This is a genomic window from Morganella sp. TYF_1 (genome assembly GCF_043105645.1).
GTDB lineage: Bacteria > Pseudomonadota > Gammaproteobacteria > Enterobacterales > Enterobacteriaceae > Morganella > Morganella morganii_B.
The window spans coordinates 115,343-173,013 of record NZ_JBICLU010000018.1 but is presented as its reverse complement, the minus strand read 5'-3'; the positions used below and the strand labels follow the sequence as shown (position 1 = coordinate 173,013).

The following is a 57,671-nucleotide window of genomic DNA, read 5'->3' as shown; positions in this document are numbered from 1 at the left end:
AGCCTTTGACAACGGACTGGTCTTCAAAGAATAAGACAGTACCGGCACCGGACAGGAAGGCATTATCAATTTTGCTTTCAGTGGCGGCGAATGCGTCTGCCGGTACAATGGCGCGCAGTGCATCTTTGACGATGTTCCACAGTTTTTTGTGGTTCTCACCAAACAGTACCACGACACGTGATGATTGTGAGTTAAATGCAGTCGGACTGTGTTTCACGGCTTCTTTGATGAGAGCAGCGATACGATCCTGAGAAACAGGCAGATTATTACCAAGGCTATAAATTGTTCTGCGTTTTTTAATTAACTCGATAAATGAATTAGACATGTTACTCTCCGTTAAATTTTTTGTCGGAAAAACCGGTTTCCGCGCTCTCTTCAGTTCATGATGAACAGCATATAAGCAATGAATCAAAAAACATACCGAAAATATTTAACCTTATGTTTCAAAAAATTCGGCCAACAGAAAAATTCCCAATAAATATCATTGAATTAATCATTGTGTACTGACGGCGTGAAAATATCACGCCGTTGTAACACGATATTCCGGCGACAATTTGCTGATCCCGAGTCCGTTCATTTTTCTGACAGAGATCTGCACCGCAATACGTTCTTTCATGGCTTCAATATGGCTGATAACGCCGATGGTTTTCCCGGTGGCATTCAGGTTATCGAGTGCATCCAGCGCGATATCCAGTGTTTCCTGATCCAGCGTGCCGAAGCCTTCATCGAGGAACAGGGATTCAATCTGTGTTTTATGGCTGACGAGATCAGACAAGGCCAGTGCAAGCGCCAGGCTGACCAGGAACGTTTCCCCGCCGGAGAGGGTTTTGGTGTCGCGCTGAGTGTCAGCCTGCCAGGTATCGGTGATTTGCAGCTCCAGGCTGTCCGCCGTTTTGCGCTGCAATACATAGCGGCCATGCAGTTTTTCCAGCCGCCGGTTCGCCAGATGGATCAGGTAATCCAGTGTCAGCCCCTGGGCAAAGCGGCTGAATTTGGCACCATCGGCTGAACCTATCAGCATGTTGAGTCGGCTGTGATCGGTGACGTCCTGCTGATACCGGGTGATCTGATCCAGTAAATCGCGCTGCTGTACCCGCAGATTATCATCCGCCGTCAGCCGTCCGCGCAGTTCCCCCTGACGGCTGCTCAGTTCCCGCAGTTGCTGTGCGGCGGCGGTCTGTAACTCTGTCAGCTGTTGCCGGGACTGTTCACGGAACAGCTCCGGTTGGGCGGACAGATGCTGCCCGAGCGCGGTTTTGGCATCCCCGAGACTGGTGGCGGCTTTCAGCTGCGCCTGGTTTAGTGCTGTTTCCAGCGTCTGTAACTGCTGATGTTCCTCTTCACTGAGCAGGGCGGCGAGGAAATCAGCCTCACCGGCAAACGGACTTTCTGCCAGTTGCTGCTGAAAAATCTGCTGATTCCTGCTGTGTTGTTCCTGCACATCCAGTATCTGCTGTTGCAGCCGTTTTTCCTCTCCCCGAAGCCCGGCAAGGTGTTGTTGCAGGCTGTCGCGCTGCTGTGTCAGGGTTTTCAGGCAGTTTTCCGTTTCCTGCTGCTGATGAAGCAGTTTCTGTAATTCCGTGCTGATATTTTTATCACCGAACAGTGCCTGCCGTTGTTCCGTGACCGTTTTGTGCTGTTGTTGCAGTGCAGCCAGTGCGGCGGATTGTTCTGCCAGTTGTGTGGTCAGTTTTGCCTGCTGTGCCTCCAGATTTTGCTGCTGTGTGGTCAGTTCCGCGAGTTGCTGTGTACTTTGCTGTATCAGTTGTTCATTTGCGGCGAATTGCTCACTTTCCTGCTGACGCTGTGCCAGCCATTCTGTTGTTTCTTCCGGTGACGGAATGGTGTAACCAAAGGCGGTCACTGTTTGCATCAGCGAGGTTTCCAGCATCTGTTGCTGCTGATGAAGCTGTGTCAGCCGGGTGGCCCGTTCCGTCTGCTGCTGTGCCAGGAACTGCTGTTCCTGACTGTTGCGCTGTAATGTCTGTGACAGCCGTTCACACTCAGCGTCTTCCGCCTGTAACCGGTTTTGCAGTGTTAATACCCGGGTTTCCAGCGCACGGCGGGCTTCCAGAGCCAGCTGTTGCTGCTGATACAGCCCGTCATAATGCTGAGTGATGTCATTCAGTGATGCCGGGGAATCCGCCGGGGCGTCAAATCCGCTTTCAAGACAGATTTTTTGCCATTGTGAAGTATGAGCCGCAAGGGCCTCTCCGGTTTCCTGCAGTGTACTGCTCAGTTTTTCGTATTGTGTGCGGGTAAAGGCCAGCTGAGATTGCTTCGCTGCCAGTGTTTTCTCTGCCTCTCTGATAGTGTGTGTCAGTGTTTCCAGGCGCTGTGCAGTTTCATCCGGTGTTACCTGCTGATAGTCAGTAACAGCCGGGTGATCAGTACTGCCGCATAACGGACAGGGCTCTCCGGCCTGTAAACGCTGACGCTCTGCCTCCAGCCGGACAATAGTTTGCTCCAGCTGATAACGGGCTGTCAGGTCACGCAGATGTGTCTGCTGGTCAGCCAGAACCGGCTCCTGTTGTACGATCCAGTCTGTCAGCGTTTTAATCTCTTCCTGAGAGTCGTGCTGTTGTTGCAGAAGATTTTCCCGGTTACGGGTCAGCAGGGTGATTTCCGGTGCCAGAGAGGCCAGTTTTTGCAGTAATCCGCGTTTTTCACCGGTCTGTTGCAGTTGTGTGGTTAACTGCTGATCCGGTTCGGTTTGCCGGGCCTGCTGCAGTGTGGTCTGTAAGGCGGTCAGCTCTGTTTTCAGCGGCAGAACAGACTGATTGCGGGCAGCCAGTTTATCTGCCATTTCTGTGTGTGCTGCGGTCAGTGACTGCTGCTGAATCTCCCCCGCCTGCTGCTGTTCTGTCAGCGCAGATATCTGAGCCCGGTATTCCTGCCGGGTGTGCAGCTCATGCCGCCACTGAACAATGGCGGACGGAAGCTCTGCTTTCTGTGCATTTTCCTGTCTGAAGTGTGTACTGCGTGCATAACGGTCACGGGTTTGTGCCAGCTGTTGCTGAAGCTGTACCGACTGGTTTTGCAGTGCCTGCTGTTCCTGTAATTGTGTCTGATAGTGCTGTTTCAGTGTATCAGACTGGCTGTTCAGCAGCTGCAGCCGGTTATCCAGCGGCCTGATGTCGTTCTCTGCCAGTGTTTCCAGTTGCTGATACTGCTGTTTCAGCCCGCAGAGTAACTGTTGTTGCTCCTCACACTGATCGGCCAGCGGCTGCAGTGAGCGGGTGGTGCTCTCTGTTGTCTGTGCCAGTTCCTGCATACGGGCGGTCAGCTGAGTACATAACGCCGTGCTGCTCTGCACCGCTTCTTTGGCCGGGCGTAATTTTTCCGCCGGTTTGGCGCGGGCAAGCCGGTCAAGCTGCGGCTGTGCATCCTGAATCTGCTGCAGAACAGCGGCATGCTGCTGCTGCCGCTGTTCTGTTTCTGTGTTCAGTGTGTCGCGGTGCTGCCACCACTGTAGCGCGGTCTGTAGCTGTGTCTGGCGGATAAGCTGCGCCTGCTCATTGGTTTGCAGAGTGGTCAGTTCAGCCTGGCATGCAAGCCGCTCCTCGTCTGTCATCAGCCGGATAGCACCGGTCTGCGCTTCCAGCAGAGACAACGCCTGTTGCGCGGCTTTGTAGTCTTCATAAACCTGACGGGAAATCAGCCGGTAAATTTCCGTGCCGGTGAGTTCTTCCAGCAAGTCTGCCCGTTCATTATCATCGGCATTCAGAAAGGCGGCGAAATTTCCCTGTGATAACAGGACGGAACGGGTAAAACGGGCGAAATCCAGCCCGGTGATCTCAATAATGCTCTCTCTGACCTGCGTCAGTTTGTCTGAGAGAATTTTTCCGGTGGCACACTCAGCCAGTTCGGCCTTCGGCGGCTGAAGATTACCATCGGCTTTATCTCTGGCGCGCCGCTGGCTCCAGAAAGCGCGGTATGCTTTTCCTTTTACGGAGAATTCCACTTCAGCCAGACATTCCGCAGTATGGCGGGTCATCACATCATTCTGCGAAGCAGATGTTTTTACGCGCGGGGTTTCATGGTAGAGCGCGAGACAGATAGCATCCAGCAGGGTGGTTTTTCCGGCACCGGTCGGGCCGGTGATGGCAAACAATCCGTTTCCGGCAAAGGGCTCTGCCGTAAAATCAATCTTCCATTCGCCCTGCAGTGAATTGATATTTTTAAACCGTAATGTCAGGATTTTCATTCACTTTTTCCTTTCCGGTTGTCTGTGCGGGTACTGTTTTTTCCGCTGGTACCGGTACTGATTTCACTGCTGTCACTCTCTGCCTGGTCACGAACCTGTTCACACACACGGCGGAAAAGGGTGGTGAGACGCGGAATATCCTCTTCTTCGGTATCACTGAGCGCCAGACGGCGGGCAAAAACATCATCCGGCGTCAGTTCATTCAGGGTTTCACGCAGGGCTTCGCTGTTGTCTGCGGTTATCTGCCTGCGCTCCCGGCGCAGCAGGAGCACTTCAGCAGCCAGCGGCTCTGTCAGTGCCTGAATACGTTTCTGAATATCCGGCAGATAATCCCTTCCGGCAATTTCGATGTCCAGCCAGACCAGCTGTGTGTGTTCATCACGGGGCGGAAACTGTTCCAGCGCCAGGCTGATGGCATCCAGATCGCCTTTCAGACAGACCATTGGCTGAAAACAGGGAACCGGCACCGCATCAATCGCTGTAATGCGGTTGTTATCCAGGGTCAGGAGAAAAACACTTTTTTCCTGTCCGGATTCATCAAAACTGAGCGGGACGGGGGAACCGCTGTAACGGATGGTGCCGCTGTCGCCGATGGACTGTGCGCGGTGAATATGCCCGAGGGCAATGTAATCCGCCGGCGGGAATGCACCGGCCGGGAAGGCATCCAGTGTGCCGATATAAATATCACGGACAGATTCCGATGTTTTGGCACCCACTGTTGTCAGGTGGCCTGTCATAATGATTGGGACATCCGCGCCCAGTTCAGTCCGTTTTGCCACCGCTCTGTCATAAAGGGACTGATAATGTGTCTGTATCGCGGTCAGCAGCGCCAGTTGTTTCTCGGCTTCGGATTGTCCGGCCTGACTTTCCAGAATATCGCGCGGCCGCAGAAACGGTACGGCACAGACAATCGCGCCGGGTTGGTTCTGCTTATTATAAAGTACGATCAGATCCCGCGCCGGATCCGGCCGGGCAATCACATCCGCATTCAGGCAGGCCATCAGTTCACGGGATTCATTCAGCGTGGCAACGGCATCATGGTTACCGGCAAGCACAATCAGATGACAGCCGGTCTGCTGCAGTTGTGCAACAAAACGGTTATACAGCTCACGGGCGTAACTCGGCGGGGAGGCGGTATCAAATACATCTCCGGCGACAATCAGGGCATCCGCCTGCTGTTCTTTTATCAGGTTTATCAGCCAGTCTGAAAACTGCAGATGTTCCTGCAGCCGGTTTTTAGTGTAAAAATATTGTCCGAGATGCCAGTCTGATGTGTGAATGATTTTCATATATACGGTTATTCCTGCCGGGCGAACTGAATGCGCATTGCATTAGGCGGTTTACTGAAAACAGAGTATAACGGAAATCAGGCGGTAAAAATAAATATTGGATGAATGTCCAGTATTTTACGATCTGACACGCATTTTGTGTGTAGTATGTCAGTTTAATGACATTATCTTTGCGGTGCAGGCTGAGGTATCGGCTGATATTCATAAATCTGTCACAAAAGTGACGCATAATCGCGGCACTGTCTGATGAAATGAAATTAACGGTAAACAGGGAACGCCATGGCAAGACGAATTTTAGTCGTTGAAGATGAAGCACCTATCCGTGAAATGGTCTGTTTCGTACTGGAGCAGAATGGCTATCAGCCTGTCGAGGCAGATGATTATGATGCGGCTATTGCCCGGCTGGTGGAGCCTTTCCCTGATCTTGTCCTGCTGGACTGGATGATCCCGGGCGGTTCCGGTATTCAGGTTATCAAACATATGAAACGGGACAGTCAGCTGCGGGAAATTCCGGTGATGATGCTGACGGCGCGCGGTGAAGAGGAAGACCGTGTCAAAGGTCTGGAAACCGGCGCGGATGATTATCTGACCAAACCCTTCTCACCGAAAGAGTTAGTGGCCCGTGTTAAAGCGATTCTGCGGCGCATCTCCCCGATGGCGGCAGATGATCTTATCGCCATGAACGGTCTGACACTCGATCCGGCATCTCACCGCGTGACCAGTAATGAGAATCCGCTGGAAATGGGGCCAACCGAATTCAAACTGCTGCACTTCTTTATGACCCATCCGGAACGGGTTTACAGCCGTGAACAGCTGCTCAACTATGTCTGGGGCGAGAACGTCTATGTTGAGGATCGCACGGTGGATGTGCATATCCGCCGCCTGCGCAAAGCGCTGGAAGCGGACGGGCACGATAAAATGATACAGACAGTCCGGGGAACGGGTTACCGCTTCTCTGTCCGTTACTGATAATAATGTTAAACCGCAAGAGGATCGCGCGTGCTTGAGCGTCTTTCGTGGAAAAAAATTGTACTGGAATTAGTGCTTTTTTGCCTTCCGGCTCTCTTTTTGTCACTTTTTTTCGGCTATACCGGCTGGTTTCTGGCCGGTGCCCTGTTTGCCGCGGCCGTCTGGCACAGCTATAACTTACTGAAATTGTCCGACTGGTTGTGGCTGGATCGCAGTATGCTGCCACCGCCCGGCCGCAGCAGCTGGGAGCCGATTTTTTACGGTATCTACCAGCTTCAGCAGCGTAACCGCAAGCGCCGCCGTGAACTCGCCACCCTGATCAAACGCTTTCGCAGCGGGGCGGAATCTCTGCCGGATGCCGTAGTGATGATGACGGAAGACGGCAATATTTTCTGGTGTAACAAACATGCCCAGCACCTTCTCGGTTTCCGCTGGCCGGATGATAACGGGCAGCACATCTTTAACCTGCTGCGTTACCCGGATTTCAGCCGCTATCTGACCCAGGGCGATTATACCCTGCCGCTGACCCTGGAACTGAATAACGGCAGCATGATGGAATTGCGCATCATGCCGTACTCGGAAGGGCAGTTACTGATGGTTGCCCGTGATGTGACGGAAAAACGCCGTCTCGAAAACTCGCGGCGTGATTTCTTTGCCAACGTCAGTCATGAACTGCGCACGCCGCTGACCGTTTTGCAGGGCTATCTGGAAATGCTCGCAGATCAGGATTTTGATAATCCGATGAATAAAAAAGCGATCCTGACCATGCAGGAGCAGACCCGCCGTATGGACGGCATGGTTAAACAGCTTCTGCAGCTGTCAAAAATTGAAGTGGCGGTGAAAAGTGGGCTGGATCAGGTGGTGGATGTGCCGGGGATGCTGATCATGCTTCAGCAGGAAGCCGTGACGCTCAGCCGTGGTAAGCAGGAGATCCGCTTTACGGTGGATGACAAACTGAAGATTTTCGGGGATGAGGAAGAGCTGCGCAGCGCCATGTCGAACCTGGTGTATAACGCGGTAAATCATACACCGGAAAATACCCTGATTGAGGTCAGCTGGGCGCTGCGTAACGGTAATGCGGTGTTCAGTGTGAAAGATAACGGCCCGGGCATTCCGGCGGAACATCTGTCGCGCCTGACGGAACGTTTTTACCGCGTGGATAAATCCCGTTCGCGGCAGACCGGTGGCTCCGGTCTGGGGCTGGCGATAGTAAAACACGCTTTACAGCATCATCACACCCATCTGGATATTACCAGCAAGCCCGGACAGGGAACGGAGTTCAGTTTTACCATTCCGGCGCGGCTTATTGCTAAATCTTCTCATTAAAGCGGCTTTTGCCGCTTTCTTTATTTAATCGCTGTTAATTCAGCAGATTTAAAATGTCTGATTAAAATATAAACAAATCATATAGTGTTTATTGACGCTTACATAACAGCAATCGCTGCTTTGGAAATAGACTATGGCATATAGTTCTGGTTTTTGCTTTGACTATTGCCTTTCTGCGCTATAAAAGTTTTACTTGTAGTGAGTTATTGGCAAATACCACTGTTTTTTAAATATAATCACTACAGTTATTAACTTATGATGAATAACGTAGTGCTAACAGATTGTTAAAACAGCAGGAGATGCCGCCAGTGACAGATCAGGGAGTTGGATTTTTATTTCCGATATTTTTATTGAATATTTCACATTAAATTAACAGTAACAGACAAAAATAATATGGCGCATCGTTTAACTTCACGAGATATTTTAGCCTTAGGTTTCATGACCTTCGCGCTGTTTGTCGGGGCGGGGAATATTATATTTCCGCCAATGGTCGGCCTTCAGGCCGGTGAAATGGTCTGGACGGCGGCAGCCGGGTTCCTGATCACCGGCGTTGGTTTACCGGTTTTGACCGTGATTGCACTGGCAAAAGTCGGTGGCGGTATTGAGGCACTCAGTACACCAGTCGGTAAATATGCCGGGCTGCTGCTGGCCGTTGTCGCTTATCTGTCCGTCGGTCCGCTGTTTGCCACGCCGCGTACAGCCACCGTTTCTTATAAAATCGGGATTGCGCCGCTGGTGGGCGGGGAATCTGATATTTCCCTGCTGATTTACAGCGTGATCTACTTTGCCTGTGTGATCGGCATTTCCCTGTATCCGGGTAAATTGCTGGACAGCGTCGGTCATGTACTGGCACCGGTTAAAATGCTGGCTCTGGCTATCCTCGGGGTGGCTGCGGTAATGTGGCCGGCCGGTGATGCTATTATGGCAACGCCGGCGTATAAAGAAATGGCGTTTTCCAACGGGTTTATTAATGGTTATCTGACCATGGATACCCTCGGCGCAATGGTCTTCGGGATTGTTATTGTTAATGCTGCCCGTTCGCGCGGAGTGGAAAACTCCTCACTGCTGACCCGCTATACCATGTGGGCCGGGCTGATTGCCGGTGTGCTGCTGACACTGGTCTATCTGGCGCTGTTCAAATTAGGGGAAAACAGCGGGTCGATTATCCCGAACCCGGCTGACGGCGCGGAAATTTTGCATGAGTATGTCCAGTATACCTTCGGTAACTACGGCAGTTTCTTCCTTGCTGTGCTGATTTTTGTTGCCTGTATGGTGACAGCTATCGGCCTGACCTGTGCCTGTGCGGAATTCTTCAGCCGTTATCTGCCGATCTCTTACCGTAAACTGGTGTGGATCCTCGGTGCGTTCTCCATGGTGATTTCCAACCTGGGGCTGAGCAAACTGATCGCATTTTCCGTTCCGGTGCTGGTATCGATTTATCCGCCGTGTATTGTGCTGATCCTGCTGAGTTTCACACTGCGCTTCTGGAAAAAACCGGGACGGGTGGTTGCGCCGGCAATGCTGGTCAGCCTGATCCTCGGGACGATGGGGGCGCTGAAAGCCACTAAAATGTTCGGCTCTTATATGCCGTCATGGATTGAGTCACTGCCGTTCTTTAAATATGACCTGGCATGGCTTGCGCCGTCACTGGCAGTGCTGGTGGTTTCCATTGTGGTTGATCGCCTGATGGGCGCTGAGCCGGAAGTGAATCACAAACACGCCTGATAGCCCGGATTATAAAAATACCCTGTCATGTGCGGGGTATTTTTTTGCCCGTGATTCAGGCACAAAAAAACCAGCCCGCAGGCTGGTTTTTGTATCTCTTAACTGCCGGAACTTACAGTTTGCCGGAGTTCTTTTTCAGGAAGTCAGCAACGCCTTTCGGAGATGCATTCATACCTTCCTGACCTTTTTCCCACTGTGCAGGACACACATCACCGTGCTCTTCGTGGAATTGCAGTGCGTCAACCATACGCAGCATTTCGTCTACGTTACGGCCCAGCGGCAGGTCGTTGACGACCTGATGACGGACAACACCGTTTTTGTCCACCAGGAAAGAACCGCGCAGAGCAACACCGGCTTCCGGGAACTCAACACCGTAAGCCCGCATGATGTCATGTTTGATATCCGCAATCATCGGATACTGAACCTGACCGATACCGCCATCCTCGATAGCAGTGTTACGCCATGCGTTATGAACAAACTCAGAGTCCATAGACACACCAATTACTTCCACACCGCGTTTTTTGAATTCTTCATAGCGGTGATCGAATGCGATCAGCTCAGAAGGGCAGACAAACGTGAAGTCCATCGGCCAGAAGAAGATAACAGCCGGACGGCCGTTCAGGTGTTTTTTCAGATTGAAGTTATCAACAATTTCACCGTTACCCATAACGGCTGCAGCTGTAAAATCGGGGGCTTGACGGGTTACCAGAACCATAATTTACTCCTGTAAGATTATATAGAGTATGGCAATAAACAACAGACAGAATAAAGAATTTGGGGATGGTATTAAAGATCATAATACCGATTAATATAATAGGTTTTACCTATCAATAGTTCATTATTCTATCTGCTACCCGAATAAGATAGAGTTATTTGAGTAAAGTTCAAGTGCTAATTGTGTGAATGAACGTAAAAACCGTTACTGACCTGTAAACGGCTTTGTCACACTGTCCATCATCTGCGGATAGAAACGGAAGAAGATACTTTCAAGAGACTGATAATTATCGGTAAAATCCTGATCTGTCTCCCTGAGTGCGGCAAGTTTCGGACGTCGTTTTGCCATCCCCGCCAGTACCTGTCCGATGTAAGGAACTTCCTGATAGCGGATTAACCAGCGCTGCGGCCACATAAATTCATTCAGCTCCTGAAATTTCTCCGGCGTAAACGCCAGTTGCGGTTCAATCACTGTGCGGACGTGCTGTGTGAAATCGGTCAGTGAGGTCGCGGGCTCAAATTGTGACCAGTGCAGGGAAAGAAAATGATCCCAGACCACATCCAGGGTGATCGGCGCGTAGCGGCGGTATTCAGGGCGGAACAGCTGACGGGCTTCCCGTACCAGCGGGTGTGAGTCAGTCAGGGTATCAACACGCCGGTGCAGTCGGATCCCCGCCGCAACCGGTGCGCTGTACTGTTCTTCCGGTGCGCCGCGGACAAAATCGGCCATCAGATTGCCGAGAAAACTGCTGTTTGCCAGTGAGGCAAGGTGGAGATGTGCGAGAAAATTCATAATACCGCAGCCTTTTATTCCGCCGTCGGCGGGTTATTTCTTGCGCCCTGCTTACCGGGGCACTAGACTATTGCGCCTGTTTTTCTTTTTGAGATGAAACCGAGAATCTCATGCGTGTTGCCGATTTTACTTTTGAACTGCCGGACGAACTGATTGCCCGCTACCCGCAGGCGGAGCGGAGCAAGTGCCGTCTGTTATCGCTTGATGGTATCAGTGGTGAACTGAACCACGGTATCTTCACCGATGTGCTGAATAAACTCAATCCCGGTGATCTGCTGGTATTTAATGATACCCGTGTGATCCCCGCCAGAATGTTCGGGCGCAAAGCCTCCGGCGGAAAGATTGAAGTGCTGGTGGAGCGGATGCTGGATGAGCACCGTGTACTGGCGCATGTCCGCGCATCCAAAGCACCGAAAGAAGGTGCTGAACTGCTGCTGGGCGAAGATGAAAGCGTGAAAGCCACCATGGTGGCGCGTCACGATGCACTGTTTGAAATCCGTTTTGATGATGAGCGCGATGTGCTGACCATTCTCAATCAGATTGGTCATATGCCGCTGCCGCCATATATTGACCGTCCTGATGAAGAGTCGGATCGCGAGTTATACCAGACCGTGTATAATGACCGCCCCGGTGCGGTAGCCGCACCGACTGCCGGGCTGCACTTTGATGAGCCGCTGCTGGCAGCACTGCGTGAAAAAGGTGTGGAAATGGCCTTTGTCACCCTGCATGTCGGGGCAGGGACGTTCCAGCCGGTGCGCGTGGATAATATTGAAGATCACATCATGCACTCCGAATATGCGGAAGTGCCGCAGAATGTGGTTGATGCCGTGCTGGCGTGTAAAGCACGCGGTAATAAAGTGATCGCGGTCGGCACAACATCCGTGCGTTCCCTCGAAAGTGCGGCGAAAGCGGCACAGGATGCACTGATTGCACCGTTCTTTGATGATACGCAAATCTTTATTTATCCGGGATATGAGTATCAGGTGGTGGATGCGCTGATCACCAATTTCCATCTGCCGGAATCCACGCTGATTATGCTGGTTTCTGCGTTTGCCGGTTATCAGCACACTATGCAGGCGTATGAAGCAGCGGTGCGTGAACGTTACCGTTTCTTCAGCTACGGGGATGCGATGTTTATTACCCGCAACCCGCAGGCAAAATGTGAAAAAGTCGGTCACAACGACTGATATACTACAGATTATTGATCCGGCAGATTTCAGCGACTGCTGACTGACTGCCGCTAATTACACATCATCAGACTGTTTTTCTGATGCCGGAGGTTTTGTGAAATATGAACTGCAAACGACAGACGGCCGTGCGCGCCGTGGTCGCTTAATTTTTGATCGTGGCGTTGTTGAAACCCCTGCATTTATGCCGGTGGGGACTTATGGCACAGTGAAAGGGATGACACCGGAAGAAGTCAAAGAGACCGGTGCGCAAATCTTATTAGGCAACACGTTCCATCTGTGGCTGCGTCCCGGTCAGGAAATTATGAAACTGCACGGTGATCTGCATGACTTTATGCAGTGGAAAGGCCCGATTCTGACTGATTCCGGCGGTTTCCAGGTGTTCAGCCTGGGCGCAATGCGTAAAATCAAAGAAGAGGGTGTCCATTTCCGTAACCCGATCAACGGGGAAAAAATCTTCTTAAGTCCTGAAAAATCGATGGAAATCCAGTACGATCTCGGGTCTGATATCGTGATGATTTTTGACGAGTGTACGCCGTATCCGGCGGATTGGGACTACGCTAAGAAATCCATGGAAATGTCCCTGCGCTGGGCAAAACGCAGCCGTGACCGTTTCGATGAACTGGGTAACCCGAATGCACTGTTCGGTATCATCCAGGGCAGTGTTTACGAAGATTTACGCGATGTGTCTGTGAAAGGGCTGGTGGAAATCGGATTTGATGGGTACGCTGTGGGCGGTCTGGCTGTCGGCGAGCCGAAAGAAGATATGCATCGTATTCTGGAGCATGTCTGTCCGCAGATCCCGGAAGATAAACCGCGCTATTTAATGGGCGTGGGTAAACCGGAAGATCTGGTGGAAGGTGTGCGCCGCGGTATTGATATGTTCGACTGCGTGATGCCGACCCGTAATGCCCGTAACGGTCACCTGTTTGTGACGGACGGCGTGGTAAAAATCCGTAATGCGAAGTATAAATCAGATACATCGCCGCTGGATGCGGAATGTGACTGCTATACCTGCCGCCATTATACGCGTGCGTATCTGCATCATTTGGATCGCTGTAATGAAATCCTTGGCGCGCGCTTAAATACCATTCATAATCTGCGCTACTATCAGCGTCTGATGGCGGGTATCCGGCAGGCCATTGAAGAAGGCCGTCTGGAAGCATTTGCCGCTGAATTTTATCAGCGGATCGGGAAACCGGTTCCGCCGTTAAGTGAGTGATTTCCCCGAAACGGGATCACCCGGTGGGGTATAACATAGGCGATACCCCACCGGCAGGTTTATCTGCCTGATAATTATGTGAATAACAAGAGGATAGTTTGATGAGTTTTTTCATTTCTGACGCAGTAGCATCAACCGGTGCGGCCGCTTCTCAGGGCAGCCCGATGTCTCTGATTGTTATGCTGGTCGTTTTCGTGCTGATTTTCTACTTCATGATCCTGCGCCCGCAACAGAAACGTGCTAAATCACACAAGCAATTAATGGACTCCATTACCAAAGGTGATGAAGTCTTAACTACCGGTGGTCTGATCGGTCGTGTGGCTAAAGTGTCTGACACCGGCTACATCGTTCTGGAACTGAACGAAACAACTGAAGTAACCATCAAACGTGATTTCGTCGCAGCAGTTTTACCGAAAGGTACACTGAAGGCGCTGTAATCTTCCTGTAGTATGATTTTCCCGAAGGGACTGCCGTGTTAAACCGTTATCCTTTGTGGAAGTATCTGATGCTGATCGCTGCGATCCTCATCGGTTTGCTTTATGCGCTTCCAAACCTGTATGGAGAGGATCCGGCTGTTCAAATCACTGGCGCGCGGGGAACCGCCGCCAATGAACAGACCCTGGATCAGGTCCGGACCATTTTAGAAAAAGATCAGATCGCGAGTAAGTCGATCGCACTGGAAAACGGTGTGATACTTGCCCGTTTCTCAAATCCTGATATCCAGTTACGAGCCCGTGAAGAGCTGATGAAAGGCCTGGGTGAGCAATATGTTGTTGCCCTGAACCTTGCACCGGCGACACCGAAATGGCTGACCGCCGTCGGTGGCGAGCCGATGAAACTGGGTCTCGACCTGCGTGGTGGTGTGCACTTCCTGATGGAAGTGGATATGGAAACCGCGCTGGGTAAACTGCAGGAGCAGAACCTCGACGGTATCCGCTCACTGCTGCGTGAGAACAGCATTCCGTTTGCGTCTGTCCGCAAATCAGCGGATTACGGCGTGGAAGTCCGCTTCCGTGATGATGCATCACGTTCTGAAGCCAGCTCGCTGTTAACAAAACGCCTGCGTGATTTAGTGTTCAAAGACGGTTCGGATAACACCCTGACCGCAGTGATGAGCGATCAGCGCTTAAGTGAAGCGCGCAGCTATGCTGTCATGCAGAACATCACTATCCTGCGTAACCGTGTTAACCAGCTCGGTGTTGCCGAGCCGCTGGTACAGCGTCAGGGTGCGGATCGCATCGTGGTGGAATTACCGGGTATTCAGGACACCGCACGGGCGAAAGAGATCCTCGGTGCAACTGCGACGCTGGAATTCCGTCTGGTCAACAGCACGGTTGACCCTGCCGCTATCGAAGCAGGCCGTATTCCGGGCGACACCGAAGTGAAATACACCCGTGACGGACGCAAAGTCGCCCTGTACAAGCGTGTGATTCTGACCGGTGACCATATTACTGACTCCACATCACAGAGTGATGAGTACGGTCAGCCGCAGGTCAGCATCTCGCTGGACAGCGCCGGTGGTAACACCATGTCCGATTTCACCAAGGATAATCTCTATAAGCCGATGGCGACCCTGTTTGTCGAATATAAAGACAGCGGGCGTAAAGATGCCGCAGGCCGTTCAATCCTTGAGAAAAACGAAGAAGTTATCAACATTGCCAATATCCAGTCCCGTTTAGGATCAAACTTCCGTATCACCGGGATTGATAATGCCAATGAAGCACGTCAGTTATCACTGCTGCTGCGTGCCGGTGCCCTGATTGCACCAATCCAGATTGTGGAAGAGCGGACCATCGGGCCGACTCTGGGTCTGCAGAATATCGAGCAGGGCCTGGAAGCGTGTCTGTGGGGGCTGATGGCCTCAATTCTGTTCATGGTGATCTACTACCGTAAATTCGGTCTGATCGCGAGCAGCGCGTTACTGGCGAACCTTATCCTGATTGTCGGGGTGATGTCGCTGTTACCGGGGGCTACGCTGACCATGCCGGGGATTGCGGGGATCGTGCTGACCCTTGCGGTTGCGGTTGATGCGAACGTTCTGATAAACGAACGTATCAAAGAAGAACTGCGCAACGGGCGTTCTGTCCAGCAGGCAATCCATGAAGGGTATAAAGGCGCCTTCTCCAGTATTATCGACGCAAACTTAACCACACTGATTACCGCTGTCATTCTGTACGCGGTCGGTACCGGTTCAATTAAAGGGTTTGCGATTACGACAGCCATTGGTGTGGCAACCTCCATGTTTACAGCGATTATCGGTACACGTGCCATCGTGAACTTGCTGTACGGCGGTAAACGTATTAATAAGCTGTCTATTTAAGGAGCACGTTGTGGCACAGGATTATACTGTTGAACAATTAAACCACGGCCGCAGAGTCTATGACTTTATGCGCTGGGACAACGTGGCATTTACCATCTCGGCACTGCTGCTGATTGCCTCTGTGGCAATCATCGGCGTGAAAGGGTTTAACTGGGGTCTGGACTTCACCGGCGGTACCGTCATTGAAGTTAACTTCAGCCAGCCGGCTGACCTGGATAAAATCCGTGATACCGTTTCGCTGGCCGGGTTTAAAGACCCGCTGATCCAGAATTTCGGCAGCAGCCGTGACATCATGGTACGTCTGCCGCCGGCAGAAGGCGTGGCTGGTCAGGAACTGGGTAAAACTGTCATCAATGTTATTAACAAAGATATTGATGAAAATGCAGTGGTCAAGCGTATTGAATTCGTCGGACCGAGTGTGGGTGCGGAGCTGGCTCAGACCGGGGCGATGGCACTGATCGCCGCATTAATCTGTATCCTGATTTATGTGGCGATGCGGTTTGAATGGCGCCTGGCGTTAGGTGCGGTTATCGCGCTGGCGCATGACGTTATTATCACCCTCGGTGTACTGTCGTTATTCCATATTGAGATTGACCTGACCATTGTGGCATCCCTGATGTCGGTTATCGGTTACTCACTGAACGACAGTATCGTGGTATCTGACCGTATCCGTGAGAACTTCCGCAAAATCCGCCGTGGTACCTCGTATGAGATCATGAACGTTTCCCTGACTCAGACGTTAAGCCGTACCATTATGACATCGGCAACCACCCTGTTAGTGGTTCTGATGCTCTATATCTTCGGTGGTGCAATGCTGAAAGGCTTCTCGCTGGTCATGCTGATTGGTGTGTCTATCGGTACGATTTCCTCAATCTACGTGGCGTCCGCGCTGGCCCTGAAACTGGGTATGAAGCGTGAGCACCTGATTGTGCAGAAAGTGGAAAAAGAAGGTGCGGATCAGGAATCTATCCTGCCGTAATTTCTGCCGTGAAAAAACAGAAAACACCCTGTATGTGCAAGCATGCAGGGTGTTTTTTATGTGTAAACAGGGTAAACTACCGCAACAGTTCATTGACCCGCAGGATAATTTATGCATTGCCCGTTTTGCTCTGCCGTTGATACCAAAGTCATCGACTCACGCCTGGTGGGTGATGGTTCTCAGGTCCGCCGTCGCCGCCAGTGTCTGGAATGCCACGAACGCTTTACCACATTTGAGGTCGCCGAGCTGGTGATGCCGCGTGTGGTCAAAAGTGATGACAGCCGCGAGCCGTTTGACGAAGAAAAGCTGCGCCGTGGTATGCAGAAGGCACTGGAAAAACGTCCGGTCAGTTCTGACAATATCGAAACCTCCCTCAGTCACATCAAATCGCAGTTACGGGCTACCGGTGAGCGGGAAGTCTCTGCTAAGTTTGTCGGTGAACTGGTGATGAGCGAGCTGAAAAAGCTGGATAAAGTCGCGTATATCCGCTTTGCGTCGGTTTACCGCAGTTTTGAGGATATCCGTGAATTCGGCGAGGAAATTGCCCGCCTGCAGGACTGAACATGATGCATTCTGATGAATTTTATATGGCCCGCGCCCTTGAACTGGCGGCGCTGGGGCGTTTTACCACCGCACCGAACCCGAATGTCGGCTGTGTGATTGTCCGTGACGGCGAAATCGTCGGCGAAGGTTACCATCAGCGTGCCGGTGAACCGCATGCGGAAGTACATGCGCTGCGCATGGCCGGTGATAAAGCCCGTGGCGCCACCGCCTATGTCACGCTGGAGCCGTGCAGTCATCACGGCCGCACACCGCCGTGTGCTGAAGCGCTGATCAATGCCGGGGTCAGCCGGGTGGTGGCTGCCATGCAGGATCCGAATCCGCAGGTGGCCGGACGCGGGCTGTTTAAACTGCGTGAAGCCGGTATTGAAGTCAGTCACGGCGTACTGATGCAGGAAGCGGAAGCACTGAATAAAGGCTTCTTTAAGCGGATGCGTACCGGTTTCCCGTATATTCAGCTGAAAATGGCGGCCTCGATCGACGGCAAAACCGCATTAGCCAACGGCGAAAGCCAGTGGATCACCTCAAAAGCCGCCCGGCAGGATGTGCAGCAGTTCCGCGCACAGGCCGGGGCGATTTTATCCACCAGTGCCACGGTTCTGGCAGATGATCCCGGTCTGATTGTCCGTCATGCGGATTTCCCGGTATCGCTGCAGCAGAGCTACCCGGAGGCAGATATCCGTCAGCCGGTGCGGATTATCACCGACAGCCATCAGCGGGTGACCGCTCAGCACCGCGTCACACAATTGCCGGGCTGTTGCTGGCTGGCACGGACTGCTTCTCAGCCGGATAACTGGCAGGGGGATGTTGAGGAAATGATCCTGCCGGAGAACGGCAGTGGTGTGGATCTGGTTCTGCTGATGATGCAGCTCGGCAAACGCAATATTAACCATATCTGGACAGAGTGCGGCTCCCATATGGCGGGCGCATTGCTGAAGGCCGGGCTGGCGGATGAAATCGTGCTTTATCTGGCACCGAAGATTCTGGGCAGTGATGCACAGGATCTCTTCACATTGCCGCCGCTTGCCCATCTGCGTGATGCGCCGCAGTTGCGGATCGACGACTGCACGATGGTCGGACCGGATCTTCGTCTGCGGTTGATCCCGGTGTATTAACCGCTGAATTTACGCCGGAATTTAATTTTTATTCCGGAGTTTGAAAAACACAGGCGCGGTGACGGAAAGAATGTGATAAAATCCGCGCCCCGCAGTATGAAACTCGTAAGAAGGAAAGGCTATGAACGTCATTAAAGGTGTTGTCAGTGCGCCGGGTGCGCGTATCGCCATCGCAATTGCCCGCTTTAACAACTTCATCAACGACAGCCTGTTAGACGGTGCGGTTGATGCGCTTGAGCGTATCGGTCAGGTTTCCTCTGAGAACATTACAACGGTCTGGGTGCCGGGTGCGTATGAACTGCCGCTGGCAGTGAAAACACTGGCTGATACCGGAAAATATGACGCGATTATTGCGCTGGGTACTGTTATCCGCGGCGGCACCGCACATTTTGAATATGTGTCCGGTGAATGCAGCTCCGGGTTATCCGCCGTTGCAATGAACAGCGCGATTCCGGTGACTTTCGGGGTGCTGACCACCGAAAATATTGAACAGGCCATTGAACGTGCGGGAACCAAAGCCGGTAACAAAGGGGCGGAAGCCGCAATGACCGCGCTGGAAATGATCAACGTAATTAAGGCCATCAAAGGCTGAATTCAGATTTTAGTAAGGGGATATGTGTGAAACCTGCAGCTCGTCGTCGTGCTCGTGAATGTGCCGTTCAGGCGCTTTATTCGTGGCAGTTATCCGGCAATAACATTGCGGATGTTGAATCAGAATTTCTGTCAGAGCAGGATGTCAAAGACGTTGATGTCGCCTATTTTCGTGAGCTGTTCTTTGGTGCGGCAACGAATGCAGTGCGTCTTGATGCACTGATGGCACCGTACCTCTCCCGCCAGCTGGAGGAGTTAGGTCAGGTGGAAAAAGCGGTTCTGCGTCTGGCGATGTATGAATTAAGCTACCGTGAAGATGTCCCTTACAAAGTGGTTATCAACGAAGCGATTGAACTGGCGAAAGTGTTCGGCGCGGAAGAGAGCCACAAATTTGTCAATGGCGTGCTCGATAAAGCCGCGCCGAATGCCCGCAGAAAGTAATCATCTGATACTTTTATGCACGGACATAAATGACATGATATAAAAGAGGCCGGTTTAACCGGCCTTTTGTCTTTATCTGATTGCGGAATTTCTGATTATGGCTTGTGGTGAATTTGATCTCATCCGGCGTTTTTTTGACCGGCAGCACTATTACCGCCGGGACGTTGAACTGGGTATCGGGGATGATTGTGCTCTGATGACCGTAGCGGAAAAACAGCAGGTTGCTGTCAGCACGGATACCCTGGTGTCCGGTATTCATTTTCTGCCTTCCGTTTCTGCCCGTGATCTGGCGTGGAAATCCCTTGCGGTGAATTTAAGTGATCTGGCCGCCATCGGTGCCGATCCGGCCTGGGTTTCCCTGGCGCTGACGCTGCCGTCCATTGATGAAGCGTGGCTGGGGGAATTCAGTGACAGCTTCTTTGAGCAACTGAATTATTATGGCATGCAGTTAATCGGCGGCGATACCACCCGCGGTCCGATGAGTCTGACATTGACGGTTCATGGTCTGGTCCCGGCAGGGCGGGCAATGAAACGCGCCGGTGCCCGTAACGGTGACTGGATCTATGTCACCGGTACACTGGGTGACAGCGCCGCCGGACTGGCAATTTTGCTGGGTGAACTCCGGCCTGAAGACCCGGCACACAAAGAGTATCTGCTGAAACGTCATCTGCGCCCGCAACCGCGCATTTTACAGGGGCAGGCGCTGCGCGACCTCGCATCCTCAGCGATAGATATCTCTGACGGTCTGATTTCCGATCTCGGCCATATCCTGAAAGCCAGTCGTTGCGGTGCCAGGATTGAGCTTGATAACTTACCGATGTCTGAGGCACTGAAAGCCTGTTCATCACCGGAGCAGGCGCTTGCCCGTGCGCTGGCGGGTGGTGAGGATTATGAGCTGTGCTTTACCGTTCCGGAAATTAACCGTGGCGCGCTGGAAATGGCACTGGCACACACCGGCGCACCTTTCTGCTGTATCGGACAGATGAAACCGGAGAGTGACGGCATCCGCTATTTCAGCAAAGGTGAGGAAGTACAACCGGCGCTGAGCGGGTTTGATCACTTTGCGGTGAAAGTTGCGGCAGAGTAGGTCGTAAACGCGTTATCAGTGACATAAAAAAACCCTGCTGATGTGATGCAGGGTTTTTTGTGTCCGGAGAAAAGTAATCAGGCTTTTGCCAGATACGCTTCGATGGACTTCTGAATATGCTCTGCATCCAGGCCCATATCGCTGCGGATCTCTTCCTGGTCGCCCTGTGGCACATAGCTGTCCGGCAGGCCGATATTGAGCACCGGCACCGGCTTGCGCTGCGCCATCAGGAACTCATTCACACCACTGCCTGCACCGCCCATAACGGCGTTTTCCTCGACGGTCACCAGTGTGTCATGGCGCGCTGCCATCTCCAGGATCAGGGCTTCATCCAGCGGTTTGACAAAACGCATATCCACCACGGTGGCGTTCAGGTTCTCTGCCGCTTTCAGGACTTCTTCCAGCAGGGTACCGAAGACCAGAATTGCGGTTTTTTCCCCTTCACGGCGGACAACACCTTTACCGATCTCAATCTGAGTCAGTGGCTGAAGTGTGGCACCACAGCCGCCGCCGCGCGGATAACGCACCGCCACCGGGCCTTTACCGTAGTGATAGCCGGTGTGCAGCATCTGGCGGCACTCGTTTTCATCACTCGGGGTCATGATCACCATGTTCGGCAGGATACGCAGGAAGGAGAGATCAAACGCGCCCTGGTGTGTCGGACCGTCATTACCGACAATCCCGGCGCGGTCGATAGCAAACAGCACCGGCAGTTTCTGGATCGCGACATCGTGGATCACCTGGTCGTAGGCGCGCTGCAGGAAGCTGGAGTAAATCGCAACAACCGGCTTGTAACCGCCGATAGCCAGCCCGGCGGCAAAGGTGACAGAGTGCTGTTCAGCAATCGCGACATCAAAATACTGATCCGGGAAGGATTTGGAGAAGCGTACCATACCGGAACCTTCGCGCATGGCGGGGGTGATCGCCATCAGTTTCGGGTCGTGTTCTGCTTCTTCACACAGCCAGTCACCGAAGATTTTTGAGAAGGTCGGTTTGGACGATTTGCTTTTCGGCAGTGTGCCGGTTGACGGATCAAACTGCGGCACGGCGTGCCAGCTGATCGGATCTTTTTCAGCCGGTTCATAACCGCGCCCTTTTTTCGTCATAATATGCAGGAACTGAGGACCTTTCAGGTCACGCATATTTTTCAGCGTCTGGATCAGCGCAAGCACGTCGTGTCCGTCCACCGGCCCGATGTAATTGAAGCCCAGCTCTTCAAAGAAGGTGCTCGGCACCACCATGCCTTTGATGTGCTCTTCGGTTTTCTTCAGCAGATCCTTGATAGGCGGCAGGCCGGAGAACACTTTTTTGCCGCCTTCACGCAGCGTGGTGTAAAGCTTGCCGGAAAGCAGCTGCGCCAGGTGGTTATTGAGGGCACCGACGTTTTCGGAGATGGACATCTCGTTGTCGTTGAGGATCACCAGCATGTCGGATTTGATATCCCCGCCGTGGTTCATTGCCTCAAAGGCCATACCGGCAGTAATCGCACCATCACCGATCACACAGACGGTTTTGCGGTTGCGTCCCTCACGGGCAGCGGCAACCGCCATCCCGACACCGGCACTGATGGAGGTGGAGGAATGGCCGACACTCAGTACATCATATTCACTCTCTTCGCGCCACGGGAAGGCGTGCAGCCCGTTTTTATGGCGGATAGTGTCAATACGGTCGCGGCGTCCGGTCAGGATCTTGTGCGGATAGGCCTGATGGCCGACATCCCAGATCAGGTTATCAAACGGCGTCTGATAGACATAATGGAGTGCCACGGTCAGTTCAATCGTGCCGAGACCGGAGGCAAAATGCCCGCTGGAACGGCTGACGCTGTTTAACAGATATTGCCGCAGTTCATCGCAGAGTTTCGGTAAACTCTCTTTCGGTAACAGACGCAAATCATCGGGCGTCTCAACGAGTGCCAAAGTCGGATATTTAGCGATATCAATACTCATGTAATGCTCACTAATTCTTATTAAAGTTTCTGAAAATACCGGAACGTGCCGGACGGATTAGCTGTTACGTTCAATCACAAAATTAGCAAGTTCACGCAGGGTTGCTGTGTTGTAATGATGTTCTTCAAGCTGTGAAAGCGCAGCCAGTGACTCCTGATAAAGCGCCTGTGCTTTATCCTGAGCTGCCTGCAGCCCGAGCAGCGCCGGATAGGTGCTCTTCCCGTGCGCGGCGTCGCTGCCCTGGCTTTTTCCGATCACATCCGTATGACCGATAACATCCAGAATGTCATCCTGAACCTGAAACGCCAGGCCGATAGCCTGTGCGTAAGTGTCGAGAGCCGGTAATGCGGCATAACCTGCCTCACCGGCACTCATTGCGCCCATGCGGACGGAAGCACGGATTAAAGCACCGGTCTTATGGTTGTGTATTTGTTCCAGCGCATGAATACCGATGTTTTTTCCTTCTGCTGCCAGATCAAGCGCCTGGCCACCGCACATTCCGCCAAGACCGGCGGCATCGGCCAGTTCGGCGATCATCGCCAGACGGTCTTCCGGGCGGACATCCGGCATCGGCCGCGCCGCGAGGATTGCGAATGCCTGGGTTTGCAGGGCGTCACCTGCCAGAATGGCATTCGCTTCACCAAAGGCGACGTGGCAGGTCGGTTTGCCGCGGCGCAGTGTGTCGTCATCCATGGCCGGTAAATCGTCATGGATCAGGGAATAGGCGTGAATACACTCAATCGCTGCCGCCGGGGCATCCAGGTTTTCAGCCGTCACACCAAACATCTCACCGGTGGCGTACACCAGGAACGGGCGCAGACGTTTTCCGCCGAGCAGGGCACCGTAATGCATGGCTTTACCCATGTCGGTGGCGGCAAACGGCAGTGTGGTCAGGATCTCATCAAGAACGTGATCAACACGCTCTCTGGCCTGTGTCAGTTGGTTGCGGAATGTTTCGGGAGTTTGTTCTGGCATGGTCATTCTCGTTCACACAGGGAACCGCCGGATCCGGGCGGTCAGTCATTTTCAGGTGTAAAATCGCTCAGCGGGGCGTTTTCATCATCATTAAGCAGGATCTGAACCCGCTGTTCGGCTGCCATCAGGGTTTTCTGGCTGGTGCGCGTCAGTGCGATACCGCGTTCAAACTCGGCCAGGGCTTCTTCCAGTGGCAGGTTACCCGCTTCCAGGCGGGTGACGATCCCTTCAAGGGCATCGAGTGATGCTTCAAAGCTCAGTGCATCGGTTTTCATTGCGGATGTTTTTTTGGTCATGGTCTGTTTTTCACTGATGTTGCATTTATGTCGCAAATAATTCCTAGTTTACACTTTTCAGTGAAAATTGTGCCTTTCATTTACGATTTTTACGGGGCAGATCGAGATATGGTGATATACTGCCGCCTTTCAATTTCATCAACGGGGATTGCCGCTGCCTGACGCCGGCTGCTCCGTCCTTTGCAAATCAAGCCGATAGCCAGTAAACCGTTATGAAGTTTATCATTAAATTATTTCCTGAAATTACCATCAAAAGCCAGAGTGTCCGCCTGCGCTTTATTAAAATTCTGACCAGTAATATCCGCAATGTGCTTAAGGATCTGGCCGAAGACGTGGCGGTTGTCCGTCACTGGGACTATCTTGAAGTCCGCGTGAAGAAAGAAGAGCTTGGTGAGGGGGTGGCTGACCGCCTGACCCGCATTCCCGGTATCCACCATATTTTACAGGTGGAAGAGCGTGCATTTACCGATCTGCATAATATCTATGAGCAGACGTTTGAGATGTATGCCGCATCACTGGAAAATAAAACCTTCTGTGTCCGCGCCAAGCGCCGTGGTAAGCACCCGTTCAGCTCCATCGAGCTGGAGCGCTATGTCGGCGGCGGCCTGAACCAGCATATTCCGTCCGCGAAGGTGAAACTGACGCATCCGGATGTGACGGTGAATCTGGAAGTGGAAGATGACAAACTGATCCTCGTGGTACGCCGTCTGGAAGGGATCGGCGGTTTCCCGATCGGGACTCAGGAAGATGTGTTATCTCTGATCTCCGGCGGGTTCGATTCCGGTGTCTCCAGTTATATGCTGATGCGCCGTGGTTGCCGCGTTCATTACTGCTTCTTTAATTTAGGCGGTGCGGCACATGAAATCGGTGTGAAACAGGTGGCGCATTACCTGTGGAACCGCTTCGGCAGCTCGCACAAAGTCCGTTTTGTGGCGGTGAACTTTGAGCCGGTGGTGGCGGAAATCCTGGAAAAAGTGGATGACGGCCAGATGGGCGTGGTGCTCAAGCGGATGATGGTCCGTGCGGCATCCCGTGTCGCGGAACGCTATGGCGTGCAGGCGATTGTGACCGGCGAAGCGCTGGGACAGGTTTCCAGCCAGACTCTGACTAACCTGCGCATGATCGACAACGCGACTGACACCCTGGTGCTGCGTCCGCTGATCTCTCACGACAAAGAAACCATTATCAATCTCGCCCGTCAGATCGGTACTGAAGATTTTGCCCGTACCATGCCGGAATTCTGCGGCGTGATCTCGAAAAACCCGACCGTGAAAGCGGTGAAAGAGAAAATCGAAGCCGAAGAAGAGAAATTCGATTTCGCGATTCTGGATGATGTGGTGCTCAACGCGCAGAACATGGATATCCGTGTGATCGCACAGCAGAGTGAGCAGCAGGTCACTGAAGTGGAGATGGTGTCTGAACTGTCTGCCACCGATGTGGTGCTGGATATCCGTTCGCCGGATGAACAGGAAGCGCATCCGCTGAAAATTGAGGGAACGGAAGTGCGCACACTGCCGTTCTACAAACTCAGCACTCAGTTCGGTGATTTACCGGCGGAGACCACTTATCTGCTCTATTGCGATCGCGGAGTGATGAGCCGTCTGCAGGCGCTTTATCTGGCAGAGCAGGGCTATACCAATGTGAAGGTGTACCGTCCCTGAGTCACCGCTGTCATTTATTTCTGAACCCCGTCTCTGAGGAGCCGGGGTTTTTTATTGTCTTTTTTCAGAGTGTAAGGGATACCGTTGTGCCTGTTCAGACTCTATGCTGTCCGGCAGCAACATCCATTACTGACGGGGTTTCAGCATGAAAAACAGTGCGGTTCAGGCACCGGCAAGCCGTTTTATCTATTTTATTGTTATTGTGGTGGCGCTCCTTCAGGGGCTGACACTGAATGCAACATCCGATTACCTTATCCGCAGTTCGTGGCAGGTGCCGGGGTCACTGGTCTGGCTGCCGATGCTGCTGGCGCTGTTTGTGCCGACGGTATTCAGTTATCTGATCAACCGGTTTTCCTCTGCGGCTCTCTGGGCAGGGCTGGTTCTGACGGCGGCTCTCTGTGTCTGGATGAATTACTGGTATCTGAGTGAGGCAACGGCGGGTCACACCCGGGAACTTTCTTCGCTGATCCCGCTGCTGGTATTGCTGTTCTGGCTGATCCTGCCGTGGTTGCAGCAGCGGCAGTCCTCAGGTTCACGGAACCCGGATTATGCGCTGCTGACGGAACAGTATGTCAGAAACACCGTGCTGGGTGCGCTGGCAGGGCTTATCGGCCTGCTGGTGATGGGAGTGCTGTTTCTGGCGATCTACCTGTTCCGGATTGTGAATCTGACGTTTCTCAGTGACTGGCTGGATGACTCACTGTATTACTGGATGAGTTTTTGTCTCGGCTTTAATATCAGTCTGGTGTTTATTCAGTCCGCCTTTTCTTTCAGTACCGGAAAAATCGCCGGGTATGTGGCGCGGGTGCTGTTGCCGCTGCTGACCGTTATTGGTGTGATTGCGGCAGGCGGATTATTGTTATCCGTGGTTACCGGTGTTCGTGTCAGCGGGCTGGGTTCATTCACCATGATTTGGTTTGTCGCTTTGAACATCATTCTGCTGAATCTGGTTTACGGTAATGCGTGTGTCCCGCGCTTCCGCTCCTGGCTCAACGGACTGGTGCTGGCTGGTGTGCTACTGCTGAATATTTTCTCACTGTCATCGGTTTACGGCATTCTGGTGCGGGTTAATCAATACAGCTGGAGTATGGATCGCTTATACGGATTCAGTATTGCGCTGTTTCTGGCTGTGGTTGTACTGGCGTACAGTGCGGCCCTGTTATGGAAACGCAGCGGGTGGGCGGTACTGCTCGGGCCGGTCAACAAAGCCGGATTACTGACGCTGATGGCGGTTATTCTGGTGATCAGCAGCCCGCTGGCCGATTTTAAACAGATCACGGCAAACAGTATTCTGGCAGGTATTGAAAAGGGCAAAATCAACGTGACGTCAGATATCCGCTATACCCTGGAACGTCTCGGGCAGCGGGGAGACGCGGTACTTGCGGTGCTGAATGACAATCCGGAATACCGCAAAGCACTGACATACTCCTCTTATGATCAGGATAACCGCCGGACACTGCGGGAGGTCATGCTCACCGTACCGGGCAGCCCGGAATTACCGGAATCCTGGTGGGAGGGAAAACCGGATGTGACACGCAGCTGGTTCTGTACGGAATCCTCCGCGAACGGGGAGTGTCTCGGCTTTATGGCGGATGCGGACGGCGACGGACAGGATGATGCGCTGGTCTGTGTCAGCGGTTATTCTGATTTATCGTTCTATTGTCAGATCTGGCAGCAAACCATTGAAGTCACAGACGGTCAGCCGGATAAACCGGTCTGGCAGGAGCGTGATTATCAGGATATTCAGTATGCCTCTGAAGAAGATAAGCTGGCGGCCTGGGCAGCGCTGAAAGCGGGACACTACTCGCTGAAACCCAAAGTCTGGATGATGGTGACGCCGGAACCACAAGTACAGTAAATATGAAAACGCCCGGCATCACCGAGAGCCGGGCGTTTTTATCAGTGATCTGCCAGGGTGCGGTAAGGGGTGTCCTGATAATCCCATATCCCCGGCGGCAGCACTAATTCCGCCGCCACTTTTGCGGCGGTTTCCTGTCCGCACAGGCGCTCTGTCAGACGCAGGGCAAAATCGATGGCAGTGGCCGGGCCCTGGCTGGTCAGCAGATTAACACGCTCATCAAAATAGACCCGCTGATTGACCCACTGTTTTGCCGGTATTTTATCTTCCAGCGCAGGATAGCCGGTCATATTGCCGAGCGGAAACAGATTATGGGCTACCAGAATGACAGACGGTGCCGCGCAGATAGCGGCAACAATGTGCCCGTCACAATGCATACGGCGGATTTTTTCAATCACCAGCGGGCTGTCACGTAGATTCTCCGCGCCTTTCAGGCCGCCCGGCAGCACAATGGCATCAAACGGGGTGTCCGCCACCCGCACCAGCGGGACATCGGCCATAATACGGATCCCGCGTGAACCGGTGACCAGGCAACTGCCGTCATCATTGGCACTGGCGAGTGTGACCGTCACACCGGCGCGAACCAGCAGATCCGCAGTGGTGACGGTTTCGGTTTCTTCGCAGCCGTCAGCGAGACAAATGAGAACTGAAGGGGGCATTTTGTTCCTCTTTTTGTTTGACGAGGCTGTAAACGTGAATATGTTCCGGCAGCAGGATCCCGTGATAGCGGGCGCGTTGCAGCAGATAGCCGGTGATGTAGTCAATTTCGGTATAACGACCGTAAAGAATATCCCGGCGCATGGAGGAGCTGTGATCAGCGGTTTTTTCAATCACATGAAGAATGTATTCATAGATATCATCACCGTCAGTGTGGATCCCCTCACGCAGCATCACTTCCGCCACTTCATCACACAGCACGCGGATTTGCGGCAGGTGCGCCATCAGTTCGCCGTTTTTACAGTCATAAATAACGGTCAGCGGGGAAATGACACAGTTCACGGCGAGTTTTTGCCAGCTGGCGGCATCAATTTCATCATGCCAGGCGACGTCCGGCAGGGCATCATGCAGAATATCCGCCAGATGACCGTAATGACGGGCACGTTCATTCACCGGGCCGATGTGGGTCAGTCCCCGGCGGCTGTGATGCAGCAGACCATTTTCTTCAAATGCGCTGTGAGAGGTGATGCCGGTCAGCAGCGGGTTCGGGCAGCGGGATAATTCACGTGCCACACCCATACCATTGTGCAGCAGTAACACCGGGCAGGATTCCGGTATCTGCGGCAGCAGCTGATTAACCGCTTCGGAGGTTTGCCAGGCTTTCAGGCAAACCAGTAATAATTCGGTTTGTGCGAGGAATTCCGGATCGTTTGTGGTAAATTGCCCGTAAAACGGCTCTCCGTTCAGAGAGTCAATATTCACATTCAGGTAGGGCTGGGGAACACGCATCCATCCCTGCACCTCATGATTGCCTGACAGTGCAGCGAGCCAGAGTTTCCCGATTGCGCCGCAACCCAGTACTGTTATTTTCATAAGGACTCCGGACAGCGAAAAAGATGTGAGCAATATCACTGAATAGTACCACTTTTTGGCCGTTTGCACCTTAGTAAATATAGCGGGAAATATAGTGCTTTTGTTGGTCTGATAAACCCGGTATTATGCCGGTCAGTTGAATATAGGGAGGTTTTCCGATGCCATCATTTGATATTGTTTCTGAAGTTGAATTACATGAAGTGCGCAATGCCGTGGAAAACGCACAGCGTGAAGTGACCAGCCGCTGGGATTTTCGCAACATTACCGCGACGATTGAGCTCAATGAGAAAAATAACAGTGTTAAAATGACCAGTGAATCTGATTTCCAGGTTAATCAGCTGGTTGATATTATGCGGGAAAAACTGGCGAAACGCGGAATCGACGGCGCGTCTCTGACCGTACCGGATGAGATTGTTCACAGCGGTAAGCTGTACAGTGTTGAGGCAACCCTGTTACAGGGGATCGACACAGCACTGGCGAAAAAAATCGTCAAGCTGATCAAAGACAGCAAACTGAAAGTACAGGCACAAATCCAGGGAGAAGAAGTCCGTGTGACCGGCAAATCCCGTGATGATTTACAGTCCGTTATGGCACTGGTGCGTGAAGGGAAACTGGGCCAGCCTTTCCAGTTCAAAAACTTCCGCGACTGAGTGTTATCCGGCAACCTGCATCAGCATGGTTGCCGGTTCCTGTCAGCCCTGTAAAACCGCTTCAAGTTGTCTGCGGTTTGACAGTTTGGTGTCCGTTTTTACATATACCGCCCGTTCCTGCGCAATAATCACCACATCACACACACCCGGTTGTTCGCGTAACTTCGCGGCAATATCCGGATTATTTACAGCATTTTCCGGTAATTCCAGCCGCAGACTGCTGACATACGGCGGCTGACGCAGTGTCAGGCTGACAGCCAGCCAGAGAAGTGTCAGTATCAGGCCACCGCCGAAAACCGCCACCGCACCATGGATGCCGTAGAGCAGGCCGCCGAGGCTGCCGCCCAGTGCCACGCCGATAAACTGGCTGGTGGAGTAGATCCCCATCGCTGTGCCTTTATAGCCTGCGGGCGCTTCTTTGCTGATCAGTGACGGCAGAATCGCTTCCATCACATTGAAGGCGATAAAGAAAATCTGTAATCCACCGTAAAGCAGCCACAGGTTTTTGCCTGCCAGCAGAAACACGATTTCCGCCAGTGCCATCATGACCACGCAACTGACAAAAACCTGCTTCATTTTGCGGTACTTTTCCGCATAAATAATAAACGGCAGCACAGACACAAAGGCAATCAGCATGGTGTACAGATACGCTTTCCAGTGAGATTCCCGTGCCAGCCCGGCATCACTCATTACCAGAGGAAGGGCGACAAAGGTCGCCATCAGCAGAGTGTGCAGGGCGAGGATCCCGAAATTCAGCCGTGCGAGCTGTTTATCCATCAGCACCTGTTTAATCGCACCTTTTACCACGGCGGTTTCACGGTTCTGGCGATGCTCCTTGTTGTCCGGCACCACATACAGGGTGACGAGGATCCCGAGGAAAGCGAGTAGGGCAATGCCCCAGAACAGGCCGGACAGACCGACGATATCCGCCAGTACCGGGCCGAGTACTAGGGCAACGGCAAAGGTGATCCCGATACTGATACCGATAAAGGCCATTGCTTTGGTGCGGTTTTGTTCGCGGGTGGTATCGGACAGTAATGCCATGACAGCAGCGGATATCGCGCCTGCACCCTGAAGCGCCCGTCCGGCAATCACGCCGTAGATAGAGTGGCTGAGTGCGGCAACAATACTGCCCGCCATAAAGATAATCAGCCCGCCGACAATCAGTGGTTTGCGGCCGATTTTGTCAGAAAGCAGGCCGAAGGGGATCTGGAAGATGGCCTGGGTCAGGCCGTAGACACCAATGGCAAAGCCGATCAGGGTGCTGGTGGCATCTTTAAAATCGAGCCCGAACGTGGTGATAACAGGCAATACCATGAACATGCCGAGCATGCGCAGAGAAAATACCGAGCCTAACCCCCAGGTCGCGCGACGCTCAACCGGAGTCATTTTATTATCGTTCATGGGATAACCTCAAAAAAACAGACACCACATTCTAATGAGATTTGTGGTTTTTGCTAAACACAAAATGGCAGGGGAACCCTGCCATTTTGTTATTACAGAAAGTGTGTGTTAACGACTGTAGGCCAGCAGAACATCACCGGAGACACTTGGGTCAACAGACATCATCACACTGAGTGACGTGATAGCGACAATGGAGAACACGAACAGCTTACGCGCCCAGACACGATCATTTGTTGTCTTATAGCCCGATAACGCCATGCCCAGCCACCAGACACTGACTGCCGCAGCGACAATCAGGTACTTATATCCCGCATACCCGCTGATGGCGAGCATCAGTGTGGCAAACATAAAGGCGATGATGTACAGGATAATGTGGTTTTTCGCCACAGAAATACCCTTAATCACCGGCAGTACAGGGATATTAGCCGCCTGGTAATCTTTGAAACGGAAAATGGCAATCGCGTAGGAGTGCGGCATCTGCCATAAACTGAAGATTAACAGCAGGATCAGTGCGCCGGTATCAAACTGACCGGTTACCGCGCAGTAGCCGATAACCGGCGGTGCGGCACCGGACAGACTGCCGACCAGTGTGCCGTAGACTGATTTGCGTTTCATGTACAGGCTGTAAACCCCGACATAAACCACAAAGCCGACAACAGCAATCAGCATTGCCACTGCATTGGCGGCCACTAACAGCAGCACCATGCCGGCAATACCCAGCACAGAGGCATAAACCAGACTGATTTTCGGGTCAATAAGCCCTCTTACCAGAGGGCGGTTTTTCGTGCGTTCCATGACGGAGTCGATGTCGCGGTCGATGTAATTGTTAAAAACACAACCGGAGGCCACGACCAGCGAGACACCGAGCAATGTCGCAATGAACAGGGGGTAATCAATGTCACCTTTGGAGGCGAGCAGGAATCCCCCGACCACAGAAATTAAATTTCCGAAAATAATTCCCGGTTTGGTCACTTGCAGGTATTGCTTCATCATATCGGCAACTCTTAATCAACCATCATATTGATGTTCAGGTTGTACATAATCCACAGTGAACCCACAACCACGATACCGATAATGAGGAGCGTGAACAGGAACGCAATCAGGTTCCAGCGCTCTTCAGACGCGGTATTCATGTGCAGGAAGCACACCAGGTGAACAAGAATCTGAACAACAGCGGTAATCACAACAGTTGCCAGCAGTACAGATGTTGAGGCGGTTCCCTCAATCACCATATAAAACGGGATGACTGTCAGAATGACCGATAATATAAAACCGATCAGATAGGTTTTCATACTACCGTGGCTTGCCCCGGTACCGGCTGTATTTGAATGACTCATTACAGTGCCCCCAACAGATAAACAACGGTGAACACACAAATCCAGACCACGTCCAGGAAGTGCCAGAACAGGCTTAAGCAGTTCAGGCGGGTTTTATTCACTTCGGTCAGGCCGCGGCGGCTGGTCTGGATGATCATGATGATGATCCAGATAAGACCGGCGGTGACGTGCAGACCGTGTGTTGCCACCAGGGTGAAGAAACCGGACAGGAAGCCACTGCGGTCAGGGCCGTAACCTTCGCTGATTAATTCATGGAATTCATAGATTTCCATTGCCACGAAGCCGAGGCCGAACAGGAAGGTGACAAATAACCACAGATTAACCTGACCCACCTGATTGCGGTTCATTGCCAGCATGGCAAAGCCGTAGGTGATACTGCTGAATAACAGCAGGAAGGTTTCCACCAGTACAAACTGTAAGTTAAAGATCTCTTTGCCCGACGGGCCGCCGGCGGTGCCGTCTTTCAGCACCACATAAATGGCGAACAGACTCGCAAACAGAATCAGGTCACTCATCAGGTAGACCCAGAATCCGAAGACCTTGGTCGCACCTGCATCGTGATGCCCATGATCATCATGGGCGTTATTATGTTGAGTCAGGGTATTAGTTGACATTATCCACACCTGCCTTGCTCAGTTGCTCGTAGTGGGCGTTTTCGATTTTCTCGACGTCGGCCACAGGAACATAGTAATCCACATCTTCGTCGAAGCTTTTTACAATCCAGGTGACGATCATGCCGGCGAAACCGACAATCGCGAGCCACCAGATATGCCAGATCATGGCGAAACCAAAGATCAGGCTGAAACCGGCGATAATCACACCTGCAGCCGTGTTTTTCGGCATATGAATTTCTTCATATTTTGCAGGGCGTTTATGCGCAGTACCTTTTTCTTTCATATCCCACCACTCATCACGGGACTGAACATCCGGTACTTCAGCAAAGTTGTAGAACGGCGGTGGTGAAGAGGTTGCCCACTCCAGTGTGCGTCCGCCCCACGGATCCCCGGTAAGGTCGCGGTTCTGGTCGCGGTCACGGATACTGACGTAGAACTGAATAACCTGGCACAGAATACCGACACCGATAATCGCCACGCCGACCGCTGCGATTAACAACATGGTGTGGAAGGTCGGGTCAATGTTCTGGCTGATACGGCGGGTCATTCCCATGAAGCCCAGCACGTAAACCGGCATAAAGGCAACAAAGAAACCGATGAACCAGCACCAGAATGCACGGACACCCCATTTTTCGTTCAGGGTGAAACCGAACGCTTTCGGGAACCAGTAAGCGGTACCGGCGAAGCAACCGAAGACCACACCGCCGATGATGACGTTATGGAAGTGTGCAATCAGGAACAGGCTGTTATGCAGGACAAAGTTTGCCCCCGGCACGGCCAGCAGAACCCCGGTCATACCACCGACGGAGAAGGTGATAATAAAGCCTACCGTCCAGAGCATCGGGGTTTTGAACTCGATACGCCCCTGATACATGGTAAACAGCCAGTTGAATATCTTCACCCCGGTCGGAATGGAGATGATCATCGTGGCGATACCGAAGAAGGCGTTGACGTTCGCACCGGAGCCCATGGTAAAGAAGTGGTGCAGCCAGACGATAAAGGACAGTACGGTAATCGCGATAGTTGCCCATACCAGTGAGGTATAGCCGAACAGGCGTTTTTTCGAGAATGTCGCAGTGACTTCAGAGAAGACCCCGAAGACCGGCAGAACCAGGATATACACTTCCGGGTGGCCCCATGCCCACACCAGGTTGATGTACATCATCATGTTGCCGCCCATATCATTGGTGAAGAAATGGGTGCCCAGGTAGCGGTCTAATGTCAGGCCGGTTAAGGTGACAGTCAGAATCGGGAACGCGGCGATAATCAGGATGTTGGTACAGAATGCCGCCCAGGTGAAGACCGGCATTTTCATCATCGACATGCCCGGTGCGCGCATACGCAGAATGGTGGCGAAGAAGTTTACCCCGGTCAGTAAGGTACCGATACCGGATATCTGAAGACTCCACAGCCAGTAATCGACCCCGACGCCCGGATTATACTCCAGTCCCGACAGCGGCGGATAGGCCAGCCAGCCGGTCTGGGCAAATTCCCCGATACCGAGAGAGATATTCACCAGCATTACGCCGACCACAAAGAACCAGAAGCTCAGGGAGTTCAGGAACGGGAAGGCAACGTCACGGGCACCGATCTGTAACGGTACAACCAGGTTCATCAGACCGACAACAAACGGTGTCGCGACGAAGAAGATCATGATAACGCCGTGGGCGGTAAAGATCTGGTCGTAGTGCTCAGGCGGCAGGAATCCGGCTTCACCGGCAGACGAAAGGGCCTGCTGGGCGCGCATCATAATGGCGTCAGCAAAACCACGGATAAGCATCACCATCGAAACGATGATGTACATAATACCGATTTTTTTATGGTCAACGGTAGTCAGCCATTCGGTCCATAACCACGTCCATTTGCGGAAGTAGGTAATAAGACCGACAAGTGCAGCACCACCCAGAATGATACCCAGTACCGTAATAACAACGATAGGCTCATGCAGGGGGATGGCATCCAGTGTTAATTTTCCGAACATGCTTTACCCCTCATTCCCGGCATGAGCTGCCGGCATATGACTGCCGTGTTCATCTGCGCTCATGTTCATCATTGAATGGCTTTCGCCTTCGTGTGTCTTCCCTGCACCGTGACCGCTGTGACCGAATTTGTTAATGGTCTCAACATACAGGTTTGGTTTGACTGCGGAGAAATAGACAACCGGGTTGTTGACGCTCGGTTTTGCCAGTGCGTCAAACGCTTCGGTGGTGGTCAGGGTATCCGGTGAGGCTTTCACCTTCGCAACCCATTCATCGAAAGCTTCGCGTGTCGGGGTGGCGGTGGCGGTAAATTTCATGTCAGAGAAACCATGGCCGCTGTAACTGGCAGAAATGCCTTTGTACACGCCCGGTTCTTCCGCAATCAGATGCAGTTTGGTCTGCATACCGGCCATTGCATAAATCTGGCCGCCTAACTGCGGGATGAAAAACGAGTTCATCACAGAATCAGAGGTGATTTTGAAATTGACAGGAACACCGACAGGGAATGCGATTTCATTCACTGTGGCAATGCCCTGATCCGGATAGATAAATAACCATTTCCAGTCCATTGAGATAACCTGGATGGTGACAGGCTCCTGGTCACTGACCAGCGGCTTGTACGGATCCAGCTCATGGGTGGTTTTCCATGTGATGGTACCCAGGATCAGAATGATAATAATCGGAACTGTCCAGACGACCAGCTCGATTTTATTGGAATGCGCCCAGTCAGGACGGTAAGTTGCTTTTCTGGTTTCCCGGTAACGCAGGGCAAATACGATTGCCATGATAATGACCGGAATAACCACAATGAGCATCAGACCAATGGCGGTTAAAATCAGTGTTTTTTGCTCAGCACCGATAGTGCCTTTCGGGTTCATCAGCGCCATATCACATCCGCCCAGCAAAAGCGCAGATGCGAGCAGCGAGATTATCCCAATACTCTTTTTGTAGTTCATAAGTCTCATCCAACGACCCCAAAAACAAAGGTACTCAAGTACTCTTGTCGTTTCATCAGTCCGCACATATTACGGCAAGGTAAGATCAGTGTAAATATATGTAATAGGATTGATGGGTTTGTTGCCTCTTTATGTTAAAAGGATCACAAGTAAGTCTGTTTTTATGAAATCATGAAATAAAAGTTACAATTTTAACAACAAGAAGACAAATGTATGTTTAAGCTTAGATTAGGGAAGGAAATACCGAAAGGATAAAACACTGATTATTACACTTTATGTGATGTAATAGTGAAATTTTTTTGTTCAGAAACAATTTACTGGTAAAAATACGGGAGGTTTTTGCCTCCCGCAGCGAAAAAAGGTGATCTAGAAGTTATATTTTATGCTGTAAACCACAGCCTGCTGGTAAAAATCCTCACCCAGTTTGTTATCTGCATAGCGGTACTGAATGCCGGTTGTCACTGACGGAACCGGTGTCCACCATAAGGCCAGGGCACCGTTGACGCCGTCACGCCCGCCGTTGCCGTAACGGTCGTTACGGTTAAGTTCGATTTCGTTCCAGTTGGTGATACTGAATTTTTCATTCCACAGGTTAAAGTCATAACCGGCAACCCAGCCGAGAACATAACCGTTGTTACCGCTGTAGAACGTCTGATCAACATAGTGCAGGGCAGCAAACGGTTTGAACCATAAGCCGTGGAAATCGGTGTTATAACCGATACCGTACAGGGTATTCACTTCATGGAAGTTACCGCCGTTCCCCGGCAGGGAATAGGTACCGTAGACATGACCGTAGGCGTTAAAACCGGTATCACCCAGGTAGATACGCGCTGTGGTTTTGAAGGTATAACGCTGGTTATCACCGGCATCAGAATCGTTTTTACTGTTAAACGCATTCTCGAGGTCGAAGAAACCATACAGCTCACCCCAGCTGAAACCGGCACCGCCCTCAAGCTCCAGATACACAAAGTCATCCTTGTGTGTGCTGTTACCACTCTTGTGAGTGGTATGCGGGGTCCAGTCCAGATAGTTCATGCTGACGTTAGCGAATCCCCACTGATATTCAGCCTGCGCAGAAAACGCGGCGGTTGCAGCAATCAGGGCTGCAATAGTCGTTTTTTTCATAATTTATTAGCTGTTTATTTGGTCGTTAAAGAGTAAAGAAGTCAGAAGTTACTGCGCGAATATAGGGTGAAGGCACGAAAAGGAAAATGGGTGATGTGATGTATTTGTGGTTTTGAATGTAATTTCAGGAAATAAATTATAAAAATTGTGACTTATATCTAAAATCAGGAATAAAAAAAGCCGGTTAAAACCGGCTTTATAAACTTTTGATTGAATTTTTTCTGATATTCGTAGCAGCCGGTCAGGCCAGTTTATCGCGGCGGAGCGCACAATAATCGAGCAGCCCGCCAAGGAACAGCCCGGCAATACCGATATTCAGGCCGTAAATAAACAGGTCGCCTTTCAGCGTGTCCGGAATAAAGTCCGGTGTCAGTTCAAACACGCCGGTCAGCAGCAGGATCAGGCTGGCTGTAAACAGAACTGCCGTGATACCGAGCAGTGACATTGCTGTCCGGTAGCCGTTCCGGAAATGCCGCCGCGGCAGGAATTGTTCTGTTTTCTGAGTATAGAGCAGCGTTTTGCGGCACAACATCAGCAGCAACAGACCGGGAACCGCAGCAACCACGGTGAACAGATAGAACCAGCTCCAGCCGTAGACTTCCACCATCCAGCCGGCAAACGGACCGGTATAGACACGACCGACGGCAGATAAGGCTGACAACAGCGCAAACTGTGTGGCGGAGAATGACCGGTTACAGAGAGTCATCAGCAGAGCGACAAAGGCTGCCGTGCCCATCCCGCCGCAGATATTTTCGATAAATACCACGCTGCCCATCATATAGATATTCTGGGGGGTGACGGAAAGCACCCAGTAGCCGATGTTGGAAACCCCCTGCAGGAGCCCGAAAAACATCAGGGACTTAAACAGGCTCCAGCGCTGCATCAGATAACCGCCGTACAGCGCCCCGACAATCGTGGCGGCCAGTCCCAGGGTCTTGTTGATAAGACCCACTTCATCCGGGCCGAACCCGGCCCCCCGGATCAGGAACGGTGTACTCAGTGTCAGGGCGAAGGCATCCCCCATCTTATAAAGGACAATCAGCAGTAACAGCAGCCAGGTGTTATTGCGGGAGAAAAACTCTGCAAGCGGCTCCCGGACAGCCTCACGCAGTGTGCGCGGCGGCGGGGCATCGGTTTCCGGCTCTTTCGCTCTCAGCGTGGCAAACACACCAATCAGCATCATTCCTGCCATCAGCAGGTACATATTCTGCCAGCCGGTATAGCGGTGGGCAATAAACAGCGCCAGACCGCCGGAGAGCAGCATGGCCAGCCGGTAACCTAAGGTTGATATTGCCGCGCCGGTGCCGCGATCTTTCGCGGACAGTAAATCGGTTTTATAGGCATCAAAAATGATGTCCTGTGAGGCCGAGCAAAAAGCAACAATTGCGGCGGCGGCAGCCAGCCACCAGAGGTGTTCTGTCGGTTTCAGCATCCCCATACCGGCAATACTGACGACCAGCAGGAGCTGTGTGGTTATCATCCAGCCGCGGCGGCGTCCGAGGAACGGCAGCTGGTAGCGGTCCATAAACGGTGCCCACAGGAATTTAAACACATAGGCCTGGCTGACAAGCGTAAAAAAACCGATGGTTTTGATATCGACGTTTTCGACGGTGATCCAGGCCTGGAGTGTGCCGCTGGTCAGCGCCAGCGGCAGTCCGGATGCAAAACCGAGCAATAAAAGAATACGGGCATTACGCTGGCTGTATGTCGCCCAAATACTCCGGAGCATAATTATCCTCACACGCCGCAGGCGCGGCGTATTGACAGTGACTGAAAACAGCAGGCCGCCCGGCGTTATCCGGCGGCGGGCGGCCCGGCAGATTAGTTGCGGGCGTTCTGCTTAATGAACTGGCTGATTTGGGTATCCTGAGCCATATCCGCGACGATATCGCTGAGTGCGCGGTTAAAGGCATCCGTGATTTTCTCGTTGCTGGCGCTTAACGGACCCTGCACATTATAGCTGGTACGGAATGTCCGGCTCTTTGTGCTGTTATTCTGTGCGGTGGCGAGAACAGTAATATCAATATTCACGGTAATGTTATGACGCAGGCTGCCTTCCTGCACATCCGCCTTAAAGGTATTGATGGAAATCTGCACATTGGCATTTGCCGGTGAGCCAATCATAAAACCGCGTGCGGTCATCTGTTTTTCCAGGGTTTCCTGCATCAGGAAACGCAGGTCACGGGACGGACGCAGCTGTGCCAGCTGGCCGTTACGGCTGAATTCGGCCAGGGTCTGTGACGGGCGTTTATCCACACCGGTAATGGAGATAGTAGCGGCACCGAGCGTCGGATCCGCAGACGGTAATTTCATCACCGGTTCAATTGACAGGGTGTTGGACGGTGCCTGGCACCCTGCCAGTAAGATCAGTGCGAACAGCGGAAAGAGGTATTTTTTCAACATAATAGGGATCCGTTACAAGTTGTTGAAGTCAGTCACCGCACCGGATAAACGCCGGGGCGTGAGTGTTCGGCTTAGTGCATGATGATAATCGGCTTTATCCGTGAATGGTATGGATTTTGATAAAAAACTCACTACACTGGGCTTTCTCTGAAAGCCAGTATTGACCGGAAGGATAGTTATGTCGGCATCATTTCCTGCTGTAATGCAGCAGCGTATTGAAGAAAAACTGAATCATGCACTCGCGCCTCTTTATATCAGTGTGGTGAATGAGAGTGGTCAGCACAATGTTCCGGCGGGATCGGAAACCCATTTTAAGGTGGTGGTGGTCAGTGATACCTTTGCGGGTATGCGTCCGGTGGCTCGTCACCGTCATATGTACACCCTGCTGGCCGGTGAACTGGCGGACGGGGTTCACGCGCTGGCGCTGCATACCTATACCCCGGATGAGTGGGATAATAGTCAGGGCACGGTGAATCCGTCCCCGCGCTGTCTTGGTGGCGGAAAGTAAGCCGCCTGTTGGGTAAAAAAGCAGCGTACAGCACAAAATTTAACAGAAAAAGAGCGAAATTCAGACTCTTTTGTCTGCACTTCTCGACGCGGCCGGTCAGCATCGCTATAATGTCGCGTCTGAAATTCCGTATGGTTTCGGGACGCTTCTGAATATAAGGGAACTCGGTTTTTAAATGCGACCGCCCCGGTTCATTATCGTTTCACACAGGCATCGGGCCGGTGTGAGATATGGAGTTGACCGAGCAATAGACTTTTTTGAGGTAATAAGATGCAAGTTTCTGTTGAAACGACTGAAGGCCTTGGGCGTCGTGTATTAATCACCGTTCCTGCAGCCGATATTGACAAAGAAGTAACTAAGCAATTAGCTGAAATCGCCAAAAAAGCACGTATCGATGGTTTCCGTAAAGGTAAAGTGCCGCACAACATCATCAAACAGCGTTACGGCGATGTGGCAGTTCAGGATGCACTGAGCGACCTGATGTCACGTAACTTTGTCAGCGCTATCATCGAAAACAAAATCAACCCTGTCGGCGCGCCTGACTACAAAGTTGATGAGCCGTACAAAGAAGGTCAGGATTTCACTTACACTGTTGAGTTTGAAGTCTTCCCTGAAATTGAGCTGAAAGGTCTGGAAACAATCGAAGTTGAAAAACCGGTTGTTGAAGTCAAAGACGAAGACATCGACGGCATGGTTGAAACTCTGCGCAAACAGCAGGCTGAGTGGAAAGTGATTGAAGGCGCAGCGAAAGCTGACGATCGCATCACTATCGACTTCACCGGTTCTGTTGACGGCGAAGAGTTCGAAGGCGGTAAATCGTCTGATTTCGTCCTGGTCATGGGCCAGAACCGTATGATCCCGGGCTTCGAAGACGGTATCGTGGGTCACAAAGCCGGTGAAGAATTCGACATCGAAGTGACATTCCCGGAAGATTACCACGCTGAAAACCTGAAAGGGAAAGCAGCGAAATTCGCTATCAGCCTGAAAAAAGTGGAAGAGCGCGAACTGCCGGAAATGACTGAAGCGTTCATCAAACGTTTCGGTATCGGCGACGGTTCCCTGGAAGGTCTGAAAGCGGAAATCCGCAAAAATATGGAACGCGAACTGAAAAACGCAGTACGCAACCGTATCAAATCCCAGGTTATCGACGGTCTGCTGAAAGCAAACGAAATCGATGTACCGAAAGCAGCGGTTGACAGCGAAATCGAAGAACTGCGCCGTCAGGCGGCACAGCGTTTCGGCGGCTCTGAAAAACAGGCGATGGAACTGCCTCGCGAACTGTTTGAAGCGCAGGCTAAGCGCCGTGTCATGGTTGGTCTGCTGTTAGGCGAAGTGATTTCTTCTAACGAACTGAAAGCCGAAGATGATCGCGTTAATGCCCTGATCGAAGAAATGGCATCAGCGTACGAAGATCCGGCTGAAGTTGTAGCATACTACAGCAAAAACAAGCAGATGATGGATGGTATCCGTAATCTGGCACTGGAAGAGCAGGCGGTTGAAACTGTTCTGGCGAAAGCAAAAGTGACAGATAAAGAAACCGGTTTCACTGACCTGATGAATCAGGTTCAGGCAGCAGGTTAATCCGCTCTCTTTGTGAACAGCTGAAGGCTGTTTATCTGATGAAAACCGCAGGCAATGTGTATTGTCTGCGGTTTTTTTGTCATTTCTGACAATATTCCTTGAAAACAACGGTGGTTATCCCCCATATTTGCCATACAGGGTCTCTGCGGACAGTATATGCTGCTTATATGACCGGATCGCGTATAGCGCATGGTCATCTCACCGGATCTCAAGTAAAATGACCGGTATCCGCCAGGCACCAATAAAATTCAATCAGGAGATGGACATGTCATATCACGACAATCAGGATACTTTCGCACCCAACATGGCGCTGGTGCCGATGGTTATCGAGCAGACTTCACGCGGTGAACGCTCCTACGATATCTATTCCCGTTTATTAAAAGACCGTATTATCTTTTTAACCGGCCAGGTTGAAGATCATATGGCAAACCTGATCGTGGCACAGTTACTCTTCCTGGAAGCTGAGAACCCGGAAAAAGACATCAGTCTTTATATCAACTCACCGGGCGGCGTGATCACCGCCGGGATGTCTATTTATGACACCATGCAGTTTATCAAACCGCAGGTCAGCACTATCTGCGTAGGCCAGGCCTGCTCAATGGGTGCTTTCTTACTGACGGCAGGTGCGCCGGGCAAACGTTACTGTCTGCCGAACTCCCGGGTGATGATTCACCAGCCGCTGGGCGGCTATCAGGGACAAGCGACTGATATTGAAATTCATGCTCAGGAAATTCTGAAAGTGAAAGCGCGCATGAATGATTTATTAGCTCACCATACCGGTAAATCCGTTGAGGAAATTCAGCGTGATACCGAGCGTGACCGCTTCCTGTCCGCGAAAGAAGCACAGGAATACGGTCTGGTTGACCATATTTACACACACCGGTAAGTAACACCGGTACTGCCCGTATCCTGCCGGGCGGCAGGGTACTGCGGTGCTGTGACATTTTTTTGCAGCTCACAGGCGGTGAGCTGTTCTGATTAAGTGAGGTTTACTGATGACAGACAAACGCAAAGACGGTTCAGGAAAGCTGCTGTACTGCTCTTTCTGCGGAAAAAGTCAGCATGAGGTTAAGAAACTGATTGCCGGCCCGTCAGTGTATATCTGTGATGAATGCGTTGATTTATGCAACGATATTATCCGTGAAGAAATTAAAGATCTGATCCCGGCCCGTGGCAGTGAACGCAGTGAACTGCCGACGCCTCATGAAATTCGTCAGCACCTCGATGACTATGTCATTGGTCAGGAACTGGCTAAAAAAGTGCTGGCAGTCGCGGTATACAACCACTACAAACGTCTGCGCAACGGCGATAAAACCGCTGACGGCGTGGAACTGGGTAAAAGTAATATCCTGCTGATCGGCCCGACCGGCAGCGGTAAAACGCTGCTGGCTGAAACGCTGGCCCGCTACCTGGATGTGCCGTTCACCATGGCGGATGCCACCACACTGACCGAAGCCGGTTATGTCGGCGAGGACGTGGAAAACATCATTCAGAAGCTTTTACAGAAATGCGACTATGATGTGGAGAAAGCACAGCGCGGTATCGTCTATATTGATGAAATCGATAAAATCTCCCGTAAATCAGATAACCCGTCGATTACCCGTGATGTGTCCGGTGAAGGCGTTCAGCAGGCACTGCTGAAACTGGTTGAAGGCACGATTGCCGCTGTTCCGCCGCAGGGCGGGCGTAAACATCCGCAGCAGGAATTTTTACAGGTTGATACCTCGAAAATTCTGTTTATCTGCGGCGGGGCATTTGCCGGTCTGGATAAAGTGGTCGGTCAGCGTCTGAACACCCGTTCCGGTATCGGTTTCGGTGCGCAAGTGCGCGGCGAGAAAGACAAAGCGACAGAAGGCGAATTACTGGCTCAGGTTGAACCGGAAGATCTGATCAAATTTGGTCTGATCCCTGAATTTATCGGTCGTCTGCCTGTGGTGGCAACGCTCGGTGAGCTGAGTGAAGATGCGTTGATTCAGATCCTTCAGGAGCCGAAAAATGCGCTGACAAAACAGTATCAGGCGCTGTTCAGCATTGAAGATGTTGAACTGGAGTTCCGCCGTGAAGCACTGGTTGCCATTGCGAAAAAAGCAATGAACCGTAAAACCGGTGCCCGTGGTCTGCGTTCTATCGTTGAGGCTGCGCTGCTCAACACGATGTATGATTTACCGTCGATGGAAAATGTCGAAAAAGTGGTTATCGATGAGAACGTGATAACCAATCAGACCGAACCGATGCTGATTTACCGCAAACCGGAAGCTCAGGTTTCCGGCGAGTAACGGAAAGTTAGCGCAGTTGTTATCAGTATTAACCAAATGAGGGAATTTTCCCTCATTTTGCTTTTCTTACTAAATAAAGTGTTGAATGTGAGAAATGCATCCCCATATATTGATTATTCTATGGAGTGGAACCCGTGATAACGCGTTTCACGACGTTCCCAACAAGGCGTAAGCTAAACGAAGAGAGTGCTCTATGAATCCTGAGCGTGCTGAACGCATTGAAATCCCGGTACTGCCTTTGCGCGATGTGGTGGTCTACCCCCACATGGTTATTCCTTTATTTGTCGGGCGCGAAAAATCTATCCATTGTCTGGAAACAGCGATGGATATGGATAAAAAAGTGCTGCTGGTCGCACAAAAAGAAGCGTCAACGGATGAGCCGGGCGTCAATGATTTATTTTCCGTCGGGACAGTCGCGTCTGTATTACAGATGCTGAAACTGCCGGACGGTACCGTCAAAGTGCTGGTCGAAGGCCTGCAACGTGCGCATATCAAAACATTAAGTGACAACGGCGATTTCTTCTCTGCCCAGGCAGAGCTGATGGAATCCCCTGTTGTGGACGAGCGCGAGCAGGAAGTCCTGCTGCGTACGGCGATCAACCAGTTTGAAGGCTATATCAAACTGAATAAGAAGATCCCGCCGGAAGTCCTGACCTCCCTGCATAATATCGACGATGTCGCCAAACTGGCTGACACTATCGCTTCTCATATGACACTGAAATTACAGGACAAACAGTCTGTCCTGGAAATGTCAGATGTGGTTGAGCGTCTCGAATATCTGATGGCGATGATGGAATCGGAAATCGACCTGTTACAGGTTGAGAAACGCATCCGTAACCGCGTCAAAAAGCAGATGGAAAAAAGCCAGCGCGAGTACTATCTCAATGAGCAGATGAAAGCTATCCAGAAAGAACTGGGTGAGATGGACGATGCGCCGGATGAAGCGGAAGCGCTGAAACGCAAAATTGAAGAAGCGCAGATGCCGAAAGAGGCGAAAGAAAAAGCCGAAGCGGAATTACAGAAACTGAAAATGATGTCCCCGATGTCTGCGGAAGCTACGGTTGTCCGCAGCTATATCGACTGGATGGTTCAGGTTCCGTGGGTTAAGCGCAGCAAGGTGAAAAAAGATCTGCTTAAAGCGCAGGAAATCCTCGACAGTGACCATTACGGCCTGGAACGGGTGAAAGAGCGTATCCTTGAATATCTGGCGGTACAGAGCCGTGTCAGCAAAATCAAGGGACCTATCCTGTGTCTCGTCGGACCGCCGGGGGTAGGTAAAACCTCACTGGGGCAGTCTATTGCCCGAGCAACCGGCCGTAAATATGTCCGTATGGCGCTGGGCGGCGTGCGTGATGAAGCGGAAATCCGCGGTCACCGCCGTACTTACATCGGTTCTATGCCGGGTAAACTGATCCAGAAAATGGCAAAAGTCGGCGTGAAAAACCCGCTGTTCCTGCTGGATGAAATCGACAAAATGTCATCGGATATGCGCGGTGATCCGGCTTCCGCACTGCTTGAGGTGCTGGATCCGGAACAGAATATCGCGTTTAACGATCACTACCTGGAAGTGGATTACGATCTGTCCGATGTGATGTTTGTCGCGACATCCAACTCCATGAATATTCCGGCACCGCTGCTGGATCGTATGGAAGTGATCCGTCTGTCCGGTTACACGGAAGATGAGAAACTTAACATTGCCAAGCGTCACCTGCTGCCGAAGCAGATTGAACGCAACGCACTGAAGAAAACTGAGCTGCATATTGATGACAGCGCGATCCTCGGCATCATCCGTTATTACACCCGGGAAGCGGGCGTGCGCGGACTGGAGCGTGAAATCTCCAAACTGTGCCGTAAAGCGGTGAAACAGCTGCTGATGGATAAGACACTGAAACACATCGAGATTAATCAGGATAACCTGAAAGATTACCTCGGTGTGCAGAAAGTGGATTACGGTCGTGCTGATACTGAAAACCGCGTGGGCCAGGTGACCGGTCTGGCGTGGACTGAAGTCGGTGGTGATCTGCTGACCATCGAAACCGCAGCCGTTCCGGGTAAAGGAAAACTTTCCTACACCGGTTCACTGGGTGAAGTGATGCAGGAATCTATTCAGGCGGCGTTAACGGTGGTGCGTGCCCGTGCGGATAAATTAGGGATCAACAATGATTTCTATGAAAAGCGTGACATTCACGTCCACGTTCCGGAAGGTGCAACACCAAAAGACGGCCCGAGTGCCGGTACCGCAATGTGTACCGCACTGGTTTCCGCGCTGACCGGTAACCCGGTGCGGGCGGATGTGGCGATGACCGGGGAAATTACCCTGCGTGGTCTGGTGCTGCCAATCGGTGGTCTGAAAGAAAAACTGCTGGCAGCACATCGCGGCGGCATTAAGACTGTTCTGATTCCGGACGAAAACCGCCGTGATCTGGAAGAAATTCCGGATAACGTAAAAGCGGATCTGGATATTCATCCGGTTAAAACGATAGATGAAGTTCTTTCACTTGCCTTGGTTAATCCTGCTTTCGGTATGGAAGTGGTAAGTAAAAAAGCGTAGGAAATAGTGACCTGCGTCAAGAAGTTCAGATAAATAAAGGGCTGACAGGGACTTTAGGACTTGTCAGCCTTTTTTTGTCCCGCTAATTTAGCGAACATTCTTACGCAACATGCGAAGTCAGCAATCTTGCCAAGAGCGAAAAGGCTTGATATAACGGCTGTGGCTGTCAGGAACATACTTCGTAAATCCGGGCCGAAAATTCTGAAAGGGGATGATAATAGTGAATAAGTCACAATTGGTCGATAAAATTGCTGCAGACGCTAATATTTCTAAAGCTGCGGCTGGTCGCGCGTTAGATGCAATTATTGGTTCAGTAACCGATTCTCTGAAAGGCGGGGATGACGTGGCTCTGGTTGGTTTCGGTACTTTCACTGTTCGTGAGCGTGCAGCACGTACAGGCCGTAACCCGCAGACCGGTAAAGAGATCAAAATCGCCGCTGCGAAAGTCCCGGCTTTCCGTGCAGGTAAAGGTCTTAAAGACGCAGTAAACGGCTGAGTTTTTCCTCAGGCTCCGGGATATTTACCTGTCCCGGGCACGAAAACTGTATAAAGCCAGACAGGAAGCGCATCTGAATGATGCGCTTTTTTTTGTTTTAGGGCATAATTTCCCCTGACCTGATTTTTCTTTTACCAAAGCGGAGTTTGGATTTCTTATGATGGAAAACCTGCGCACAGCGGCGAACAACCCTGTGATTAAAATTGTCTTCGCCATCATTATCCTGTCATTTATTCTGACAGGTGTGGGTGGTTACCTCGTCAGCGGTTCTAACTATGCTGCCAAAGTGAACGATACAGAAATATCGGTCCAGCAGTTAGAGCGCGCCTTCCAGGAAGAGCGTAACCGCCAGCAGGCTCAGCTCGGTGACCTGTTCTCACAGTTAGTCAGTACAGAACAGGGTGTTAAACAGATCCGTTCTCAGGCACTGAACCAGATGATTGATACCATTCTGCTGGAACAGTACGCTCAAAAATTAGGTATAACTGTCAGCGATGAGCAGATCATTAACGCCATTCGTCAGGAACCTGATTTCAGGGTTAACGGTCAGTTCAGCCAGGACGCTTACGGCACATTCCTGTCCCGTAACGGTATCACCGGTGACGCTTATGCCGCCTACCTGCGCAAGCAGATGATTCAGGCGCAGCTTGTTCAGCCGTTTGTCCGTGATTCGTTTGTGCTGGATTCCGAAGTGACCGACGCGGCAGCGATTTTACTCCAGTCACGGACTATCCGTACCGCGACACTGGATCTGGCGTCCGCTCAGGCAAAACAGACGGCAACCGATGAAGAGTTACAGGCTTATTACGCGAAGAATAAAAACAATTTCATCGCGCCGCAGGCGTTAAAAATCAGTTTTGTTGAGCTGGATGCCGCGAATATTCAGGACAACACTGAGGTTACTGAAGAGCAGATTCAGGACTACTACGATAAAAATACCCCGCGTTTTACCGTGCCGGCTAAAGGCGAATACAGCCAGATCACCCTGGCCACGGAAGATGATGCCAAAGCGGTACTGAATGAACTGAAAAACGGGGCGGATTTCAAAACCCTGGCGAAAGAAAAATCCACCGACAAACTGACCGCCCGTAACGGCGGTGTGATCGGCTGGATGGAAGACGCTGCGCTTGTCCCTGAAATCAAAGGTGCCGGGCTGACAGCTGCTGGTCAGCTTTCAGACGTTCTGAAAGTGGATAATGGCTACGCGATTTTCCGTCTGGATGTGTATGAGCCGGAAACCGTCAAACCACTGGCGGATGTGAAAGAAGAAGCCACCCGTCTGGCCAAAGGCGAAGCAGCCAGCAAAGCCTTCTTTGATCTCCAGCAGAAAGCCAGTGAAGCTGCTGCCAACGATAACGAATCCCTGATGGGGGTTGAGCAGGCAACCGGCGTTAAAGCCGTTCAGACTGACTGGTTCGCCCTCGGCAGCCTGCCGGATGCGGTCAACTATCCGGAAGTGTTAAAAGCATTAACAGAAAATAAACTGTTTGATGAGAAAGGGCCGTCCGGCGATAACTCGGATATCATCACCGTTTCCGGTGACCGTGCCTTTGTGATCCGTGTTGATGAGTACCGCCCAGAAGCAGTGGAATCCTTTGATAAAGTGAAATCAGACATTGATGCACTGGTTAAACGTAACAAAGCCGAAGCCGCCCTGAATGCGGAAGCAGAGAAACTGCTGGCGGCATTGAAAGAAGGTAAAGGGGATGCGGCGTTAACAGAGGCCGGTGTGAAATTCGGTGCAGAGCAGACTGTTCAGCGCCTGAATCCTTCAGACCCGGTGATCAATGCAGCCTTTACCCAGCCGCATCCTGCAGACGGTAAACCGACCTACAGCCGCACGATTGACGGTAAAGGCAACATTGTTCTGGTTCAGCTTGATAAAGTGACAGCCGGTGTTGCTACAGATAAAGAAAAAGCGGAGTTGTATGACGTACTGCGTAAGCAGATGGCCGCCACTGACCTGGAATCATTACTGCTGAACCTGCGTGCTAACGCAGATATTGATGTGAGAAATATGGACTAAAATTTTTCGATCTGTGCCGAAAAATAAAATGTCGTTTTACATCCCCGGAAAGGCTGCGTTCGCAGCCTTTCGCATTTCTGTTCTGAAAATCCCCCGGCAGAAAAAATTTTTGCGACACTCCGTTTCGTGCTAAACACAAAAGGAGAAATAGCATGAAAACAAAATGGACATCTGCATTATTATTAACTTCAGCACTGTTAACCGGCGGTTTTTTCAGTACATCCGCACTGGCTCAGGCGGCACAACCGGCAGAAAGTACGCAGGTTCAGCCGTCCGTCTCACAGGAAAACCGTATCAGTATTAATACTGCGACAGCGGAAGAGCTGGCACGGGAACTCAGTGGTGTCGGGCCGAAAAAAGCACAGCGGATTGTGGAGTACCGCACGGAAAACGGGCCATTTACTTCTGCAGAACAACTGAAGGATGTATATGGTATTGGTGAACGTATTTTTACGATGAACAGTGATAAAATAGCATTGTAATATCAGCAGAGGCTGATTTCCCTTCCCCGGGCTGACGGGGAAGGGAATACCGGAAACAGAAGTAAAGGGAGAGATATTATGAGCACCACAATTAAAGTGATTGGCTACCATATTGATGCCTTCGGACATGTTAACAATGCGCGTTATCTGGAGTTTCTGGAGGCCGCCCGCTGGGACTGGCTGGAAAGCTACGATGCTTACCGCTGGTTTAAACAGATGGATATCGCCGTGGTGGTGGTGAATATCAATATTAACTACCGGCTGCCGGTGTATGTGGGAGAGCGGCTGGTGATAGACAGCTATTTACAGCACGCGGGGCAGAAAAGCGGTATTCTCAAACAGATTATTACCCGTCAGGAAGATAAGCAGGTTGTGGCGGATGCGGAAGTGACCTTTGTCTTTGTAAATATGAAAACCGGTAAAGCGATCCCGATTGAAGGGGAAATCCGCGATAAATTTGAGTTGCTGGCGGCACCGAAAGAAAGTTGATCACCGTCAGTACAGAAAAATGCCCGGCGGGGTGCCGGGCGTAACAAGTGCTTATTGCAGGCCGGTGATTTTTTTCATGGCGGCCATAACAGCACTGCGGTCAGCAAGATAGTTGTCCAGCCCGTTGCGGCGCAGATGGCAGGCCGCGCATTCCCCGCAGCCATCCCCCTGAATACCGTTATAGCAGGTCAGTGTTTCTGTGCGGACGGTATCCAGCTGTCCGTAATAGTCAGCCAGTGCCCAGGTCTGTGCTTTATCCAGCCACATCAGCGGGGTTTCAAAGCGGATATCACGGGCAAGACCGGCGTTAACCGCGTTGTTCAGTGCTTTGACAAACTCGTCCCGGCAATCCGGATAACCGGAAAAATCAGTTTCACAGACACCGGTGATAATCGCTTCGGCATTGACCTGATAGGCATAAATCGCCGTCAGAGTGAGAAACAGGATATTACGGCCGGGGACAAAGGTATTCGGGATATCACTTTGTTCACTTTCACTGAATCCCGGAACCGGAATGTTATCACGGGTCAGACTGCTGACCGCCAGTTCATTCAGCAGAGAGACATCCAGCACCTTATGTGCCGCCGCACCCAGTTGCAGACTGAGTTTACGGGCGACATCTATTTCCTGACTATGGCGCTGTCCGTAATCAAACGTCACACAATGCACTTCATCATAGTTACGGAGTGCCTGAATCAGGCAGGTTGTGGAGTCCTGCCCGCCACTGAATACGACCACAGCACGTTTCATCGCTAAACCTCATTATAAAAAGATAAGGTTTATGGTAACGGCTGCATCACCATTTGGGTAGTGTTGCCTGTGCGTCAGTCAGATCACCGATATTGTCCGCCACCCACTGCGGGTTGTAATAGGTGTCCGGATAGCGTTCGCCGCTGTCGCAAATCAGTGTCACAATGGAACCGCTCTGTTGCTGTTCATGCATCTGCTTTGCCAGTTGCAGGGCACCCCAGACATTGGTGCCGGTGGAGGCTCCGGTACGGCGGCCGAGCAGTTTTTCCAGCCAGTAAAGGGTTGCGATACTGCACTGGTCACTGACTTTGATCACATCATCAATGACGCCCGGGATAAAGGACGGTTCCGCACGCGGACGACCGATACCCTCAATCTTACTGCCGGTATCGCAGCGCAGATGTGAGCATTTCTGATGATAGCAGTCATGAAAAACGGAGTTTTCAGGATCAACAACAACCAGTTTTGTGTCATGCCCCTGGTAGCGGATAAACCGGCCGAGGGTGGCTGACGTACCGCCGGTGCCCGCACTCATCACAATGTAACGCGGCACCGGATGGGCTTCCCGCGACATCTGACGGTAAATACTTTCGGCGATATTGTTGTTGCCGCGCCAGTCAGTGGCACGCTCGGCATAGGTAAACTGATCCATATAGTGTCCGCCGGTTTCGCGGGCCAGACGCTCGGATTCCGCGTAAATCTGTGCGCTGCTGTCCACAAAGTGGCACTGTCCGCCGTAGAACTCAATTTGTTCAATTTTGCGGCGTGCAGTACAGCGCGGCATCACGGCGATAAACGGCAGGCCGAGAAGACGGGCGAAGTAAGCTTCCGAGACAGCGGTGCTGCCGGAAGACGCTTCAATCACCGGCGTGCCTTCACGGATCCAGCCGTTACACAGGCCGTACAGGAAAAGCGAACGCGCCAGACGGTGTTTCAGACTGCCGGTCGGATGAGTACTTTCATCTTTGAGATATAATGAAACCCCCGGGTAAACGGGTAATTCCAGCGGGATCAGGTGGGTGTCGGCACTGCGCTGATAATCGGCCTGAATGGCATTAATGGCGGATGTGGTCCATTGGGTTGTCATGTAGTATCTCCTCACGGTCTGTTGATGCATCTTAGCAATTCTGTGAGAGAAAAGGCTTTTTCTATTTTCTGTATCATGCATGATATGGAGAAATTTATTCTCTCTGGTGGCGATATGTTAGATAAAACAGACCGTAAATTGTTACAACTCTTGCAGGAAGATGCGTCATTATCACTGAACACCCTGTCCGAAGCGGTGAACCTGACATCCACACCCTGCTGGAAACGGCTGAAACGGCTGGAGGATGAAGGGTATATCCGCAAACGTGTGGCGCTGCTGGACCCGGAAAAACTCGGGCTGGGACTGACCGTGATCGTCATGATCAAGACACAGCACCACAGCAGCGAGTGGTATACTCAGTTTGTGGAATTTGTGCAGCAGATGCCTGATGTGGTGGAATTTTACCGGATGGCCGGGGAATTTGATTACATGTTGCAGGTCGAAGTGGTGGACATGAAATGTTTCGATCATTTCTACAAAAAACTGGTTAACGGTGTGCCCGGTTTAATTGATGTGACTTCCAATTTTGCGATGGAGCGCATAAAGTACACCACCGCGTTGCCGATTCCGGAAAAATGCAAAGCGGACTGATTATTAACCTGAGATGTTATACGGGATCCTGTGAGATTATTTGCCCAATTAAAATGGTATTTCCTCAGTGAATGGCGGCGCTATACCGGTGCGGTCACTTTTCTGATCATTATCGCGGTGTTACAGATCCTGCCGCCGCGTTTTGTCGGCATCATTGTTGACGGCGTGACCAAAGAGACGATGACCACCTCAGCGTTGTGGGGCTGGGTCGGCGTGATGCTGCTTATCGCGCTGGTGATTTATATCCTGCGCTATATCTGGCGGGTCTGGCTATTCGGTGCTTCCTACAAGCTGGCGGTGCGTCTGCGGCAGGATTTTTACCGGCAGTTCAGCCGCCAGTCACCAGCCTTTTATCATCGTTACCGGACCGGTGACCTGATCGCCCGCAGTACCAATGACGTGGACAAAGTGGTGTTTGCCGCCGGCGAGGGCGTGCTGACACTGGTGGATTCTTTTGTCATGGGACTGGTGGTGCTGCTGACGATGAGTATTGAGATCAGCTGGCAGCTGACCCTCCTTTCCCTGCTGCCGATGCCGTTGATGGCCCTGGCAATCAAACGTTACGGGCAGCAGCTGCATCAGCGTTTTAAAACAGCGCAGGGCGCTTTCTCCTCTCTGAATAATCACGCACAGGAAAGTCTCAGCAGTATCCGGATGATTAAAGCGTTTGGCCTGGAAGATCACCAGTCTTCCCGGTTTGAATCCGTTGCGGCAGAAGCCGGACGCAAAAATATGCATGTGGCACAGATAGATGCCCGTTTCGACCCGACCATTATAATGGCGATCGGGATGTCAAACCTGCTCGCGGTTGCCGGCGGCAGCTGGATGGTGATGCAGGGCACACTGACACTCGGCGGGCTGACCAGCTTTATTATGTATCTAGGGCTGATGATCTGGCCGATGCTGGCATTAGCCTGGATGTTTAACATTGTCGAGCGCGGCAGCGCGGCCTACAGCCGGATCCAATCCCTTCTGGAAACCCCGCCGGTACTGGCGGACGGCACTGAATCCCCGCAACCGGGGCGCGGGGAGCTGTCAGTGGCAGTGGATAAATTCTGTTATCCGGAAAGCCGCCGGGCGGTTCTGCATGATATCCGTTTTACCCTCAGACCGGGCCGGTTGCTCGGGTTGTGCGGCCCGACCGGCTGCGGAAAATCCACGCTGCTGGCACTGATCCAGCGTCATTATGATGTGACAGCGGGAACTATCTGTTTTCAGGGCAAACCGCTGCAGGAACTGACCTTCGACGGTTGGCATGCCCGGCTGGCGGTGGTGAACCAGACGCCGTTTCTGTTCTCCGATACTATCGCCAACAATATTGCGCTGGGTCGGCCCGGGGCGACACAGGACGAAATTGAACACGCGGCCCGGCTCGCCAGTGTCCATGATGATATTGAACGATTGCCGCTCGGTTATGAGACTCAGGCCGGTGAGCGGGGCGTGATGTTGTCCGGCGGGCAAAAACAGCGGATCTCCATTGCCCGCGCTTTGCTGATGGATGCCGAGATCCTGATCCTCGATGATGCACTTTCCGCAGTGGACGGGCAGACGGAATACCGGATCCTGCAGAATCTGCGGCACTGGGGGGAAGGCCGTACGGTGATTATCAGTGCACACCGGCTTTCGGCGCTGACGGAAGCCGACAATATTCTTGTGCTGCAACAGGGCGGTATCAGTGCGCAGGGGCGTCATCAGGAACTGATTAATCAGAACGGATGGTATCGCGAAATGTATCATTATCAGCAGTTAGAGGCCGCGCTCGATGAGTGAACAGACCCGCCCGGAAACGGCAAAAAACCTGTGGCCGTCGCTGAAACGTCTGCTCGGCTATGGCCGTAACTACCGCCGCCCGATGGCGGTTGCCATTGTGATGCTGTGGCTGACTGCCATTGCAGAAGTGGCGGCACCGGTTCTGGTGAGTTATTTTATCGACAATATGGTGGCAAAAAACCAGATTGTCCTGCCGGTGACATTGCTGCTGGTGGCCGGGTTTATCGCCTTACAGATTGCCGCGTCGCTGCTGCACTATTTTCAGCTTATCTATTTCAATCAGGCCGCTGTCGGCGTGGTACAGACACTGCGCGCTGATGTGATGGATGCCGCGCTGCGCCAGCCGCTGAGTGCCTTTGATACTCAGCCGGTCGGGCAGTTGATCTCCCGTGTTACCAATGACACCGAGATGATCAAAGACCTGTTTGTTAACGTGTTGCCGACACTGTTCCGCAGCGTGGCGCTGATTGTGGTGATGCTGATCGCCATGTATTCGCTGGAGTGGCGGATGGCGCTGGTGGCAACCGCCATGTTCCCGGCGGTGATGCTGGTGATGTGGATCTATCAGCGGCTGAGTACGCCGATTGTGCGCCGGGTGCGCAGCTATCTGGCGGATATTAATGATGGTTTCCATGAAATTATCAGCGGCATGACGGTGATTCAGCAGTTTCGCCAGCAGGCGCGTTTCGGGGAGCGGATGTTTGCCGCCAACCGCCGCCACTATGAGGTCAGAATGGCGGCACTGCGGCTGGACGGCATTTTGCTGCGTCCGCTGCTGAGCCTGTTTTCAGCAGCGATCCTTTGCGGCCTGATGCTGCTGTTCGGGATCGGGGGCACCGGTGTTATCGGCGTCGGGGTGCTGTACGCCTTTATCACCTACCTCGGGCGGCTGAATGAACCACTGATCACGCTGACATCCCAGCAGTCTGTTTTACAGCAGGCAGTGATTTCCGGTGAGCGTGTTTTTGAGCTGATGGACAGCCCGCAGCAGAAATACGGGGCGGATGATCAGCCGCTGACCAGCGGCAGTATTCGTGTATCACACCTGACATTTGCCTATCAGCCGGGAAAACCGGTGTTGCGTGATATCAGCATTGATGTGGCGGAGCACAGTTTTATCGCCTTTGTCGGGCACACCGGCAGCGGGAAAAGCACACTGGCAAACCTGCTGATGGGCTACTATCCGTGGCAGGCCGGGGAAATCAACCTCGGCGGACGTCCGCTGGAACAATTCTCACACAGAGCGCTGCGACAGGGCATTGCAATGGTGCAGCAGGACCCGGTCATTATGGCCGCGTCCTTCCGCGACAATATCACCCTCGGACGGGATATTGATGATGAGCGTATTCACCGGGTGCTGGAGATGGTTCAGCTGAGTGAACATGTCTCACAGCTTGAATACGGCCTGGATACTGAACTGGGCGAGCAGGGTAACACCTTGTCTGACGGGCAGAAACAGCTGCTGGCCATGGCACGGGTGCTGGTGCAGACCCCGAAAATCCTGATCCTGGATGAAGCAACTGCAAATATCGATTCCGGCACCGAGCAGGCGATTCAGAAAGCCTTACAGCTGATCCGCCGTGAAACCACACTGGTGGTGATTGCACACCGGCTGTCCACGATTGTTGATGCGGATACCATTTATGTGCTTAACCGCGGCGAAATGGCGGAATACGGCTCTCACCGGGCGTTACTGGCAGAGAAGGGTCGCTACTACCAGATGTATCAGCTGCAGCAGGTCGGGGAATCACTGAATGCCCCGGAAGAGAACGCTGCCCCTGCACTATAATTGTGAGATCGTTCACATAAACAGGTGCATGGTGCTGTAAAAAAGTGCAATCCCCGCATCACCGGAAAAGGTGTCTGATGAATCAGGCACCTTTTTTATTTCTATCCCGTTGTTATCAATAGATTTAATTTTTATTCTGCATATTGGCATCACTTTTGCAATTTATCCGCAGGACACCAGCAACCTGAAGCGGAGAATGCGATGAAAATGATAATGGCCATCATCAAACCTTTTAAACTTAATGACGTCAGAGATGTGCTGAACGAAGAAGGTATTCAGGGATTAACCGTACTGGAAGTGCGGGGGGCGGGCAGACAGAAGGGGCATACTGAGCTGTACCGGGGGGAAGAGTACAGCACGGATTTTCTGCCGAAAACACAGATTAATATTGTTGTGCCTGATGATTCCCTTGATCGCATTATTGAGGCAATTTGCCGCTCGGCATACACGGGCAGTATCGGTGACGGGAAAATATTTGTTTCAGACATTATACAGGCGGTGCGGATCCGTACCGGTGAACAAAATGATGAAGCTATTTAAACCGCACGGAGAGACTCAGATGATGAAACGAAAAATGATCCTGCCTGTTGTGATGTCTTCCGTGCTGCCGTTCCCGGCCTTCAGTGCAACGGAAGGAATGGATCGCGCGGATAATGGTTTTATGCTGATTTGCGCCGCACTGGTGTATTTTATGACACTTCCCGGTATCGCATTGTTTTACGGCGGACTGGTACGGCGTGAGAATGTGCTGTCAGTCATGACACAGGTGATTGTCAGTTTCGCACTGGTACTGCTGTTATGGATTTTTTACGGTTACAGCATGGCATTTTCTGACGGAAATGGTGTGATTGGCGGCTTGTCGAATGCATTTCTCAGCGGGATAACGCCTGTCAGTAACAGCGGCAGCATCAGCCAGCTGACGCACGTTATTTTCCAGGGTTCATTTGCGGCGATTACTGTTGCGCTTATCACCGGTGCGCTGGCGGAGCGGATAAAATTTACGGCTTTTCTGCTGTTTACCGTTATCTGGTTCTCTCTGGCTTATGTGCCAATGGCGCATATGGTCTGGGGCGGCGGTTGGCTGGCGGAAGATGGCGCACTGGATTTTGCCGGGGGAACCGTGGTGCATATTAACGCGGCGGTTGCCGGGTTAGTTGGTGCTTACATATTAGGAGCGCGCCTGTTACCGGGCAAAACAGCCACCAAACCGCACAGTCTGCCGATGGTCTTTACCGGTACGGCTATCCTTTATATAGGCTGGTTCGGGTTTAATGCCGGATCTGCAGGAAAACCGGATGGTATTGCGGCGCTGGCTTTTCTGAATACGGTGATTGCGGTAGCAGCGGGGGTGCTGGCGTGGGTGATAGCAGAGTGGTGCATGCGGGGTAAGCCCTCACTTCTTGGTGCATGTTCCGGTTGTATCGGCGGTCTGGTCGGTATCACCCCGGCAGCCGGTACAGTGGGCGTTGCGGGAGCTATTGTCATTGGTCTGGTCAGCGGTCTTGCCGGTTACTGGGGGGTCACCGCACTGAAACGCCGCCTGAAAGCCGATGATGTCTGTGATGTCTTTGGGATCCACGGGGTTTGCGGCATTGCGGGCTGTCTGCTGACAGGGGTTTTTACTGCGTCTGCGCTCGGTGGTACCGGTTACGCGGAAGGTGTCACTATGCTGCATCAGGTATGGATTCAGGCGGAAAGTATCCTGGTGACTGTGCTCTGGAGCGGAGTGATTACTTACATCGCATTCAAATGCGCGGCACTGACAACCGGTGTACGCTGCACAGAAGAAGACGAGATCAACGGGCTGGATATCAGCACGCACGGCGAACAGGCCTATAACCGGTCATAAGCCGTAAAAAAGTAAGCCCCCGCTCACAACTGTGCAGCGGGGGCTTTTTTTATTGTTGCCAGCGGGATATTTATTTCTCCCGTAAGCGCAGAACACCCTCCTGCACCGTAGAAGCAACCAGCACACCGGCCTGATTATAGAAGTGACCACGGACAAATCCGCGTCC

General features: G+C 52.1%; 52 protein-coding genes (2 of these 52 running past the window's edge). 30 read left to right on the top strand and 22 right to left on the bottom strand.

Annotated features, from left to right (window positions below):
* From ACF8OF_RS10080 to sbcD, 3 genes are all read right to left on the bottom strand, one after another.
* On the bottom strand, nucleotides 1-325 hold the 5' portion of the coding sequence (locus ACF8OF_RS10080) for a nitroreductase family protein (RefSeq protein ID WP_274371569.1). 278 nt of this gene lie to the left of the window's left edge; 325 of the gene's 603 nt are visible here — the first part of the coding sequence; the start codon lies at nucleotides 323-325; its stop codon lies beyond the left edge, outside the window.
* A gap of 195 nt (nucleotides 326-520) precedes the next feature.
* Complete coding sequence (locus tag ACF8OF_RS10075) at nucleotides 521-4,207, bottom strand: SbcC/MukB-like Walker B domain-containing protein (protein ID WP_392496487.1); 3,687 nt, start codon at nucleotides 4,205-4,207, stop codon at nucleotides 521-523.
* Nucleotides 4,204-5,496, bottom strand: a complete 1,293-nt coding sequence (sbcD, locus tag ACF8OF_RS10070; RefSeq protein ID WP_392496486.1) for an exonuclease subunit SbcD — start codon at nucleotides 5,494-5,496, stop codon at nucleotides 4,204-4,206. Before sbcD ends, ACF8OF_RS10075 begins: the two co-directional genes overlap by 4 nt.
* A gap of 279 nt (nucleotides 5,497-5,775) precedes the next feature.
* Between sbcD and phoB the strand changes: the two genes are divergently transcribed.
* The 3 genes from phoB (at nucleotide 5,776) to brnQ (ending at nucleotide 9,516) form a co-directional block, all read left to right on the top strand.
* Complete coding sequence (gene phoB, locus ACF8OF_RS10065; protein WP_262862501.1) at nucleotides 5,776-6,465, top strand: phosphate regulon transcriptional regulator PhoB; 690 nt, start codon at nucleotides 5,776-5,778, stop codon at nucleotides 6,463-6,465.
* A gap of 30 nt (nucleotides 6,466-6,495) precedes the next feature.
* On the top strand, nucleotides 6,496-7,791 hold the full coding sequence (gene phoR / locus ACF8OF_RS10060) for a phosphate regulon sensor histidine kinase PhoR (protein WP_262859065.1): 1,296 nt from the start codon (nucleotides 6,496-6,498) through the stop codon (nucleotides 7,789-7,791).
* A 393-nt stretch (nucleotides 7,792-8,184) separates the two neighbouring features.
* Complete coding sequence (gene brnQ / locus ACF8OF_RS10055; protein ID WP_262859066.1) at nucleotides 8,185-9,516, top strand: branched-chain amino acid transport system II carrier protein; 1,332 nt, start codon at nucleotides 8,185-8,187, stop codon at nucleotides 9,514-9,516.
* A 112-nt stretch (nucleotides 9,517-9,628) separates the two neighbouring features.
* Here brnQ and ACF8OF_RS10050 read toward each other — a convergent pair whose 3' ends face one another.
* Together ACF8OF_RS10050 and ACF8OF_RS10045 are read right to left on the bottom strand one after the other, a co-directional pair.
* A complete protein-coding gene (locus ACF8OF_RS10050; protein WP_046893141.1) occupies nucleotides 9,629-10,231 on the bottom strand; it encodes a peroxiredoxin C in 603 nt (200 codons plus the stop codon).
* A gap of 204 nt (nucleotides 10,232-10,435) precedes the next feature.
* Entirely contained in the window at nucleotides 10,436-11,023 is a 588-nt protein-coding gene (locus ACF8OF_RS10045) for an ACP phosphodiesterase (protein WP_392496484.1), read from the bottom strand.
* Between the two features lie 110 nt (nucleotides 11,024-11,133).
* Between ACF8OF_RS10045 and queA the strand changes: the two genes are divergently transcribed.
* The 10 genes from queA (at nucleotide 11,134) to thiL (ending at nucleotide 20,526) form a co-directional block, all read left to right on the top strand.
* Nucleotides 11,134-12,210 carry a tRNA preQ1(34) S-adenosylmethionine ribosyltransferase-isomerase QueA gene (gene queA, locus ACF8OF_RS10040; RefSeq protein WP_262859068.1) on the top strand — a complete coding sequence of 359 codons (1,077 nt, stop codon included), beginning with the start codon at nucleotides 11,134-11,136 and terminating at the stop codon, nucleotides 12,208-12,210.
* Nucleotides 12,211-12,307: 97 nt separating this feature from the next.
* Entirely contained in the window at nucleotides 12,308-13,432 is a 1,125-nt protein-coding gene (gene tgt / locus ACF8OF_RS10035) for a tRNA guanosine(34) transglycosylase Tgt (protein WP_262859069.1), read from the top strand.
* Nucleotides 13,433-13,533: 101 nt separating this feature from the next.
* Nucleotides 13,534-13,869, top strand: a complete 336-nt coding sequence (gene yajC, locus ACF8OF_RS10030) for a preprotein translocase subunit YajC (protein WP_004236424.1) — start codon at nucleotides 13,534-13,536, stop codon at nucleotides 13,867-13,869.
* Between the two features lie 35 nt (nucleotides 13,870-13,904).
* On the top strand, nucleotides 13,905-15,752 hold the full coding sequence (gene secD, locus ACF8OF_RS10025; protein ID WP_025151765.1) for a protein translocase subunit SecD: 1,848 nt from the start codon (nucleotides 13,905-13,907) through the stop codon (nucleotides 15,750-15,752).
* 10 nt (nucleotides 15,753-15,762) lie between these two features.
* Entirely contained in the window at nucleotides 15,763-16,731 is a 969-nt protein-coding gene (secF, locus tag ACF8OF_RS10020; protein WP_025151764.1) for a protein translocase subunit SecF, read from the top strand.
* Nucleotides 16,732-16,842: 111 nt separating this feature from the next.
* Complete coding sequence (nrdR, locus tag ACF8OF_RS10015) at nucleotides 16,843-17,292, top strand: transcriptional regulator NrdR (RefSeq protein ID WP_262859070.1); 450 nt, start codon at nucleotides 16,843-16,845, stop codon at nucleotides 17,290-17,292.
* A gap of 5 nt (nucleotides 17,293-17,297) precedes the next feature.
* Nucleotides 17,298-18,407 carry a bifunctional diaminohydroxyphosphoribosylaminopyrimidine deaminase/5-amino-6-(5-phosphoribosylamino)uracil reductase RibD gene (gene ribD, locus ACF8OF_RS10010; protein ID WP_392496618.1) on the top strand — a complete coding sequence of 370 codons (1,110 nt, stop codon included), beginning with the start codon at nucleotides 17,298-17,300 and terminating at the stop codon, nucleotides 18,405-18,407.
* A gap of 121 nt (nucleotides 18,408-18,528) precedes the next feature.
* Nucleotides 18,529-18,999: a 6,7-dimethyl-8-ribityllumazine synthase gene (ribE, locus tag ACF8OF_RS10005; protein ID WP_025151762.1), complete on the top strand. Its 471-nt coding sequence runs from the start codon at nucleotides 18,529-18,531 to the stop codon at nucleotides 18,997-18,999.
* Nucleotides 19,000-19,025: 26 nt separating this feature from the next.
* Entirely contained in the window at nucleotides 19,026-19,439 is a 414-nt protein-coding gene (nusB, locus tag ACF8OF_RS10000; RefSeq protein ID WP_004240412.1) for a transcription antitermination factor NusB, read from the top strand.
* 97 nt (nucleotides 19,440-19,536) lie between these two features.
* Complete coding sequence (gene thiL, locus ACF8OF_RS09995) at nucleotides 19,537-20,526, top strand: thiamine-phosphate kinase (RefSeq protein ID WP_279800576.1); 990 nt, start codon at nucleotides 19,537-19,539, stop codon at nucleotides 20,524-20,526.
* A 77-nt stretch (nucleotides 20,527-20,603) separates the two neighbouring features.
* Here the strand turns inward: thiL and dxs are convergent, their stop codons facing one another.
* The 3 genes from dxs to xseB are packed head-to-tail and all read right to left on the bottom strand — an operon-like array spanning nucleotide 20,604 to nucleotide 23,743.
* Nucleotides 20,604-22,472: a 1-deoxy-D-xylulose-5-phosphate synthase gene (gene dxs, locus ACF8OF_RS09990; protein WP_025151760.1), complete on the bottom strand. Its 1,869-nt coding sequence runs from the start codon at nucleotides 22,470-22,472 to the stop codon at nucleotides 20,604-20,606.
* A gap of 57 nt (nucleotides 22,473-22,529) precedes the next feature.
* Nucleotides 22,530-23,453, bottom strand: a complete 924-nt coding sequence (ispA, locus tag ACF8OF_RS09985) for a (2E,6E)-farnesyl diphosphate synthase (RefSeq protein WP_262859073.1) — start codon at nucleotides 23,451-23,453, stop codon at nucleotides 22,530-22,532.
* 35 nt (nucleotides 23,454-23,488) lie between these two features.
* Entirely contained in the window at nucleotides 23,489-23,743 is a 255-nt protein-coding gene (gene xseB, locus ACF8OF_RS09980; RefSeq protein WP_279798763.1) for an exodeoxyribonuclease VII small subunit, read from the bottom strand.
* A 212-nt stretch (nucleotides 23,744-23,955) separates the two neighbouring features.
* On the opposite strand from xseB, the gene thiI reads away from it, so the two are divergent.
* Both thiI and ACF8OF_RS09970 read left to right on the top strand, forming a co-directional pair.
* Nucleotides 23,956-25,404: a tRNA uracil 4-sulfurtransferase ThiI gene (thiI, locus tag ACF8OF_RS09975; RefSeq protein ID WP_004240408.1), complete on the top strand. Its 1,449-nt coding sequence runs from the start codon at nucleotides 23,956-23,958 to the stop codon at nucleotides 25,402-25,404.
* A 145-nt stretch (nucleotides 25,405-25,549) separates the two neighbouring features.
* Nucleotides 25,550-27,262, top strand: coding sequence for a DUF4153 domain-containing protein (locus ACF8OF_RS09970; protein WP_392496482.1), 1,713 nt, complete (start codon nucleotides 25,550-25,552; stop codon nucleotides 27,260-27,262).
* Nucleotides 27,263-27,303: 41 nt separating this feature from the next.
* On the opposite strand, the gene yajL is transcribed toward ACF8OF_RS09970, so the two are convergent.
* Both yajL and panE read right to left on the bottom strand, forming a co-directional pair.
* Nucleotides 27,304-27,921 (bottom strand): protein deglycase YajL, encoded by a 618-nt coding sequence (gene yajL, locus ACF8OF_RS09965; RefSeq protein ID WP_349466019.1) that lies wholly within the window; start codon nucleotides 27,919-27,921, stop codon nucleotides 27,304-27,306.
* The gene (panE, locus tag ACF8OF_RS09960) at nucleotides 27,890-28,792 is read right to left on the bottom strand and encodes a 2-dehydropantoate 2-reductase (RefSeq protein WP_279798772.1); all 903 of its coding nucleotides are present in this window, start codon (nucleotides 28,790-28,792) and stop codon (nucleotides 27,890-27,892) included. Before panE ends, yajL begins: the two co-directional genes overlap by 32 nt.
* 158 nt (nucleotides 28,793-28,950) lie before the next feature.
* Between panE and ACF8OF_RS09955 the strand changes: the two genes are divergently transcribed.
* On the top strand, nucleotides 28,951-29,442 hold the full coding sequence (locus ACF8OF_RS09955) for a YajQ family cyclic di-GMP-binding protein (RefSeq protein WP_025151754.1): 492 nt from the start codon (nucleotides 28,951-28,953) through the stop codon (nucleotides 29,440-29,442).
* Between the two features lie 42 nt (nucleotides 29,443-29,484).
* Here the strand turns inward: ACF8OF_RS09955 and ACF8OF_RS09950 are convergent, their stop codons facing one another.
* From ACF8OF_RS09950 to ACF8OF_RS09910, 9 genes are all read right to left on the bottom strand, one after another.
* The gene (locus tag ACF8OF_RS09950) at nucleotides 29,485-30,846 is read right to left on the bottom strand and encodes an MFS transporter (RefSeq protein ID WP_392496481.1); all 1,362 of its coding nucleotides are present in this window, start codon (nucleotides 30,844-30,846) and stop codon (nucleotides 29,485-29,487) included.
* A gap of 108 nt (nucleotides 30,847-30,954) precedes the next feature.
* Nucleotides 30,955-31,839: a heme o synthase gene (gene cyoE / locus ACF8OF_RS09945; protein ID WP_024474585.1), complete on the bottom strand. Its 885-nt coding sequence runs from the start codon at nucleotides 31,837-31,839 to the stop codon at nucleotides 30,955-30,957.
* Between the two features lie 11 nt (nucleotides 31,840-31,850).
* Nucleotides 31,851-32,183 (bottom strand): cytochrome o ubiquinol oxidase subunit IV, encoded by a 333-nt coding sequence (locus ACF8OF_RS09940; RefSeq protein WP_392496479.1) that lies wholly within the window; start codon nucleotides 32,181-32,183, stop codon nucleotides 31,851-31,853.
* Nucleotides 32,183-32,797 (bottom strand): cytochrome o ubiquinol oxidase subunit III, encoded by a 615-nt coding sequence (locus ACF8OF_RS09935; RefSeq protein ID WP_262859079.1) that lies wholly within the window; start codon nucleotides 32,795-32,797, stop codon nucleotides 32,183-32,185. The genes ACF8OF_RS09940 and ACF8OF_RS09935 overlap by 1 nt, the downstream gene beginning before the upstream one ends.
* A complete protein-coding gene (cyoB, locus tag ACF8OF_RS09930) occupies nucleotides 32,787-34,778 on the bottom strand; it encodes a cytochrome o ubiquinol oxidase subunit I (protein WP_262859080.1) in 1,992 nt (663 codons plus the stop codon). Before cyoB ends, ACF8OF_RS09935 begins: the two co-directional genes overlap by 11 nt.
* Before the next feature lie 3 nt (nucleotides 34,779-34,781).
* Entirely contained in the window at nucleotides 34,782-35,741 is a 960-nt protein-coding gene (gene cyoA, locus ACF8OF_RS09925) for a cytochrome o ubiquinol oxidase subunit II (RefSeq protein ID WP_262859081.1), read from the bottom strand.
* A gap of 357 nt (nucleotides 35,742-36,098) precedes the next feature.
* Nucleotides 36,099-36,857, bottom strand: a complete 759-nt coding sequence (locus ACF8OF_RS09920; protein ID WP_025151748.1) for an outer membrane protein OmpK — start codon at nucleotides 36,855-36,857, stop codon at nucleotides 36,099-36,101.
* 241 nt (nucleotides 36,858-37,098) lie between these two features.
* On the bottom strand, nucleotides 37,099-38,586 hold the full coding sequence (gene ampG, locus ACF8OF_RS09915; protein ID WP_392496477.1) for a muropeptide MFS transporter AmpG: 1,488 nt from the start codon (nucleotides 38,584-38,586) through the stop codon (nucleotides 37,099-37,101).
* 92 nt (nucleotides 38,587-38,678) lie between these two features.
* Entirely contained in the window at nucleotides 38,679-39,260 is a 582-nt protein-coding gene (locus tag ACF8OF_RS09910) for a YajG family lipoprotein (RefSeq protein ID WP_392496476.1), read from the bottom strand.
* A gap of 178 nt (nucleotides 39,261-39,438) precedes the next feature.
* On the opposite strand from ACF8OF_RS09910, the gene bolA reads away from it, so the two are divergent.
* The 9 genes from bolA to ACF8OF_RS09865 all read left to right on the top strand — a co-directional run bounded on the left by bolA (nucleotide 39,439) and on the right by ACF8OF_RS09865 (nucleotide 49,669).
* Nucleotides 39,439-39,768 (top strand): transcriptional regulator BolA, encoded by a 330-nt coding sequence (gene bolA, locus ACF8OF_RS09905; RefSeq protein ID WP_392496474.1) that lies wholly within the window; start codon nucleotides 39,439-39,441, stop codon nucleotides 39,766-39,768.
* A gap of 270 nt (nucleotides 39,769-40,038) precedes the next feature.
* Nucleotides 40,039-41,349 carry a trigger factor gene (tig, locus tag ACF8OF_RS09900; RefSeq protein WP_262859084.1) on the top strand — a complete coding sequence of 437 codons (1,311 nt, stop codon included), beginning with the start codon at nucleotides 40,039-40,041 and terminating at the stop codon, nucleotides 41,347-41,349.
* Between the two features lie 265 nt (nucleotides 41,350-41,614).
* Complete coding sequence (clpP, locus tag ACF8OF_RS09895; RefSeq protein WP_025151743.1) at nucleotides 41,615-42,235, top strand: ATP-dependent Clp endopeptidase proteolytic subunit ClpP; 621 nt, start codon at nucleotides 41,615-41,617, stop codon at nucleotides 42,233-42,235.
* A gap of 109 nt (nucleotides 42,236-42,344) precedes the next feature.
* A complete protein-coding gene (gene clpX / locus ACF8OF_RS09890; RefSeq protein WP_392496472.1) occupies nucleotides 42,345-43,625 on the top strand; it encodes an ATP-dependent protease ATP-binding subunit ClpX in 1,281 nt (426 codons plus the stop codon).
* Nucleotides 43,626-43,818: 193 nt separating this feature from the next.
* Nucleotides 43,819-46,176, top strand: coding sequence for an endopeptidase La (gene lon, locus ACF8OF_RS09885; protein ID WP_262859086.1), 2,358 nt, complete (start codon nucleotides 43,819-43,821; stop codon nucleotides 46,174-46,176).
* 220 nt (nucleotides 46,177-46,396) lie between these two features.
* Nucleotides 46,397-46,672 carry a nucleoid-associated protein HU-beta gene (gene hupB, locus ACF8OF_RS09880; RefSeq protein WP_004240390.1) on the top strand — a complete coding sequence of 92 codons (276 nt, stop codon included), beginning with the start codon at nucleotides 46,397-46,399 and terminating at the stop codon, nucleotides 46,670-46,672.
* Between the two features lie 157 nt (nucleotides 46,673-46,829).
* Nucleotides 46,830-48,698 (top strand): peptidylprolyl isomerase, encoded by a 1,869-nt coding sequence (gene ppiD / locus ACF8OF_RS09875; protein ID WP_392496471.1) that lies wholly within the window; start codon nucleotides 46,830-46,832, stop codon nucleotides 48,696-48,698.
* Between the two features lie 152 nt (nucleotides 48,699-48,850).
* Nucleotides 48,851-49,180 (top strand): helix-hairpin-helix domain-containing protein, encoded by a 330-nt coding sequence (locus ACF8OF_RS09870; RefSeq protein WP_025151720.1) that lies wholly within the window; start codon nucleotides 48,851-48,853, stop codon nucleotides 49,178-49,180.
* A 78-nt stretch (nucleotides 49,181-49,258) separates the two neighbouring features.
* Nucleotides 49,259-49,669, top strand: a complete 411-nt coding sequence (locus tag ACF8OF_RS09865; protein ID WP_025151719.1) for a thioesterase family protein — start codon at nucleotides 49,259-49,261, stop codon at nucleotides 49,667-49,669.
* Nucleotides 49,670-49,720: 51 nt separating this feature from the next.
* On the opposite strand, the gene queC is transcribed toward ACF8OF_RS09865, so the two are convergent.
* Both queC and ACF8OF_RS09855 read right to left on the bottom strand, forming a co-directional pair.
* Complete coding sequence (gene queC, locus ACF8OF_RS09860) at nucleotides 49,721-50,419, bottom strand: 7-cyano-7-deazaguanine synthase QueC (RefSeq protein ID WP_262859088.1); 699 nt, start codon at nucleotides 50,417-50,419, stop codon at nucleotides 49,721-49,723.
* Between the two features lie 46 nt (nucleotides 50,420-50,465).
* Entirely contained in the window at nucleotides 50,466-51,506 is a 1,041-nt protein-coding gene (locus tag ACF8OF_RS09855) for a PLP-dependent cysteine synthase family protein (RefSeq protein ID WP_262859089.1), read from the bottom strand.
* A 114-nt stretch (nucleotides 51,507-51,620) separates the two neighbouring features.
* Here ACF8OF_RS09855 and ACF8OF_RS09850 point away from each other — a divergent pair, with 114 nt between their 5' ends.
* The 5 genes from ACF8OF_RS09850 to amtB all read left to right on the top strand — a co-directional run bounded on the left by ACF8OF_RS09850 (nucleotide 51,621) and on the right by amtB (nucleotide 57,505).
* Nucleotides 51,621-52,097 carry an Lrp/AsnC family transcriptional regulator gene (locus ACF8OF_RS09850; RefSeq protein ID WP_072869666.1) on the top strand — a complete coding sequence of 159 codons (477 nt, stop codon included), beginning with the start codon at nucleotides 51,621-51,623 and terminating at the stop codon, nucleotides 52,095-52,097.
* A gap of 30 nt (nucleotides 52,098-52,127) precedes the next feature.
* Nucleotides 52,128-53,867, top strand: coding sequence for a SmdA family multidrug ABC transporter permease/ATP-binding protein (locus ACF8OF_RS09845; RefSeq protein ID WP_392496469.1), 1,740 nt, complete (start codon nucleotides 52,128-52,130; stop codon nucleotides 53,865-53,867).
* Nucleotides 53,860-55,656: a SmdB family multidrug efflux ABC transporter permease/ATP-binding protein gene (locus ACF8OF_RS09840; protein WP_392496468.1), complete on the top strand. Its 1,797-nt coding sequence runs from the start codon at nucleotides 53,860-53,862 to the stop codon at nucleotides 55,654-55,656. The genes ACF8OF_RS09845 and ACF8OF_RS09840 overlap by 8 nt, the downstream gene beginning before the upstream one ends.
* Before the next feature lie 201 nt (nucleotides 55,657-55,857).
* Nucleotides 55,858-56,196 carry a P-II family nitrogen regulator gene (locus ACF8OF_RS09835; RefSeq protein ID WP_392496466.1) on the top strand — a complete coding sequence of 113 codons (339 nt, stop codon included), beginning with the start codon at nucleotides 55,858-55,860 and terminating at the stop codon, nucleotides 56,194-56,196.
* Between the two features lie 19 nt (nucleotides 56,197-56,215).
* Nucleotides 56,216-57,505: an ammonium transporter AmtB gene (gene amtB / locus ACF8OF_RS09830; RefSeq protein ID WP_262881987.1), complete on the top strand. Its 1,290-nt coding sequence runs from the start codon at nucleotides 56,216-56,218 to the stop codon at nucleotides 57,503-57,505.
* Between the two features lie 70 nt (nucleotides 57,506-57,575).
* On the opposite strand, the gene tesB is transcribed toward amtB, so the two are convergent.
* Nucleotides 57,576-57,671: the final stretch of an acyl-CoA thioesterase II gene (gene tesB / locus ACF8OF_RS09825; protein WP_262859094.1), read on the bottom strand. It continues 768 nt past the right edge of the window; the window shows 96 of its 864 coding nt (coding positions 769-864); its start codon lies beyond the right edge, outside the window; it ends in the stop codon at nucleotides 57,576-57,578.

Coding starts and splice junctions, on each gene's coding strand:
- ACF8OF_RS10075 (WP_392496487.1), bottom strand. CDS start 4,207: ATGAAAATCCTGACATTACGGTTTAAAAATATCAATTCACTGCAGGGC.
- sbcD (WP_392496486.1), bottom strand. CDS start 5,496: ATGAAAATCATTCACACATCAGACTGGCATCTCGGACAATATTTTTAC.
- phoB (WP_262862501.1), top strand. CDS start 5,776: ATGGCAAGACGAATTTTAGTCGTTGAAGATGAAGCACCTATCCGTGAA.
- brnQ (WP_262859066.1), top strand. CDS start 8,185: ATGGCGCATCGTTTAACTTCACGAGATATTTTAGCCTTAGGTTTCATG.
- ACF8OF_RS10050 (WP_046893141.1), bottom strand. CDS start 10,231: ATGGTTCTGGTAACCCGTCAAGCCCCCGATTTTACAGCTGCAGCCGTT.
- ACF8OF_RS10045 (WP_392496484.1), bottom strand. CDS start 11,023: ATGAATTTTCTCGCACATCTCCACCTTGCCTCACTGGCAAACAGCAGT.
- queA (WP_262859068.1), top strand. CDS start 11,134: ATGCGTGTTGCCGATTTTACTTTTGAACTGCCGGACGAACTGATTGCC.
- yajC (WP_004236424.1), top strand. CDS start 13,534: ATGAGTTTTTTCATTTCTGACGCAGTAGCATCAACCGGTGCGGCCGCT.
- nrdR (WP_262859070.1), top strand. CDS start 16,843: ATGCATTGCCCGTTTTGCTCTGCCGTTGATACCAAAGTCATCGACTCA.
- ribD (WP_392496618.1), top strand. CDS start 17,298: ATGCATTCTGATGAATTTTATATGGCCCGCGCCCTTGAACTGGCGGCG.
- ribE (WP_025151762.1), top strand. CDS start 18,529: ATGAACGTCATTAAAGGTGTTGTCAGTGCGCCGGGTGCGCGTATCGCC.
- thiL (WP_279800576.1), top strand. CDS start 19,537: ATGGCTTGTGGTGAATTTGATCTCATCCGGCGTTTTTTTGACCGGCAG.
- dxs (WP_025151760.1), bottom strand. CDS start 22,472: ATGAGTATTGATATCGCTAAATATCCGACTTTGGCACTCGTTGAGACG.
- ispA (WP_262859073.1), bottom strand. CDS start 23,453: ATGACCATGCCAGAACAAACTCCCGAAACATTCCGCAACCAACTGACA.
- xseB (WP_279798763.1), bottom strand. CDS start 23,743: ATGACCAAAAAAACATCCGCAATGAAAACCGATGCACTGAGCTTTGAA.
- thiI (WP_004240408.1), top strand. CDS start 23,956: ATGAAGTTTATCATTAAATTATTTCCTGAAATTACCATCAAAAGCCAG.
- ACF8OF_RS09970 (WP_392496482.1), top strand. CDS start 25,550: ATGAAAAACAGTGCGGTTCAGGCACCGGCAAGCCGTTTTATCTATTTT.
- yajL (WP_349466019.1), bottom strand. CDS start 27,921: ATGCCCCCTTCAGTTCTCATTTGTCTCGCTGACGGCTGCGAAGAAACC.
- panE (WP_279798772.1), bottom strand. CDS start 28,792: ATGAAAATAACAGTACTGGGTTGCGGCGCAATCGGGAAACTCTGGCTC.
- ACF8OF_RS09955 (WP_025151754.1), top strand. CDS start 28,951: ATGCCATCATTTGATATTGTTTCTGAAGTTGAATTACATGAAGTGCGC.
- ACF8OF_RS09950 (WP_392496481.1), bottom strand. CDS start 30,846: ATGAACGATAATAAAATGACTCCGGTTGAGCGTCGCGCGACCTGGGGG.
- cyoE (WP_024474585.1), bottom strand. CDS start 31,839: ATGATGAAGCAATACCTGCAAGTGACCAAACCGGGAATTATTTTCGGA.
- ACF8OF_RS09940 (WP_392496479.1), bottom strand. CDS start 32,183: ATGAGTCATTCAAATACAGCCGGTACCGGGGCAAGCCACGGTAGTATG.
- ACF8OF_RS09935 (WP_262859079.1), bottom strand. CDS start 32,797: ATGTCAACTAATACCCTGACTCAACATAATAACGCCCATGATGATCAT.
- cyoB (WP_262859080.1), bottom strand. CDS start 34,778: ATGTTCGGAAAATTAACACTGGATGCCATCCCCCTGCATGAGCCTATC.
- cyoA (WP_262859081.1), bottom strand. CDS start 35,741: ATGAGACTTATGAACTACAAAAAGAGTATTGGGATAATCTCGCTGCTC.
- ACF8OF_RS09920 (WP_025151748.1), bottom strand. CDS start 36,857: ATGAAAAAAACGACTATTGCAGCCCTGATTGCTGCAACCGCCGCGTTT.
- ampG (WP_392496477.1), bottom strand. CDS start 38,586: ATGCTCCGGAGTATTTGGGCGACATACAGCCAGCGTAATGCCCGTATT.
- ACF8OF_RS09910 (WP_392496476.1), bottom strand. CDS start 39,260: ATGTTGAAAAAATACCTCTTTCCGCTGTTCGCACTGATCTTACTGGCA.
- bolA (WP_392496474.1), top strand. CDS start 39,439: ATGTCGGCATCATTTCCTGCTGTAATGCAGCAGCGTATTGAAGAAAAA.
- tig (WP_262859084.1), top strand. CDS start 40,039: ATGCAAGTTTCTGTTGAAACGACTGAAGGCCTTGGGCGTCGTGTATTA.
- clpP (WP_025151743.1), top strand. CDS start 41,615: ATGTCATATCACGACAATCAGGATACTTTCGCACCCAACATGGCGCTG.
- clpX (WP_392496472.1), top strand. CDS start 42,345: ATGACAGACAAACGCAAAGACGGTTCAGGAAAGCTGCTGTACTGCTCT.
- lon (WP_262859086.1), top strand. CDS start 43,819: ATGAATCCTGAGCGTGCTGAACGCATTGAAATCCCGGTACTGCCTTTG.
- ppiD (WP_392496471.1), top strand. CDS start 46,830: ATGATGGAAAACCTGCGCACAGCGGCGAACAACCCTGTGATTAAAATT.
- ACF8OF_RS09870 (WP_025151720.1), top strand. CDS start 48,851: ATGAAAACAAAATGGACATCTGCATTATTATTAACTTCAGCACTGTTA.
- ACF8OF_RS09865 (WP_025151719.1), top strand. CDS start 49,259: ATGAGCACCACAATTAAAGTGATTGGCTACCATATTGATGCCTTCGGA.
- queC (WP_262859088.1), bottom strand. CDS start 50,419: ATGAAACGTGCTGTGGTCGTATTCAGTGGCGGGCAGGACTCCACAACC.
- ACF8OF_RS09855 (WP_262859089.1), bottom strand. CDS start 51,506: ATGACAACCCAATGGACCACATCCGCCATTAATGCCATTCAGGCCGAT.
- ACF8OF_RS09850 (WP_072869666.1), top strand. CDS start 51,621: ATGTTAGATAAAACAGACCGTAAATTGTTACAACTCTTGCAGGAAGAT.
- ACF8OF_RS09840 (WP_392496468.1), top strand. CDS start 53,860: ATGAGTGAACAGACCCGCCCGGAAACGGCAAAAAACCTGTGGCCGTCG.
- ACF8OF_RS09835 (WP_392496466.1), top strand. CDS start 55,858: ATGAAAATGATAATGGCCATCATCAAACCTTTTAAACTTAATGACGTC.
- amtB (WP_262881987.1), top strand. CDS start 56,216: ATGATGAAACGAAAAATGATCCTGCCTGTTGTGATGTCTTCCGTGCTG.